48 protein-coding genes and 1 pseudogene (2 of these 49 only partly in view) are annotated in these 57,671 nt (G+C 34.8%); 36 read left to right on the top strand and 13 right to left on the bottom strand.

From position 1 onward, the window contains the following. Nucleotides 1–245 carry the beginning of a rolling circle replication-associated protein gene (locus AC4BC7_RS11625; RefSeq protein ID WP_490502935.1) on the bottom strand. 601 nt of this gene lie to the left of the window's left edge, so only the first 245 of its 846 coding nucleotides appear in the window; the start codon lies at nt 243–245; the stop codon falls past the left edge of the window. 203 nt (nt 246–448) lie between these two features. Beyond that, a complete protein-coding gene (locus tag AC4BC7_RS11620) occupies nt 449–799 on the bottom strand; it encodes a hypothetical protein (RefSeq protein ID WP_490502934.1) in 351 nt (116 codons plus the stop codon). A gap of 180 nt (nt 800–979) precedes the next feature. Here AC4BC7_RS11620 and AC4BC7_RS11615 point away from each other — a divergent pair, with 180 nt between their 5' ends. The 12 genes from AC4BC7_RS11615 to AC4BC7_RS11560 all read left to right on the top strand — a co-directional run bounded on the left by AC4BC7_RS11615 (nt 980) and on the right by AC4BC7_RS11560 (nt 16,411). Then, complete coding sequence (locus AC4BC7_RS11615) at nt 980–1,852, top strand: helix-turn-helix domain-containing protein (protein ID WP_490502933.1); 873 nt, start codon at nt 980–982, stop codon at nt 1,850–1,852. A gap of 123 nt (nt 1,853–1,975) precedes the next feature. Next, complete coding sequence (locus AC4BC7_RS11610; RefSeq protein WP_490502932.1) at nt 1,976–4,711, top strand: class I SAM-dependent DNA methyltransferase; 2,736 nt, start codon at nt 1,976–1,978, stop codon at nt 4,709–4,711. Continuing rightward, nucleotides 4,712–6,634, top strand: coding sequence for a DEAD/DEAH box helicase (locus tag AC4BC7_RS11605; protein ID WP_490502931.1), 1,923 nt, complete (start codon nt 4,712–4,714; stop codon nt 6,632–6,634). Continuing rightward, complete coding sequence (locus AC4BC7_RS11600; protein ID WP_490502930.1) at nt 6,627–7,781, top strand: GIY-YIG nuclease family protein; 1,155 nt, start codon at nt 6,627–6,629, stop codon at nt 7,779–7,781. The genes AC4BC7_RS11605 and AC4BC7_RS11600 overlap by 8 nt, the downstream gene beginning before the upstream one ends. 52 nt (nt 7,782–7,833) lie before the next feature. Then, nucleotides 7,834–9,000, top strand: a complete 1,167-nt coding sequence (locus AC4BC7_RS11595; protein ID WP_490504431.1) for an SIR2 family protein — start codon at nt 7,834–7,836, stop codon at nt 8,998–9,000. Then, nucleotides 8,993–10,723 carry an ATP-binding protein gene (locus AC4BC7_RS11590; RefSeq protein WP_490502929.1) on the top strand — a complete coding sequence of 577 codons (1,731 nt, stop codon included), beginning with the start codon at nt 8,993–8,995 and terminating at the stop codon, nt 10,721–10,723. Before AC4BC7_RS11595 ends, AC4BC7_RS11590 begins: the two co-directional genes overlap by 8 nt. Nucleotides 10,724–11,153: 430 nt before the next feature. After that, complete coding sequence (locus AC4BC7_RS11585) at nt 11,154–11,531, top strand: hypothetical protein (RefSeq protein ID WP_490502928.1); 378 nt, start codon at nt 11,154–11,156, stop codon at nt 11,529–11,531. 51 nt (nt 11,532–11,582) lie between these two features. Next, on the top strand, nt 11,583–12,386 hold the full coding sequence (locus tag AC4BC7_RS11580; RefSeq protein ID WP_490502927.1) for a hypothetical protein: 804 nt from the start codon (nt 11,583–11,585) through the stop codon (nt 12,384–12,386). Between the two features lie 432 nt (nt 12,387–12,818). After that, nucleotides 12,819–13,037, top strand: a complete 219-nt coding sequence (locus tag AC4BC7_RS11575; protein ID WP_207941539.1) for a hypothetical protein — start codon at nt 12,819–12,821, stop codon at nt 13,035–13,037. Then, the gene (locus tag AC4BC7_RS11570) at nt 13,037–13,675 is read left to right on the top strand and encodes an ABC transporter ATP-binding protein (RefSeq protein ID WP_490502926.1); all 639 of its coding nucleotides are present in this window, start codon (nt 13,037–13,039) and stop codon (nt 13,673–13,675) included. Before AC4BC7_RS11575 ends, AC4BC7_RS11570 begins: the two co-directional genes overlap by 1 nt. A gap of 181 nt (nt 13,676–13,856) precedes the next feature. Then, a complete protein-coding gene (locus AC4BC7_RS11565; RefSeq protein ID WP_490502925.1) occupies nt 13,857–15,014 on the top strand; it encodes an NAD(P)-dependent malic enzyme in 1,158 nt (385 codons plus the stop codon). A gap of 158 nt (nt 15,015–15,172) precedes the next feature. Further along, nucleotides 15,173–16,411 (top strand): CapA family protein, encoded by a 1,239-nt coding sequence (locus AC4BC7_RS11560; protein WP_490502924.1) that lies wholly within the window; start codon nt 15,173–15,175, stop codon nt 16,409–16,411. Nucleotides 16,412–16,690: 279 nt separating this feature from the next. Here AC4BC7_RS11560 and AC4BC7_RS11555 read toward each other — a convergent pair whose 3' ends face one another. The 6 genes from AC4BC7_RS11555 to AC4BC7_RS11530 all read right to left on the bottom strand — a co-directional run bounded on the left by AC4BC7_RS11555 (nt 16,691) and on the right by AC4BC7_RS11530 (nt 25,069). Further along, a complete protein-coding gene (locus AC4BC7_RS11555) occupies nt 16,691–18,115 on the bottom strand; it encodes a 6-phospho-beta-glucosidase (protein ID WP_490502923.1) in 1,425 nt (474 codons plus the stop codon). A 25-nt stretch (nt 18,116–18,140) separates the two neighbouring features. Continuing rightward, nucleotides 18,141–20,075: a beta-glucoside-specific PTS transporter subunit IIABC gene (locus AC4BC7_RS11550; RefSeq protein ID WP_490502922.1), complete on the bottom strand. Its 1,935-nt coding sequence runs from the start codon at nt 20,073–20,075 to the stop codon at nt 18,141–18,143. A gap of 137 nt (nt 20,076–20,212) precedes the next feature. Then, nucleotides 20,213–21,091 (bottom strand): MurR/RpiR family transcriptional regulator, encoded by an 879-nt coding sequence (locus AC4BC7_RS11545; RefSeq protein ID WP_207941533.1) that lies wholly within the window; start codon nt 21,089–21,091, stop codon nt 20,213–20,215. 200 nt (nt 21,092–21,291) lie between these two features. After that, nucleotides 21,292–22,062, bottom strand: coding sequence for a MurR/RpiR family transcriptional regulator (locus AC4BC7_RS11540; protein ID WP_138471301.1), 771 nt, complete (start codon nt 22,060–22,062; stop codon nt 21,292–21,294). A 79-nt stretch (nt 22,063–22,141) separates the two neighbouring features. Next, on the bottom strand, nt 22,142–23,479 hold the full coding sequence (locus AC4BC7_RS11535) for a 6-phospho-alpha-glucosidase (protein WP_490502921.1): 1,338 nt from the start codon (nt 23,477–23,479) through the stop codon (nt 22,142–22,144). Between the two features lie 24 nt (nt 23,480–23,503). Beyond that, nucleotides 23,504–25,069 (bottom strand): PTS transporter subunit EIIC, encoded by a 1,566-nt coding sequence (locus AC4BC7_RS11530; RefSeq protein ID WP_490502920.1) that lies wholly within the window; start codon nt 25,067–25,069, stop codon nt 23,504–23,506. A gap of 538 nt (nt 25,070–25,607) precedes the next feature. Here AC4BC7_RS11530 and AC4BC7_RS11525 point away from each other — a divergent pair. Further along, on the top strand, nt 25,608–27,161 hold the full coding sequence (locus tag AC4BC7_RS11525; protein WP_490502919.1) for a PTS sugar transporter: 1,554 nt from the start codon (nt 25,608–25,610) through the stop codon (nt 27,159–27,161). A 64-nt stretch (nt 27,162–27,225) separates the two neighbouring features. Here AC4BC7_RS11525 and AC4BC7_RS11520 read toward each other — a convergent pair whose 3' ends face one another. Beyond that, nucleotides 27,226–28,275 (bottom strand): serine hydrolase domain-containing protein, encoded by a 1,050-nt coding sequence (locus AC4BC7_RS11520; RefSeq protein WP_490502918.1) that lies wholly within the window; start codon nt 28,273–28,275, stop codon nt 27,226–27,228. A 338-nt stretch (nt 28,276–28,613) separates the two neighbouring features. Between AC4BC7_RS11520 and licT the strand changes: the two genes are divergently transcribed. The 4 genes from licT to AC4BC7_RS11500 all read left to right on the top strand — a co-directional run bounded on the left by licT (nt 28,614) and on the right by AC4BC7_RS11500 (nt 32,658). Continuing rightward, nucleotides 28,614–29,462, top strand: a complete 849-nt coding sequence (licT, locus tag AC4BC7_RS11515; protein ID WP_207941530.1) for a BglG family transcription antiterminator LicT — start codon at nt 28,614–28,616, stop codon at nt 29,460–29,462. A gap of 130 nt (nt 29,463–29,592) precedes the next feature. Beyond that, nucleotides 29,593–31,491, top strand: coding sequence for a beta-glucoside-specific PTS transporter subunit IIABC (locus tag AC4BC7_RS11510; protein WP_490502917.1), 1,899 nt, complete (start codon nt 29,593–29,595; stop codon nt 31,489–31,491). 142 nt (nt 31,492–31,633) lie between these two features. Then, nucleotides 31,634–31,960 carry an ArsR/SmtB family transcription factor gene (locus AC4BC7_RS11505; protein WP_207941528.1) on the top strand — a complete coding sequence of 109 codons (327 nt, stop codon included), beginning with the start codon at nt 31,634–31,636 and terminating at the stop codon, nt 31,958–31,960. A gap of 5 nt (nt 31,961–31,965) precedes the next feature. Further along, nucleotides 31,966–32,658 (top strand): type 1 glutamine amidotransferase domain-containing protein, encoded by a 693-nt coding sequence (locus AC4BC7_RS11500; RefSeq protein WP_490502916.1) that lies wholly within the window; start codon nt 31,966–31,968, stop codon nt 32,656–32,658. 7 nt (nt 32,659–32,665) lie between these two features. Here AC4BC7_RS11500 and AC4BC7_RS11495 read toward each other — a convergent pair whose 3' ends face one another. Further along, nucleotides 32,666–33,679 (bottom strand): NADP-dependent oxidoreductase, encoded by a 1,014-nt coding sequence (locus AC4BC7_RS11495; RefSeq protein ID WP_490504430.1) that lies wholly within the window; start codon nt 33,677–33,679, stop codon nt 32,666–32,668. A gap of 234 nt (nt 33,680–33,913) precedes the next feature. Between AC4BC7_RS11495 and AC4BC7_RS11490 the strand changes: the two genes are divergently transcribed. The 3 genes from AC4BC7_RS11490 (at nt 33,914) to AC4BC7_RS11480 (ending at nt 36,643) form a co-directional block, all read left to right on the top strand. Next, on the top strand, nt 33,914–34,873 hold the full coding sequence (locus AC4BC7_RS11490; protein WP_490502915.1) for a tRNA dihydrouridine synthase: 960 nt from the start codon (nt 33,914–33,916) through the stop codon (nt 34,871–34,873). A 147-nt stretch (nt 34,874–35,020) separates the two neighbouring features. Next, the gene (gene rarD / locus AC4BC7_RS11485) at nt 35,021–35,911 is read left to right on the top strand and encodes an EamA family transporter RarD (RefSeq protein WP_207941575.1); all 891 of its coding nucleotides are present in this window, start codon (nt 35,021–35,023) and stop codon (nt 35,909–35,911) included. A 183-nt stretch (nt 35,912–36,094) separates the two neighbouring features. After that, the gene (locus AC4BC7_RS11480; protein WP_490502914.1) at nt 36,095–36,643 is read left to right on the top strand and encodes a hypothetical protein; all 549 of its coding nucleotides are present in this window, start codon (nt 36,095–36,097) and stop codon (nt 36,641–36,643) included. A gap of 45 nt (nt 36,644–36,688) precedes the next feature. On the opposite strand, the gene AC4BC7_RS11475 is transcribed toward AC4BC7_RS11480, so the two are convergent. Further along, a complete protein-coding gene (locus AC4BC7_RS11475) occupies nt 36,689–37,621 on the bottom strand; it encodes a LysR substrate-binding domain-containing protein (RefSeq protein WP_490502913.1) in 933 nt (310 codons plus the stop codon). A gap of 135 nt (nt 37,622–37,756) precedes the next feature. On the opposite strand from AC4BC7_RS11475, the gene AC4BC7_RS11470 reads away from it, so the two are divergent. The 5 genes from AC4BC7_RS11470 to AC4BC7_RS11450 are packed head-to-tail and all read left to right on the top strand — an operon-like array spanning nt 37,757 to nt 43,252. Continuing rightward, entirely contained in the window at nt 37,757–38,710 is a 954-nt protein-coding gene (locus AC4BC7_RS11470; protein WP_490502912.1) for an ABC transporter ATP-binding protein, read from the top strand. Nucleotides 38,711–38,714: 4 nt separating this feature from the next. Then, on the top strand, nt 38,715–39,758 hold the full coding sequence (locus AC4BC7_RS11465; protein ID WP_490502911.1) for an ABC transporter substrate-binding protein: 1,044 nt from the start codon (nt 38,715–38,717) through the stop codon (nt 39,756–39,758). A 14-nt stretch (nt 39,759–39,772) separates the two neighbouring features. After that, nucleotides 39,773–41,407, top strand: a complete 1,635-nt coding sequence (locus AC4BC7_RS11460) for an ABC transporter permease (protein ID WP_490502910.1) — start codon at nt 39,773–39,775, stop codon at nt 41,405–41,407. A 12-nt stretch (nt 41,408–41,419) separates the two neighbouring features. Then, a complete protein-coding gene (locus AC4BC7_RS11455; RefSeq protein ID WP_339076390.1) occupies nt 41,420–42,433 on the top strand; it encodes an MBL fold metallo-hydrolase in 1,014 nt (337 codons plus the stop codon). Between the two features lie 21 nt (nt 42,434–42,454). Continuing rightward, complete coding sequence (locus AC4BC7_RS11450) at nt 42,455–43,252, top strand: CYTH domain-containing protein (protein WP_490502909.1); 798 nt, start codon at nt 42,455–42,457, stop codon at nt 43,250–43,252. A gap of 49 nt (nt 43,253–43,301) precedes the next feature. On the opposite strand, the gene AC4BC7_RS11445 is transcribed toward AC4BC7_RS11450, so the two are convergent. Then, entirely contained in the window at nt 43,302–44,447 is a 1,146-nt protein-coding gene (locus AC4BC7_RS11445; protein ID WP_490502908.1) for a cobalamin-independent methionine synthase II family protein, read from the bottom strand. 600 nt (nt 44,448–45,047) lie between these two features. Between AC4BC7_RS11445 and AC4BC7_RS11440 the strand changes: the two genes are divergently transcribed. The 5 genes from AC4BC7_RS11440 to nspC are packed head-to-tail and all read left to right on the top strand — an operon-like array spanning nt 45,048 to nt 50,553. Continuing rightward, nucleotides 45,048–46,505 carry an aminotransferase class I/II-fold pyridoxal phosphate-dependent enzyme gene (locus AC4BC7_RS11440; protein WP_207941518.1) on the top strand — a complete coding sequence of 486 codons (1,458 nt, stop codon included), beginning with the start codon at nt 45,048–45,050 and terminating at the stop codon, nt 46,503–46,505. Then, nucleotides 46,506–47,345 (top strand): polyamine aminopropyltransferase, encoded by an 840-nt coding sequence (speE, locus tag AC4BC7_RS11435; RefSeq protein ID WP_490502907.1) that lies wholly within the window; start codon nt 46,506–46,508, stop codon nt 47,343–47,345. Continuing rightward, nucleotides 47,345–48,190 (top strand): agmatinase, encoded by an 846-nt coding sequence (speB, locus tag AC4BC7_RS11430; protein ID WP_207941516.1) that lies wholly within the window; start codon nt 47,345–47,347, stop codon nt 48,188–48,190. Before speE ends, speB begins: the two co-directional genes overlap by 1 nt. Before the next feature lie 12 nt (nt 48,191–48,202). Further along, a complete protein-coding gene (locus tag AC4BC7_RS11425) occupies nt 48,203–49,405 on the top strand; it encodes a saccharopine dehydrogenase family protein (RefSeq protein ID WP_490502906.1) in 1,203 nt (400 codons plus the stop codon). Then, on the top strand, nt 49,405–50,553 hold the full coding sequence (gene nspC / locus AC4BC7_RS11420) for a carboxynorspermidine decarboxylase (RefSeq protein ID WP_490502905.1): 1,149 nt from the start codon (nt 49,405–49,407) through the stop codon (nt 50,551–50,553). Before AC4BC7_RS11425 ends, nspC begins: the two co-directional genes overlap by 1 nt. Nucleotides 50,554–50,600: 47 nt before the next feature. Here nspC and AC4BC7_RS11415 read toward each other — a convergent pair whose 3' ends face one another. Next, nucleotides 50,601–51,269 (bottom strand): MIP/aquaporin family protein, encoded by a 669-nt coding sequence (locus AC4BC7_RS11415; RefSeq protein WP_490504429.1) that lies wholly within the window; start codon nt 51,267–51,269, stop codon nt 50,601–50,603. A gap of 348 nt (nt 51,270–51,617) precedes the next feature. On the opposite strand from AC4BC7_RS11415, the gene AC4BC7_RS11410 reads away from it, so the two are divergent. The 6 genes and pseudogenes from AC4BC7_RS11410 to AC4BC7_RS11385 all read left to right on the top strand — a co-directional run. Beyond that, nucleotides 51,618–52,016 (top strand): (deoxy)nucleoside triphosphate pyrophosphohydrolase, encoded by a 399-nt coding sequence (locus AC4BC7_RS11410; protein WP_490502904.1) that lies wholly within the window; start codon nt 51,618–51,620, stop codon nt 52,014–52,016. Nucleotides 52,017–52,029: 13 nt separating this feature from the next. Continuing rightward, nucleotides 52,030–54,892, top strand: a pseudogene (locus AC4BC7_RS11405) (DEAD/DEAH box helicase). Between the two features lie 12 nt (nt 54,893–54,904). Further along, on the top strand, nt 54,905–55,210 hold the full coding sequence (locus AC4BC7_RS11400; RefSeq protein ID WP_207941509.1) for a nucleotide pyrophosphohydrolase: 306 nt from the start codon (nt 54,905–54,907) through the stop codon (nt 55,208–55,210). Between the two features lie 12 nt (nt 55,211–55,222). After that, a complete protein-coding gene (locus tag AC4BC7_RS11395; RefSeq protein ID WP_490502903.1) occupies nt 55,223–55,927 on the top strand; it encodes an HAD family hydrolase in 705 nt (234 codons plus the stop codon). A gap of 168 nt (nt 55,928–56,095) precedes the next feature. Next, nucleotides 56,096–57,016 (top strand): peptidase U32 family protein, encoded by a 921-nt coding sequence (locus tag AC4BC7_RS11390; protein ID WP_490502902.1) that lies wholly within the window; start codon nt 56,096–56,098, stop codon nt 57,014–57,016. Between the two features lie 11 nt (nt 57,017–57,027). Further along, nucleotides 57,028–57,671, top strand: the 5' portion of a protein-coding gene (locus tag AC4BC7_RS11385) for a peptidase U32 family protein (RefSeq protein WP_490502901.1). 598 nt of this gene lie beyond the right edge of the window; 644 of the gene's 1,242 nt are visible here — the first part of the coding sequence; the start codon lies at nt 57,028–57,030; the stop codon falls past the right edge of the window.

Genomic DNA, 57,671 nt, shown 5'->3' with positions numbered 1-57,671 from the left:
ATATTTTGATAGTATTTTTGTTTTCGTTTTAAGCTGTCGTATTGCCCTTGAGCAGATAGGTCATCATAGTTTTTTCTTTTATCAGTAGTCGTATTTTCTTCTTCATAAAGCCAGGCTAATTTTTTTTTTCGTTTTAGGTTGGTTTCATTTTTGTCTGCTTTTTGTTTAGGAGTAATGATCGCTTCATAATCATAAATTTCAAGGTACGTGGGAGTTTCAATGATTTTCTGATTATAAGCTTTCAAAACCATCACTCCTTGATGTGTATTCAGTTGTCAAAGAACCATCATTTTTCGCCTGATGTTGTTCTATAAATCAAGTTAAGGGGAAGTCCTGCAAAGCAGTCCTTCCAGCCTATGTGTTTATTGGGCGGTCTTAACGGACAGAAGCGGCTCTATGGCGCTGCCCCGCCGTTTCGTCCTAACCACCCAACAAACCCATAGGAAAATTAGTTTTGTGCAGTAGGGCCTTGTTTTTTCGGAATCAATGTTGCCGCATCTGCCGTGGCCGATAAACCATAATTGACGAATTGACCGTTAGAGCGCCCCCAAGGCGAAATCACTAAATTGATAAATGTAACCATGGCTAAGCCTTGTTGGATAAGTTCTTCCGGAGTGATTATAGGATTTTCAGATTTGACTTTGACACTGATTTTCTCGTAGCGTAGTTTTGGTAGGATACATTCATAGCTCCAACCTAGAATTTCCCCATCTTTCTGCCAGCGAGTAACATTGACGACTTGGTATTCTTTTTCTAGTTTTTCTTTTGGTAAAGTAAGATCATTAATTTTAATTGGCATAATAGGCCTCCTTTTTGATATACGATAATTTATACGGTCGGTTTAAAAAAATATAGACGGCCATCTATGATTTGTATTTTATACGTTTGTTTATACGAAGTCAAGAGAATTAGCAAAAAATATATACGAAATTTTATACGAGTGATATAATAGGGAAAAATGACAAGGAGGAAGTAATCTATGTTTGGTTTATTACAACCGGATAAAGTAAAGGTAGGACAACGAATCAAAGAAATCAAAGAAAGTATGCATCTGTCCTTTACGGAGTTGGGCAATCGCTTGGGGATAAAGAAGCCAACAATCAGTTCCTATGTTCAAGGCTATGCATTGGCCCCTGAAAATGTGATTAATCAATTATCTAGTATTAGCGGGAAACCGGTAGGCTGGTTTTATTTTGGTGATATTGAAGAATATATTGCGAACTACTTGCAGTTAAAAGGGCAGATTACAATAGTGCAAGAACATCCAGAAGTTGTGAAAGCTATCAAGGAAGAGTTTTATACTGGTGAGTTTAAAAATCCTGCCTGGGAAAATGAAGTTGGTTATCCATGTGAGGAGTTCATGGATGATTATTTTTATGAACTGCAGCAAGACGTCATTCAAGAAGAACTTCAAAAAATGGTACGTGATCAGATAAAAAATTTACCGATTGCCGATGAATTATCTAAACAGAAGAAAGATGAGGCAGTCACCGTTATTACGAGTGGTATTGTCGAATATATGGATGTAGCCGGCGAATTTAATTATGAAGATAAAGATGATATGATTAAGATAGTTACACGAGAAGTCGAAAAATACGATTTTTTTGCAGATAGTAATTTTGAAAATCAATATTTAGTGGGGAAACTAATTAATACCTTGGCAGATCAACAAAAAACTGGAGAATTAATCAATATGTTGTCCAAAGAACTAACGAATAAATCTTTTTCTGGAGAATTTGGTGGAGAAGAATTGATAGAAGCATTTGAAACATTACGTCCGGAACTAATCCGAATTTATAGTAAAGTCAGTACGGATGAATTGGAGGATTGGTTTAGAGAGGATATTAGGTAACATATAGATGAAGTTTCTAATTATTGAGAGACAAAATATCTAAGAATACTAGGAAATCATCTAACCAACATTTTGAATTAAGTTATGGAAATTTATTGATGGAGATATGTGGGAGGACTAAACATGGCATTAATTGAAATAGAAGATGAAATTATTGAAATTATTAATAAAGAAAATAAGGAAGACTTTATTTATGACTTTTTAAAAATTTACGATATACCAAATTCAACAATTACACGTCTAAAAAATGGAACTAATAATCTTTCGAAGATTCCGGGGGAAGTACATTTAAAGAATAAATTATATTTTAAAGAAACAGTAAACGATGTTTTTGAAGCTTTCATTGAAATTGAAAGCAAAGCGAACGATGCGGTTGCTATCCCTAGGTATTTATTTGTTACCAATTTCAAAGTGATTTTAGCTAAAGATACGAAAACTGGGGAGTCATTAGATATTAAGTTTAAAGAATTGCCAATACATTTTAACTTTTTTCTAGCATGGAATGGAATTGAAAAAGTAGATTTTGAAAAAGAGAATCCACTAGATATTAAAGCAGCAGAGCGTTTTGCACGATTGTTCGACGTTTTAAATAAAGAAATAGAATCAGATAATGAGGAACAGCGCCATGCATTAAACTTATTTTTAATGCGACTTCTATTCTGTTTGTTTGCTGAGGATACAAATATTTTCCATAAGGGTCAATTTACGAATGGTATAAAACAATATACAAGTGATGATGGGAATAATTTAAATGATTATATCGAGGGTTTGTTTAAAGTTTTAGATACACAGTCGAGAGAAGAAACGCCAATTATTTATAAAGACTTCCCTTATGTAAATGGCCAATTATTTATGGAACCACATCAACCGATTAAGTTTAATAAAAAAGCTCGGAAACTAATACTGGAATGTGGAGAGCTTCTTGAATGGTCAAAAATAAATCCAGATATATTCGGGTCCATGATCCAAGCTGTTGCGACTGAAGATAGTAGAAGTCATTTAGGCATGCATTACACAAGCGTTACTAATATTATGAAAGTAATCAATCCTTTGTTTTTAGATGAAGTCAAACAACAGTTTAAAGAAATTAAAGATTCGTGGAACGATTCATTTCAAGAGATACACTTAGGAAAGAAAAAAATCTCTGATACAAGAAAAAAACATTTAGATAAGATTTCAACGCTTACAAATAGAATAAAAAACATGAAATTTTTCGATCCAGCTTGTGGTTCGGGTAATTTTTTGATTATTACGTATAAAGAATTACGCCAATTAGAAATTGATATCTACGTGCTGATGAATGAAATAAATAATGCGCAAATGCTAATATACGAACCGATTGTTACTTTATCTCAGTTCTATGGAATTGAAATTGATGAATTTGCATGTGATATTGCTAAATTATCATTATGGATTGCGGAGCATCAAATGAATACAGCCTTAAAAGCAGCCGTTGCGGAAGCGGTGAGGCCTACTTTACCACTAAGATCAGCAGGAGATATTCGATGCGCCAATGCATTGGAAGTCAGTTGGGTTGAAGTTTGTTCAAATCAAAATGAAGAAGAAGTATTTTTATTTGGAAATCCACCATATAGAGGGCACTCTAAGCAGACCAAAGAACAAAAAGCCAGTGTAAGAAAAATTTTTGAAGGCGTTACAGGAAATGGTTATCTTGATTATATTGCTTGTTGGTTTCTCTTAGGAAGTAAATATATAAAAAATAATAATTCAAAGCTGGCTTTTGTGTCTACGAATTCAATTTGTCAGGGAGAACAAGTGGCGATATTATGGGAAGAAATTTTCTTGAATCACATAGAAATATTTTTTGCTTACAAAAGTTTCAAATGGTCTAATAATGCAAAAAATGAGGCCGGAGTTACTGTTATTATTATAGGGCTAAGCTCGAATAATAATGATTCTAAGCATATTTATGAAGGTAGTAATAGAATTTTAGCTAAAAATATCAATGCTTATCTCATAGATGGAGACAACATATTAGTAAAAGATACAAGAAGACAGCTGTCTAATTGCCAAACTATGCTATTTGGTAATAAACCGACAGATAGTGGAGGCCTAATTTTTACTATAGACGAATATAAAGATATGATTAATAAATATCATGGTATAGAAAAATATTTTAAAAAGTATATAGGTAGTGAAGAATTTTTAAATGGAAGTTATAGGTACTGTTTATGGATAACAGAAAATGAATACAATGAAGTTTTGAAGTATCCTGAAATTCATATAAGAATAAACAAGGTCCGAGAATTCAGGAAAAAAAGCAAAGCTAAATCAACTAATCAGTATGCTGACAGACCATACATGTTTAAACAAATAACGCCGTTTGATAAAAATAATAAAAGTAGTGATTCTAATACACTGGTGGTACCAGCAGTATCATCTGAAGCTAGAATGTATATCCCTATGGGATTTATCAACAATAAAGATACTATTTTATCGAATCGAGTATACGGAATCTACGATGCACCAATATATTTATTAGGTATTTTAATGTCTAAAGTCCATATGATTTGGATTGATGCTGTTAGTGGGCGGCTTGAAACGAGATATAGTTACTCATCTGGCTTATGCTACAATACGTTTCCAATTCCTAAGATTAGCGATGACAAAATCAAGCAAATCGAGGATTTAGTTTTTGATATTTTAGATTTGAGAGAAATGGATGGAAGAAGCTTGGCAGAGTTATATATGCCAGAAACGATTCCTAGCGATTTAAAATTAGTTCACAGTAAATTAGATGAACTGATTGATAGAATTTATGGCTTTTCAAATTATGATGATAGTAAAAAATTAAAAATTCTATTAGAAAGATATGCAGATATGAGAGGGGATGCCTAATTGACTTCAAACATTTTTGATATAAATTATCATCAAACTGGAAAAAGTAAATCAACGAACAGTTTGGGCATGCGTGAGATGCAGGCAAGAGTTTTTGAAAAACGCAAGTCGAAGCACTTATTAGTAAAAGCTCCTCCGGCATCTGGAAAAAGTCGAGCTTTAATGTTTATTGGTTTAGACAAATTAATAAATCAAGGACTAAAGAAGGTAATTGTCGCTGTGCCAGAACGTTCCATTGGAGCTTCATTCAAAAATACTGATTTAACCAGTCATGGCTTCTTTTCGAATTGGGAAGTTGAACCAAGGAATAATCTTACTTCAGCAGGAGGAGATAAGAGTAAAGTCCAAGGCTTTATTCGATTTATGGAATCAGATGAGGAAATTCTGGTATGTACTCATGCAACGTTGCGATTTGCATTTGAACAACTAGATGATTCCATTTTTGATGACTGCATATTGGCAATTGATGAGTTCCATCATGTTTCAGCAGATGTTAATTCAAAATTGGGTGAACTGCTACGAAGTGTTCTTAGAAATTCTAGTTGCCATGTTGTAGCAATGACTGGTTCTTATTTTAGAGGTGATTCAGTACCTATTCTAGAGCCACAAGATGAAGAACTATTTGATAAAGTAACATACACATACTACGAACAGCTTGATGGGTATGAATACTTAAAGTCATTTGGTATTGGCTATCACTTTTATCAAGGAAAATATCTATCAGCCATTAATGAAGTTCTAGATACAGGCAAAAAAACGATTATTCATATTCCAAATGTAAATTCTATTGAGTCTACCAAAGATAAAGAAATGGAAGTAGATCAGATTCTTGATTTAATTGGGGAAGTTGTGGAGGAAAATCCTGAAACAGGAATTCTTAGTGTTAGACGTCATTCGGATGGGGAAATTTTGAAAATTGCTGATTTGGTAAGAGTAGAAGGACGAGATAGAATTGTAGAGTATTTAAGAAATACTGATGATGAAGATGATATGGATATTATTATTGCTTTAGGAATGGCAAAAGAAGGGTTTGATTGGCCGTATTGCGAGCATGCATTAACAATTGGGTATCGTGGTTCACTTACAGAAATTGTTCAAATTATTGGCCGTTGTACACGAGATAGTTCAAATAAGACTCATGCACAATTTACTAATTTGATTGCTCAACCTGATGCTAAAAATGATGATGTGACATATTCTGTTAATACTATGCTAAAAGCTATTTCAGCTTCTTTACTTATGGAACAAGTTTTAACACCAGATTTCAAGTTCAAAGCACGAAGAAGTAACTCAGATAGAAACGCATCTGGGGAATTGCATATTAAAGGATTTAAAGAACCGTCAACTATTAATACTAAAAAGATCATTGAAAATGATTTGAACGACTTAAAAGCTGCAATTTTCCAAGATTCACAAATTCAAAAAGCAATGGTTAGTAGAGAAATTGAACCAAAGTTGTTGAATAAAGTATTAATTCCTAAAGTGATTCAAGAAAAATATCCGAATCTAACTGATAGTGAAGTAGAAGAAGTTAGACAGACCGTTGTGGCTGATAATGCAATGAAAAGCAGTATTAGAGAAGTAAGGGGTAGTAAGGAATTTATTCGTATGACAGATAAGTTTGTAAATATTGAAGACTTAAACATTGATTTAATTGATTCGGTTAATCCATTCCAAAAAGCCTATGAAGTATTATCTAAAGAATTAAATGCGCCTGTATTGAAATTGATTCAAGAAAGCATCGATGCTAAACGCATAAAATTCGACGAAGAAGAGCTTAAATTTATTTGGCCAAAAGTAGAAGCCTTTTTTACTGAGGCTGGAAGAGCACCTGATGAGAAGTCAACGGATCCGATTGAAAAAAGAATGGGGGAAGCCGTCATTTATATGCGTGACCTGAAGAGAGGTCGCGCGAATGGATAAACGTTATAGTTCACTTGATGATATTATGAACAGTAATTTGTTTGATCAAATCACTGCTCCTTCAAGAAAACAAGAGCAGATTTTCTATGATCTTGAAGTAGAAAACTTTATGGAAATTGTGAAATTTTATCAGGAAAACGGAAGGGAACCTGAAAAAACAAATGATTCAACTCGTTTATCTGAACGTACATTAGCAAATCGTTTAATTGGAATTAGAAAAAATCCAGATCGAATTGCTAAACTAAAAGAATATGATGAAGTTGGCCTGTTATCACCATCAAAACAGTTTGATAAAGAAATAAAATCACTTGATGATATATTGAATTTTGGTTCTTCTGAATTATTGGGTGATTTAGCACAATCTAATTCTGAAAAATCAATATTTAATACTTCACGCTTTAGAAAAGTAGAAAACCAACCTGACTTTGTAGCAAAGAGAAAGCACATGAGGGACTTTTCAAAATATGAACCACTTTTTCGAAATGTTCAAAAGGAAATTGCGGCGGGGACAAGAAAGATATTGCCGTTTAAAAATTATGAAATAAAACAAGGTAGCTTTTTGATACAAAAGGGAACAGTTTTATATGTAGAATCGATTGGTGAAAAATTCAAAACAAATAATGGCGAAGAAAATGCACGTCTACATGTAATATATGAGAATGGGACAGAAAGTAATGTTCTGCTACGTTCATTAGCTGCGAACTTATATCGCACCGGTAGTGGTGGAAAAATGATAACAGATAATATCGATAATCTTATTGATGGTATTCAGGAAGAAGATATTTCATCTGGATATATATACGTTTTGCGATCGTTATCAGATAATCCGCAAATTCAAGAAATTGATAACTTATATAAAATTGGTGTAACAACAGGATCTGTAGAAAAACGAATTGCTAATGCAATAAATGAATCAACTTATCTTTATGCGCCCGTTGAAATTGTAACTAAATACCATGTTTTTAATCTAGATGCTGCAAAGTTTGAAAATTCCATTCATAAAGTGTTAAAAGATAATAAATTAGACGTTGAGATAGTTGGAGTAAATGGTCGAATGATAGTCCCAAGAGAATGGTTTGTAATTCCGTTGGATCAGTTAGATTTTGTTATAAATGAAATTATAACGAAAGTGATTATTTTAGAATAAGAAAATATGAATCCCATCTTAAAATGAAAAAAATGGAGGTGTATTGTTGAACGTGAAAATATATATTGAACACAATAATGATATTGAGTTTACTGAAGAATATGCTAAAGTAAACGGCAAAAAAATTTCTATTGAAGAAAAAAAGGACAGTGAAACTTGGGAACAAGTCGCTATCAGGTTGAGAGATGCGGCCTTACAGAAACACTTAAAACGTCAATATGAAAATACAATCATTTTGACGGGTGCAGGAAGTTCTTTTGGGGTTGGAATTGGTGATAAAAAAGGAAAATTAATGTCGGGATTATGGGAAGAAGCGGTGAATAGATTCGGTTATTTACATTTAAAAGATTTTTGCGAAAAAATAAATTTCAAGGAATTTCAAGCTGAAAGCGAAACTACTAACTTAGAGCTCCTTCTTACACATGCTCAATTATATCAATATGTTACTGGAGATTCAGATATAGAAGAATTTATAACGCAACTTAGAAATATGGTAAAAGAAAATTGCACACTTAAGTTACCAAAAGATAGCGCACATCGCAAATTTTTAAGAAAACTATCAGCAAAGAAAACTAAGTACGCAAGACCAAAAGTGTTTACGTTGAACTACGATACGTTATTTGAACAAGCAGCTGAAAAAAATGGATTTATGATTATTGATGGTTTTTCTTTTAATTTTCCCCGGAAATTCAAAGGAACAAATTTTGACTTAGATGTTGTAACTAGAATAACTAATAAAAATATTTTGGAGGATAACTTTGTTCCGAATGTAGTTCATGTTTATAAACCCCATGGATCAATAAATTGGATAGTTAAAAACAACGAAGTAATCATTAGCGATGAATCCGAAGACCCACTTATGATTTATCCAAGTTCTAACAAGTATGAAAGCTCCTATCAACAGCCTTTTTTCGAAATGATGAGTAGATTTCAGCAAGAAACTAGAGCCAAGAATACACTACTTATAATTGTTGGATATAGCTTTGGAGATGCACATATTAATGCCATGATTTATGAAGCATTAAGTGTTAACTCGAGTATAACAATAATATTTGTAGCTCCGAATATAGATGCGGAAGATCAATATGAAGATTTAAAAAAAGAGGTATCTCAAACAGGAAATGTAATATTGACTAAGCAAACATTTGAGGAATTTGTTGAGAGTTATCCGTATTCTGAAATTTACTCATCGGCTAAATGGGGGAGTTCTGATGAATGAAAAAAATCCATTTGATAATAACTATTTTATTGGATATATTAGCCATGTAAGTCCTCAATTTGTCAAGGTCCATTTTCCCTCTTCTACGTTGCTTAATAAAACGATTTTTTCTGGAGAAGAATTTAATGGTGGATTAGTAGGGAATTTTGTCACTATTGAAGCAGAGAATGCTGGCTTTATGGGTAAAATTTCAGAAATTGACTTACCTGAAAAAGAGAGACTGACGTTATCGGAAAAGTCATTTCAAAATTCGGATTTTCATCCAACTGCTAAAGTAGAAATTTTACTTTCTTTTGATTATTTTAGTGGAAATGCGCAACATACATTGAATGCTTTTCCTAATATAGGAGCTAAAGTTTTTGTTTGTCCGAGCAGTTTTATTCAGAAATATGTAATGAGATTTGGACAAAAAAATGATTTGGATGTTCCATATATTAGATTAGGCTATTTAACATCGAATTCAGAAACTGAGGTTCATGTTAGTCAACAGGCGTTATTTAATCGTCATTGTGCAGTAGTAGGAACAACTGGAGGAGGAAAAAGTTGGACTATAGCAAAATTAATTGAAAGTATGACTAGTAATAAGTCTAAAGTCATTTTGCTAGACCCTACTGGGGAGTATTCGTCTGTAAAAAAAGGTGTAAAATCTGTTGTCATAGGAGAAAGTGCTTTTTTTCCGTACAGAAATCTAACAAAAGAGGATTTGTTTTTTTTAATTAAACCATCTGAAGGTGTACAAAAACCAAAGCTCCTTGAAGCAATACGTTCATTGAAAATAGTAAAAATATATCAAGATGAAATTGATAAGCCAAATACTAGAAGCCTAATAGAAAATTTTATTGATAACGAATCTGGCCTTTTGAAGAAATCTAAAGGGATGATAAAAAATTTTGAAAGATATCAATTACAAAATTTTGAAAAAATCGAGTCAGAAGATATCAATATCAATATAAAAAAACTAAGTAAACAAGTTATCTGTGAGTGTATCTACCCGACAGATAACAATAACGGTAAGCTTTTTGGTCCGGTTAGTGAACGTGATGCTAATTTTTGCTACGGCTTGTCTTCTAGAATAACCAATATGGTGACTACGAAGATATATGATCGATCATTTGATTTTAATGATACTCAGAGAAAAGAAACTAACTTAATTGAGATTATCGAAGGATTTGTTTCTGATAAACAACAGAAAAATTTTGTACTTAGAATAGGGTTCGAAAGTTTAGGGTATGAATTTCAAGCACGAGAAATCTTAGCAAATGCAATTGGAAAATATCTTTTAAAATTAGCAAGAAATCAAAAATTTAAAGAGAATCCTATTGTACTTGTTTTAGATGAAGCTCATCAATTTTTGAATAAAGCAATCGTTGATGATTATTTTCAATCAACAAGCTTGACGGCTTTTGATCAAATTGCAAAGGAAAGTAGGAAATATGGATTATTTCTCTGCATATCTACACAAATGCCAAGGGATATTCCAGTAGGCACCTTATCTCAGATGGGTACTTTTTTAGTTCATCGCTTAATTAATTACTATGATAAGGAAGCTATAAGACAATCTTGCTCCGCTGCTAATTCAGATATTCTAGCGTATCTACCTGTTTTAGGAGAAGGTGAGGCTATTCTAACTGGAGTAGATTTCTCTATGCCATTAAGTATAAAAGTTATACCACCCACAGCCCCACCTGATTCTAGTACTCCACTATTTAAAAAGGGAAATTAAAATATAACCTTTTCTACCTACTTTAAGATTAACATTAAGAAAAAAATTCTACTCAATTGCAGTTTCAGCTCGCAGTATTTTATTAAAAATTGACACCATTGCCTTCAAATAAATTGAAAGTCAATAAAAATTTTCGTGTTTCTATCTCTCCAAATCGTTGCTACTAAAGCATTATGAAGCTGTTTGAAAAAATGGTTGGGCTAACCAGGTCTTAAGAAAGCACGTAAAGCTTCACAATTCTCAAAACGTTAATCGTTGTTATATCAATGATTTCAGACACTTTCCAATTGCGGAAAGTGTCTTTTTTGTGTTTATTAAAAAATATACGTTCAAGACAAGATATTCAACGTTTAGGGTACTTTTGGTTACTACTTTATTAATTTTGTTACAATAAATATCGTGAACAGGTTTGTTGGTGGGGAGAATATATATGAAGAAAAAGTTTGTTTTATCGGGTTTATTAGTATTCTGTTTTATGGTAATGACACCTATCGTTTTGGCTAGAAGTATTGGTTCTTTTAGTATTTCAATGTCTGGTTTCTATTATAATTCGGGATTGTTGTTAAAAGAAAAAAATGGGTCACATGTATTGAACTTAGATTCAAGAAAAAATAATATTAAGGTTAAAAATGTTTTGAGAAATTCTGGTAATGAAGATCGTAGCCAAGTGTATATGTTGTCTACAGGTTCTCGAAAAGAGTATGCTAATTGGGCTAGTAAAGGATATTCATATAAAATTAGTATGGCTAGAGAAAATTGGTTTGATGTGCAAACAATAGTTACAGGAAGTTGGTCACCGGATAAATAGCAGTTAAAAAATAACACCTGTTCACATAATTAATGATTTAGGAGTATTAAAATGAAAATGACTTCATATCTTAAGATAGTACCTTACAAAAAAACGATCATCTTGTTTCTGCTTGTCTTTCTTTCGTTTATTTATTGGAACACGATAAAAATTTATTTTACTTTTGATACAACAGCATCAGATTTAGCAGAATTTGGAGGAGAATATGTGAAATCACAGCTACTATCTACTTCTATTTCGTATGATAATGCGTTATTTGAATATAATTTTTATCAATCATTTGGTTTCCCTATATTAATTTCTTTTACAGGGTATAGTTACTCTTTATTAAAAAGCAATTATTTGAAATTTTATATTGGTAAAAACAATTTATATGCAAAAAATTTACTGAAATTAAAAATATATAGTAGTCTTACAGTTGTTCTTTTTTTTAGTATGATTTATATAATTATTATCTTTATTGCTGTTTTCGGTGGTGTTTTTCATTCAAAAATATTAGAAAATGACTTTGCAAGAGATAGCTTTTTAACAATATTTTCATCAAGTATAGGGAGTTATGCTATCTTCTACTGGTTAGTAAAGATGATAGCTTTAGTCTTAAATAGTATGCTTGTGTATTATTGTATTGATTATTTTAAACGTTTTTCGAGTGGGATACTGACTTATCTTGGTTTTTTATGGATTCTGTCACCTTTAATGTATATGTTTGTCAATAATCAGTACATTGTACCTATGACATCACTCATGGTAACAAGCTACACGGAATTGACAGTCCCACAGATTATCTTGACCTATCTGCCTTATTTGTTGTTTTTTGTTATTTTATGGAGAACGACAGACGGTGAGGTTTGTTAAATGAGGCCAGTTAAAGTAGTTTTTTTTATTGTTCTTCGGTGGATTATCTGTCTTCTTTTTCTAAACTATCTTTATGAAATGACTACATTAGGGGGATCTCAAAGATTAAGTAGTTTGGAATTTTTAGAAGAAGGTGTTTTGACGATAACTGCAATTAGCAGTTTTGGTGAGAAACAATTTGATTTCGTCAAACTCATATTTATTCTGGGTCTGTTTCTCCTAATATTCTATCAAAGCATTCTGTTAATGATTGAGGTGAGTGATGGATTTCGCAGTACTGTTCAATTTCATTCGAAAAGTCGTCATCAATACTTAATTCGATTAATTATACTTATTACTAAGCAGGTTACTAAAGATTATTTGGTATTTTGTGGTTGTATCCTTGTCATAGCTGTTTTAAAGGTATCTTTTATATCCTGGGAGACACTTTTGTTGCCAGTTATATTTTTTTATTCCATTGTAATTATCTATTTTGTTTTACTTATTTTAAGTGTAAGTAATATGTTATTTGGTTTAGTTGGGTGTATATTTACCATTCCCATGATGTTAGAAACCTATCAGCATCCAAAATGGTTATTTTTAGTATGTTTAGTGGTAGTTATTCAATTTTATACACCACTAGGTACTTTTTCAAGAGGAGAGGATAGCTAGTGTTAACGATTAAGAATGGTTATAAAAAATATGATGGGCGAGAGATTTTTAGAAATGTAAATTTAAACTTTGAAAAAAATCACACTTATGGAATTATCGGCGTAAATGGTTCCGGAAAAACAGTTTTATTAAAAGCATTAGCTGGATATATCAAGCTAACTAGTGGCCAGATTCAACAAGGTGAGAGGACTATTAGAGAAAAAAATAATTATTTGGAAAAAGCAGGAATCTTCATTGGTCATCCGCAATTTTTAGCACACTTGAGTCTGTGGGACAATTTAGAGCTAATTAGAAAAATGTGTGAAAATCACAAAGAAATTGACTTGGAAGAATGGCTTGCATATTTTGATTTAACACATTATAAACAACATAAATTTAAAAATTTATCAATGGGAACAAAGCAAAAAATGGGAATTATTCAAGCTTTTATGCCTAGTTCAGAAATTTTAATATTAGATGAACCGTTTAATTCCTTAGATCAAGAAAGTGTTAATTTAACTTATCAGCTAATTCAAAAATATCAAAAAAATCGGATTATTATATTAACTTCTCACGTCCAAAATGATATTGAATTATTGTGTGATCAGATATTTAGAATCGAAAATGAGCAAATTATAGATGATTGTAGTCCACACTGAATTTTTACGTTTCCTTATCAAATGATTATGAGTGGGGTTTCATCTACCACCCAAGACCACATCTCAGACACTTTCCCTCTCCGGAAAGTGTCTTTTTCATATATAATGACGTTTATTTTATGGTAAGATAATAAATAAAACAATTTGTATCCGTTTTCTATTTAGATATGGAGGAAAAATCATGACTAAAGATGTAAAAGAATTGGCATTGGAGCAGGTGAAACAAAATGGCGGCTTGCTGTCGATCACTCCAAAAGCGGCTATTAATCTGCCTGAGGATTTGAGTGTTGTTTATACACCGGGAGTGGCGGCTGTTTCTTCAGCTATTGTGGAGAATAAGGGGCTTGCCCGTGAATTAACGATGAAGAAAAATACTATCGCGATGGTTAGTGATGGTTCAGCAGTATTAGGGTTAGGAAATATTGGTCCTGAAGCGGCTTTGCCAGTAATGGAAGGGAAAGCGGCATTGTTTAAACGTTTTGGAAATATTGATACGATTCCTATTGTGCTAGATACACAGGATATTGATGAAATTATTCAAGTTGTCAAAGCAATTTCACCAACTTTTGGAGGAATCAATTTAGAAGATATTGCGGCACCTAGATGTTTTGAAATTGAACGACGCTTAATGGATGAATGTGCGATTCCTATTTTTCATGATGATCAAAATGGAACAGCGATTGTGGCTTTGGCGGCAACTTTCAATAGTTTAAAATTAATTGGAAAATCACGAGATGAGATTAAAGTAGTAGTTAATGGTGGTGGGGCAGCGGGTATTGCGATTACTAGAAAATTCTTAGCAGCAGGGATTCACAATATTTTGGTAGTGGATAAAGCAGGTATTTTAAACGAGCAAGAGGGTACGTCGTTATTGCCTCATCATTTAGACATTGCCAAAGTAACGAATCGCACGTTTGTTTCTGGGACGTTACAAGATGCCTTGGTTGAAGCGGATATTTTTATTGGTGTGTCACAGGGAAATGTTTTAAAAGCGGAATGGATTCATCACATGACTGAAAAACCGGTTATTTTTGCATTGGCAAATCCCATACCAGAGATTTTACCAGAAGAAGCATTGGCAGCTGGTGCGTATATTGTCGGCACAGGTCGTAGTGATTATCCAAACCAGATGAACAATGTCTTAGCTTTCCCTGGGATTTTTAGAGGAGTTTTAGATGCAAAAGCGACCAAAATTACTGATGAAATGCAAATAGCTGCTGCAGTAGCTATTGCGAATTTGATTTCTGAGGAAGAATTGACACCAACAAATATCATGCCAAATGTCTTTCAAGATAATGTTGCTCAGGTTGTTGCACAGGCAGTGGTGAAGGCTATTTAATTTCATGAAAAAAGAGATCCTGTTAAACAGATGAAATTTTCAGTATAATAATATATAAAAAGAACCTATTACGTAATTAGTTTTGAGTGTGTTTTCACACAATGTTCGTAGCTACGATGAAGTTGTTTTCAAGTAAGACAATGGAAAGGTGATAAAAAATGAATGATAAACGTTGGCTTTCTAGGAGAGAAAAAAAGATTATCTTTGGTTTGTTGGTGGTACTGCTGCTTATCTCAATTATTAGTACAGGATATTTTATTGTTTATAAAGGGCTAAGTTCACCGAAAAATGCAGATGAGGTGCGTGATACAAAAACCAGTCAAACGAAAAATCAAGGACCGCAAACAATTACCGTCACTGCAAGTGGAGATATGCTCTATCATCGACCACTCTATTTAAGTTCGTTTGATGGTGAAGGGTACGATTTTGCTAATGACTATGACCAAGTCAAACCGCTGATTTCGTCGGCAGATATCGCATTAGGCGATTTTGAAGGAACAATTAATCCGAATAAAGAGATTGGTGGTTTTCCTTTATTCAATGCACCACCAAGTGTGGTTGATAGTATTAAAGATGCGGGTTTTGATGTTATCGATTTGGCACATAATCATATTCTAGATACAGGAATTGAAGGAGTAACCACTACGGCGACTGCTTTTCGTGAGGCGGGATTAGATACAATAGGTGTCAATGTTGATGACGATGACATTCTAGTGAAAGAAGTGAATGGTATTAAAGTAGCGATGCTGGCTTATTCCTATGGGTTTAACGGAATTGAGGAAAGCATTAGCCAAGAAGACTATGACAAATATTTAAAAGATTTATCGATAGAAAAAGTTGAAGCTGAAATCAAAGAAGCGGAGAAAATAGCAGATATTACGATTGTTATGCCGCAATCAGGTGTTGAATATGCATTAGAACCAACAGAAGAACAGCAAACAGTTTATCGTCAAATGATTGATTTTGGGGCAGATATTATCTTTGGTGGACATCCACATGTTGCAGAACCTACGGAGATAGTAGAAAAAGATGGCGAAAAGAAATTCATCATCTACTCAATGGGGAATTTATTGTCAAATCAACGATATGAAACGGTTAACTATAATTATTGGACGGAAAGAGGTGTCATTCCGGAAGTGGAGATTACCAAAGAAGGCGATCGAACTTATCTAAGTAATGTAACCTTGCATCCTACGTGGGTATCCAGAGAACCAATTCCCAATCATACTTATTATGATTTTGAGTATGGTGATATGCAGGCTTACGATTTTCAAGTGGTACTGGCAGAAGATTATTTGCCGGATGGACAATACGCTAATCAAGTGCCAGAAGAAACTCGACAACGAATCGAAACAGCTTATCATGAAATGATTGAATTGTTGGATTTGAAGTGGTAGGGGTAGGTTAGAATGAAATAGATTTTTAGTTGAAAAAAGAGAGGACTTTACTCTTGCATAGTAATTAGAAACTGTTTCTTCACTTATAGGTGAGATTTAAAGGCACTTTCCAAGTTGGGAAGTGCTCTTTTGTATAGATGAGTTAAAAATTTTCATAAATAGTTAAAAAATAAAGTCGAACAGTACTTATTGCTATAGTAGACAAAGAGAGTACTGTTCGAACTGTTGTTGAAACTAAATAATTTTATACTGAGCAAACTTATTTAGTACGTGTAATTGTTAGAGAATCTCTCCATTTGATTGAATTACTTTTTTATACCAATAAAAACTTTCTTTTTTCAGACGGTTAAATGTGCCAATACCATTATCATCTGCCTCAACATAAATAAATCCATAACGCTTTTTCATTTCTCCAGAAGAAGCACTTATGATATCACATGCTGCCCAAGCAGTATATCCAAATAAATCTACACCATCTTCTTCGATTGCTAGTTTTATAGCTTTTATATGATCGGATAGATACTGTATACGATAAGTATCTTTTATTTTGCCATTATCATTAATTGTATCTACTGCTCCTAAGCCGTTTTCTACAATAATCATTGGTTTTTGATAACGATCATAAACCTCATTTAAAGTAATTCGCAAACCTAAAGGATCAATTGGCCAGCCCCATTCACTTGTCTTAAGATACGGGTTTTTGGCAGTGGCAAATAAATTGCCATCCGTCAATTCTGCGTCACTATTTTTATTTGCAATACATCGACTATTGTAATAAGAAAACGAGATAAAATCGACAGGATATTTAGAAAGGATTTGTTCATCGTTTTCCTCCATTACTATAGTTATTCCTTTATGTTGGAATGTTTTTAAGGCATAATTAGGATATTTTCCTCGCGACTGAATATCAACAAAGAAATAATTTTCTTGATTTACTTTCAAAGCTTCCCAAACATCTTTTGGATCACAACTGTATGGATAGGCACTTCCTGCGGCAAACATACAGCCAATTTTATTGTTAGGATTAATTTCTTTTGCCATTTTTGTGGCAAGAGAACTAGCGATAAGTTCATGATGTGCAGCCTGATATTTAATTTGTTCTTCATTGTCTTCAGCATTAAAAGTAATTCCGGCAGCCATAAAAGGAGCATGAAGTATCATATTAATTTCGTTAAAAGTCAACCAATATTCCACGTACTCTTTGTAATACTCAAACAAAATCTTGCAAAGTTTTAAGTAATAATCAATCATTTTTCGACTTTTCCAAGCCCCAATTTTTTCAACTAGGTATAAAGGAACATCAAAATGAGAGATTGTTACAATGGGTTGAATATTAAATTTTTTACATTCTTTAAATATATTTTCGTAAAATTTCAAACCGGCTTCATTGGGTTTAAGTTCATCTCCATTAGGAAAAATTCGTGTCCAAGAAATACTTAATCGGTAGGCCTTAAAACCCATTTCAGAAAATAAAGCTATATCTTCTTGATAACGATGATAAAAATCAACGGCTTTATGTGTGGGGTAGTATAAATGATTATCAATTGAGAAACTATTTAAGTACCCTTGAATGATGTCAGAACGAGTGTTACCTGAAGGAACGATATCCATAGAAGATAACCCTTTACCATCTAGATTATAGCCACCTTCATATTGATTCGCTGAAGTAGCTCCACCCCATAAAAAATCATTCCTTATTGTCATTTAAAACACTCCCTACATAAATTAATTATGAAACAGTTATTGTTAATAATAAGTCGCCTCCTTCTATAGATTGAACACTTTCTTTTACTACGCTAAGATAAGAGGCTGTATTTGTGACTACGACAGGTGTTGTAATTGAATAACCAGCTTTTTGTATTTTTTCAATATCGAATTCTAATAATTTTTGTCCCTGAATAACGTTGTCGCCTTGTTTAACGAAGGCGTTAAAGCCCTCTCCGTCTAATTGCACCGTATCTAAGCCAACATGAATTAATAATTCGACGCCATCATTACTAGTAATTCCAATCGCATGTAATGTCGGAAATAGCGTAGTGATAATCCCATCTACTGGAGCTACAACTAATCCTTCACTTGGAATAATGCCAACCCCTTTACCCAAAATCTCCATTGCAAAGGCTTCATCTGCAACTTCTGATAATGGGATGATTTCTCCTTTAATTGGACTAAATACAGAAAGTTTATGTGTTTTTTGCTTTATTTTTGTCAGATTGGAATTCGTAGTTACATCACTAATACGATTATTTATTGGTTGAACAGTTGGCTCGTTATAGAAAATCATCGTTAATACAAATCCAACAACCATAGAAATAATAATTCCTACTAGAGCTACAATAATATTACCCGTTGATCCATCTGGATTCATCATATTAGGTAATTCAAAAATACCCATTCCACCCATAATAAATTTTCTGAAGTTAAAGTAACCATAAAAAGCGCCCCCAATTCCACCTGCAATACAACTAATGATGAATGGTTTTTTTAATGGAAGTAACATACCGTAAATAGCGGGTTCGGTAACACCGAAAATGCCTGATATGAAGTTAGGGATAGCCATTTGTTTTAATTTTTTATCTTTCGTTTTAAAGAAAATTCCTAAAACAACTGCTGATGTTGCGAATGTGCATGCAAAGAAAGGCATCATTACGTTATCATAGCCTAAAGTCATCACATTATTAATATAAACTGGAATGAATCCCCAATGCATACCAAAAATAACAAGAATTTGCCATGTTGCACCAACAATTGCTCCAGCAAGTAAAGGGCTAAAGCTTCTTATTGCCAGAGTGAATTCTGAAATCAAAGTGGAGCCAAATGTTGCAATAGGACCAAGGAACAGAATTGCGACAGGTAATGCAACCAATAATGTTAACATTGGAACGAAGAAAAATTTCACTAAATCGGGTACAAATTTATTAAATAATTTTTCACATTTTGCAGCGAACCAAACGGCTAAAATCACAGGAATAACAGTACCTGTATAATCAATTGAAATAATAGGAAGTCCAAAGAAATCAACATACACTGGTGAAGCAAACATAGTATTATTTAAAACCGTATATAATGGTTCAGCCCCCGCAGAAAGTGCACTTGCTTGAATTCTTGGATAACACATTGCAGCGCCCATTGCTAAGCCTAACATTGGCTTTAATCCGAATTTTTTTGCAGCAGTGTATCCTAAGAATAATGGTAAAAATGTAAATAATGCATCTCCAGCAGCATTTATAATTAAATAACCACCACTTGTATCACTGTATAAACCTAATGTCACAAACAATGTATTAAAACCTTTAAGCATTCCACAAGCTGCCATAATACTTAATATTGGTTGAAAAATACCTGACACAACAGCAATCACTCTATCTAGCCATTTTCCATTTTCAGGTGTAGTCTCTGGTTGCTGCGTATCTTTAAGATTTAGTAATTTGATTACTTCTTCGTAGACTTCAGGGACATGATTCCCAATAACCACTTGGTATTGTCCACCACTTTTCATTACGGTAACCACACCGTCCATCGCTTTCAAAATATCATCATTTGCTTTGTGTTCATCTTTGAGTGTAAATCGCAGTCTGGTGATACAATGGATTAAACCAGTAACATTTTCTTTACCACCAACATTTTCTACAATCATATTCGCCAACTCATAATACTTACCCATGTTGAAACCTCCTATATATATGTGTAAGCGTAGTCTAGCATATCCATTTTTGGTCGACAACGCTTACAAAAAAGGAAGTTCCATCGTTTCAAAAATAACAAAAAATTTGACTATGTTTCTGAAACAAAAGTCCAAATTTATTCTTTTTCATTCAAAACGCTGTCATAATTTTTATTTAACAGTAAGGATTCGTATTGTAACATTTCAATTGAAGATTTAACATGCGCATCATAATTATTAGCAAGAATGATGGAAAAGAAAATATCTAATATATAATTTGTTGCAGTAAATGAAGTAATAATATCTAGGCTCAATAATGAATCTCTGTTAGGAATCTCAATTAATTCGTCACACCATTGTTGAATATCTTCATGATGTGGTCCTACTATGCCTACAATATAATTATTTGTCGATTGCTTTAAGTATTCAGCAATTCGAGTTACTGTTCTATTTGCACCAGTAAAACTAATCAAAAAAGAAATTGTTTTCTTTTCTTTCTTAGCAGATAAAGCATGCGCATTAATACTTTCATAAGCCGAACAGTCGATTCCTAAAGTAGAAAATTTAAAGGCTGCAGATTGAGCTAACATGTAGCTAATACCTGTACCATAAATGTTGATGCAATCTAAATTTTTCAAAGAGTTATTAATCCGATTCATACAATTTTTATCAAGAGACAATCTCGTGTTAGTTATTGCTTTATCATAGAGAAGAGGCAATGTTTGCATGATGTCCATATAACTACTAGCATTAGTAATAGGTTCATTAGCCAGCAAACGATTAATGCGATTATTTTGATTGATTTCAGCTACTAATTTTAGTCGGAATTCTTGGTACCCATGTAAACCTAATTTTTGACATAAACGAACTACTGTTGCTTTGCTTGTATAAGCAGATTTAGCTAATTGCTCAGATGTCATATTACTAACTTCATCAATATTGTCTAAGATAAAATGTGCAACATCCTTTTCATGATTGGTAAAATGTTCTTCATTTCTAAGCTGTTCAATTAACATTTTTTACCCTCCTCAGTAATAACTATGGCTAACATGACTACCTAGAATGAGTAGTCAATCCAATTTCTTAATACTATATTTTATATTTGAAATAAGTCAAATTTAGAACAACTACGCAATCAAAATTTAGGTGAAGCCGTTATTTCAACCCGAATAAAAAAACGACGAATACATCGTCGTTTCATAAGATAAATAATTGTTTAAGAGGATTCTTTGCGTTTATAATCCATATATCCAAAAGCAAAAGCTTCAATTAAAACAAAAAACGAAGAGGCTGTCTGTAGCCACCAATCTTTAGGTAAGGGACTGCGACTAGTTGTAGCATACAAGTTAAAATCTGATTTTCCAGATAACCAATTATTCTGTAAACTGGTAATTGAGACAATTTTGCTTTTAACAAGTTCTAATTGATGAATGATAGATTCTAACCGATTATTTTCTCCAGATAATGATAAAACAAAAACGATATCTTTTTCAGTTAGTCTCTCAAGGATTCTTCTGAACTCGTTGGAGCTACCATTTCCAGGAATGATTTGCAGAGGTTTACCAATCAAAAGAAATAATCGTTGTAATTCTGCTGCCTGATTTTTTTGTGTAATCCCTGTTGTAATGACGTAGATATTATCTACAGAATCAATAATTTGATAAATTGGGAGCCAGTTGCGGTCTTTCAAGATGTTTAATAAACGTTCTATGTCTTTAATTACTTGATTAGTAAAAGTTATTTGCTCATCAAAACGTTCTTCATGATCTTGCCATTTAATGAAATTTCTAAGTTCGGTGAATCCAGTAAACCCTAATTTCTGTGAAAAGCGTATAACTGAAGACTTTGAGGATAAACTATTTCTAGCAAATTCAAGTGTACTCATAGTGGGAATTATATCGATATTTTCCATGATATAATTACACATTAATAACTCTGTTTCGTTTAAATCAGCATAATGTTCGTTTACTAAATCTGTAAAACGCATAATAGTACTCATCCTATCTCAAATAAAATTCTTATAGTATCTTATCCATTTTTATAACATACTTTCAGATAGAAGACTATTAACTTAATGTTGGCCACCACTCTTGATTTGCTTCAATTAGCTCATCTAAAATTTGTTTTGCGACTTTAGCTGAAGGAACTGTTTTTGATAGAGTCAATGCTTGCCATAATTTTTGATAAGATTTTTGTTCATAAGCATCTACTACTAATTTTTCAACTGCTACTTGTTGTTCAATCATTCCTTTTTGGAAATGAGGAATTTTACCCATACATAGTGGTTCATAACCACGTTTACTTACAATACAAGGCACTTCAACCATCGCATCATCATCTAAATTAGCAATTGCTCCGTCATTTTTTACAATTAATAGCATACGTTCGTAGGTATTGTAAGCTAATGCTGCTGCTAAATGTACAATAAACTCTGCATGTTCGCCAGCTTCAATAGTAGTATCTTTTGCTGATTGATTGTCTGCGACCCTCTTGCATTCAGCAAATACATTTTTTTCACGATTATCCATTACTTCATTTGCCCGAGTATAATCAGGATTGGCATGAGAAACTACATAATCGGAGTATAAGTAGTATTTTAAGTACGTATTAGGTACAGTTTTAGGATCAATTGCATAAACATCTTTTGCTTTTTGGAAAGTGTCCATCCAGCTGGCTTCTTCAAGTAAAGGATTACCTTCCTCAGCAGCAGAAGCATACCCATATTTTTGTACATGCTCTTTTAATCTTGGCATTAAATCATTGCCCTCTTTGTCATACATTTCAGTCCACCAGCCGAAATGATTTAATCCATAATATCGGTCAACAATTTCAAGTTCACTATCGAGCCCAAGAATATCAGCGATTGATTTCTTAATAGCTACAGGCATATCACAAATATTAATGATTTTCGCATTTGGTCGCATACGACGTGTTGCTTCAGCAACGATTGCAGCTGGATTTGAATAGTTTAACATCCAAGCATTTGGGGAATATTTTTCCATATAGTCAATCAGCTCAATGACTCCCGGAATAGAACGCATTCCATAGGCCATTCCACCAGGTCCACAAGTTTCTTGTCCTACAACACCATATTTTAAAGGAATTTTTTCATCTTTTTCTCGCATACTTAATCCACCTACTCGGATATGAGCCATGACAAAATCAATATCTGTAAATGCTTCTTCGGGATCGGTTGTTGCAATAAATTCAATTTCTGGGGCTCTTTCTTTTACAATCACTTCGCAAGCTTTGGCAACAATCTCCTGACGTTTCTGATCATTATCGTAAAATTTCAATGTGCGTAAAGGGAATTTATCTTGATTTTCAATTAACATCATAACAATTCCCGCAGTATAAGTACTTCCGCCTCCTGCGATAACGACTGATTGTTTTTTTCTTTCCATATTTAATCCACTCCTTGATTCATATTATTCTGTAATTCCTAAGACATCGCATACTTCTTCTTTGAAAGTTTGTACACCCATACCAATAACAACTTGAATATTTTTTCCATTTTCAACGATCCCTTTTTGTTGAGAAACTTTTTCTAATATCCCTTTTTCAACTTTGTTTTCGTCTTTTACAGTAACTCTTAATCTTGTAAAACAATTTGTTACATGTTCAATGTTATTTGGACCACCTAATCCATCAATGACTAAAGCAACGTCATTAGAATTTAACAATTCTGATTGACTATTTTCTTCTACTTCTGAGGTAGTTATAACATTATCCTCAGCGGCTAATTCTAAATTCTCTCTGCCAGGAGTTTTAATATCTAATTTTCTAATCAAGAAAACAAAGATTACGAACCAAATGACACTCATAATAATTCCTATGATAATCACAATATAAAACTTGGTTACACTTGGACTAAATGCTGAATTTGATACAATGGTGTCTATCAATCCATAGAGCATATATGTCCTTGCGCCTAATGCCCATAAAAGTGTTTCTGAGATAGCAGTTAATACGCTATGAACGAACCATAGTAGAGGCGAAACAAATAAGAAGGAGAAATCTAAAGGTTCGGTGATACCTGCTACAGATGCAACAAACATTGAAGGTAAAACCATCCCTTTTACTTCATCTTTTCTTTCTTTTTTCGCACAGTAGATGATTGCTAAAGCAACTGCAATCGAACCAAATATTTTTACAAAACCGAATGTTGCAAATCTTAAAGAGGGGTCTAAGGTAGTAATTGTGCTAGCATTAGCCATTTGCGCATAAAAAATGTTTGCTGCACCGCTATACACTTGCCCATTGATTTCTGCTGTACCGCCAAGTGCGGTAAAACAAAACGGCATCCATAATAGGTGATGAAGACCAGTAGGGATTAAGAAGCGATTTCCGAATGAGTACACGAATACGCCAATTAACCCTGTTGTTAAAATAAAGCCAGATAGTGATGAAATCAATCCATTGACAATTGGCCAAATATAACACATTGTTACTGCTAAAATTAAAATGACAGGAATAAGTAACATGAACGTAAAGCGAGATTCACCATAAATACTTAAGAAATCAACAAATTTTTTATCTGAAAATTTATTGTGGAAGTAACCAACTATACAACCAATAATCATTCCTAAAAATACATTCATATCAACAACTTGAAAACCTAAAACCATTCCTTGCCCTGTCCCAAACAATCCCATTTCTCCTGGATTAGCGATTTGATTCGTTAGAATTAACCATGCATTATTCGCTGCTAGAAAAAAAAGAAATGAAATCAAAGCGATGAGGGAGGCTTCAACCTTTTTCTTGTTAGCTAAAGAAGAAGCGATACCTATACAAAAAATTAATGATAAATTATTCAACATGCTATCCATCATGGTTTTTATCAATGTGCCAAATGTTTGTAGAAAACTAGGCATAAATTGAAGCTGTAAAATAACTGAAAAAGCTAAGAATAAACCCATAACAGCCATGAATTTTACAGGAACGATAACAGATCGAGAAAATTTTTGCATTGCTTGACTAACATTTTCTTTCATCAAAACAACCTCCTTATTTACATTTTTTAGATACGTATCTAAAAAGTAATTTATCATTTTAGTAAATCGCTTACAACGTATCGGATAGAGTATGGACTTAAGTCCATACTCTGAAACCAAATTGATGTAACGAACTTGAATTACTAGCAAGAGTTTGGTTTCAAATGGTGGACTTAAGATTGTCTTTGTGAGCTGTCGTATGGCGAAATAGATCCATTTAAGATAGGATATCTGGTGGGGAAATTCAATTTGTAAAACCATTTTTTTATTTATAATAACTAAAATTACTTTTTTCATCGATACTGTCATGGTTTAGGTATCGCTTGAAAGATGATCATTTTATTCATGAAAAATAGAATAGAAAATCCTGTAAACGCTTCTTCTTGCGGGAGTTTTCTATTCTATCGTGTACTTAATAAGTTTTTCTTTCATTCTGTCAGGGTAAATTCTATAATGAATATTAGTTATAATTATCAGAATATTTTTTCTTTTCTCGTTTTTTGGTTGAAAACGAGAAGTAAAAAGACAGGTGGGCTATATGAAAAAAATTGCAGTAATTGGGAGTAGTGGTGGAAATTTACGTTCACAAGGTGGGGCTGATCCACAAAAAATGATGGCCGAAATTTTTGCTCAAGCAAAGGCGGCAGGTATTGAAGTTTCTGCTATTCAGTTTATTTTAACAGAAGGTAGTATGGACAAAATTTCTATGGATATGGCTGCCGCTTTGTTTAGCCTTGATGAAGTGGGACAATTAATCAGTGGCAAGCAGCAAAAACTATCAGAAATTAATGAGCAAGCTAAAATGACGGATCAACAGTTAGCGCAACGAATCTTAAATGGAGAAATTGATGGGTTGATGCTTTTGAGTTGTGATCCTAAAGGTGTCAATAATCAAGCATTATCTGCTGCGGCAACAATGAAAATTCCTGTAGCGGGTACGGGAGGAACCTCCATGGCCGAAACGGCTAGCTTAGGCGTACGAATTATTGCACAATCAGGAACAACGGGTACTACGAATCGTACACGAGCTATTTCAGCCATTTCCGCTTTTGCAAAAGAATGGCAGTTAAAATATACGCCGGTCATTGGGAGTGCAGGCAATCAACAACTTGAAACGAATGTGTTTAAACGGATTAGCTTGCGGGGAATTATGATGGCGGCAATGCCGGGTTTTATTGGAATGGCGTTGAGTCTAGCTTTAAGTAAACTACCGGGGCTTTCCGGATTGGAAGATATTTTCACGACATTAGTTGGCTTTTTACCGGTCATTGTCGCAACCATTGCAGCCAAACAAATTTCAGGAATGGATGAAGTCGGAATTGTTGCGGGTGTCTTAGCTGGCGCGTTAGCAGTCGATGGCGGAATCATTGGTGGGATGGCTGTCGGGATTCTTGCGGGGATTTTAGTGTATTATATCAGTAATTTTTGTTTTAAACATGGTGTACCCGGGACGACCACTAATATTGCTGCCGGTGGACTTGCGGGATTATTGGCTGGTTTAGTTGGGAAATATCTATTATCGCCAATAGCATTAACGCTTGGAAATGGGATTAAACAGGCGATTGATGCTGTCTTAGCGTTTAATCCAATTTTAGCTGGCACTGTTGCTGGGGCACTTATTTGGTTTGCGATTATTGGTGGGGTTTATCATGCAGCAATTTTACCAATTGTTCTATTAGAAATGGAAGCAACCGGTTTTAGCTTTTTAGGAGCAATTGATATGGTTTGTTTAGTGATTGTTTGTGCTGGCATTCAGTTAGCTTACATTATCAAACCAAGAAATGCAGGCGATCGTCCAACGGCAATCGCTAATATTTTTATTAATCTCTTGTTTGGTACATTTGTGGAAGCCGCCTATCCATTTATGTTTTCGAATAAAAAAGTTTTCGGAGGCACTATTTTAGCAGCAACCTTAGCAGGCACTCTTGTCGGGCTTTTGAACGTTCGCACAACAGCCTATGTTCCGGCATTCATGGCTCCGTTAATGTCGAATGATAACTTAGTGGCAACAGTCATTGTGATGGTCTGTGCGTTTCTTATGGCTTGTGTGTTTACTTTGTTGGCGAATGTTGGTGAGAAGAAAAGTAGATAGGGTCACTAGTAGTGATGCTAGATAAAATATGGGGCTAAATAAAAATTATTTAGCCCTCGTATTTTTAATTATTTTGGAATAACTGAATTAACGCCTCTCGCCAAACAGACCGCTCATCCATCGAAAGCTGGTCTAATTCACTTTCTGCTTCCAAATTGTAGAGCATGATTTTGCCAATATTGGTTGTTGGATGAATAAATATTTCGGCGTAAAAACCGAGGTATTCGCCACCGTGATAATACCAGTCATCGAGTGTCATCCAGCCAAATCCATAGTGATTGTGGCAAAGGGTAAAGGCGCGTTCCCATTCAGCAGTAGACAATATTTGTTGCTTTAAGATGGCTTGTAGCCACTTCATCATATCTTCTAAAGTAGACACCATCCCACCGTCTGCTGAATCTAGTAAGCCGGTTTCGAACCGTTGGCGTTTTCCATCAACCCAGCGATAACTAATTGCTTGCGAATCAAGCGAGGTGGTAGAAGTAGCAGTCATATTTAATGGCTTGAAAATTTTTTCTTCAAAATAGTGACTAAATGGTTTGCCAGTTACTTTGGTAATGATTTCTCCTAACAAGCCATAATTCGTATTGCTATAAGCAAATTTGCTTCCTGGTTGAAAATCCAAGGGGAAGACATTGAGTTTTTCTAAAATTTTTGCCAATGGGGTGCTGTCCTCATCGAGTGTTTTAGTGGCGATGAAATGTGCCATTTGCTCAGAAATATCTTGTTCAGCCGATTTCTTTAAGCTTTCTTCGTAAATGACATCTGTATAATTAGGAATTCCTGACGTCATATGAATCATTTGAATGAGAGTAATGTCTTTTGCATACACATAGTTAGGATAAAATTCTGCAAGAGTCATGTTTAAATTAAGTTTATGTTCGGCTTCTAGTAGCAATAGCGCAGTCGCTGTAAATTGTTTGGTTAAAGAACCGATGCATGTTTTTGTTGTACATTCAAAAGGGGAGCTAGTGTCAAAATTGCTGAAACCTCTTGTATTTGTATGCAAAATCTCATTGGCAGTAACAATCCCATAAGCACCGTTATAGTTTGTTTTTTGATAAATATCATCTAATTTCATAAAAAGTTGTTGTAATTTTTTATTTTGGGACATCGTTTTCTCCATTCGTTGAACGAAAGTAACGGAGCAACAAAATTAATTTGTCATTGGATTTCACCAACCTTTGTTATTTATAAAAATAGTATCACATATTTTTTATTTTTGGTAAACGCTTTCCATTTTGTTAAGAACCTTTTTTTTTAGAATAAGTAAATTTACGAAAATAATTATGAACACTTATAAAACAATGTTGACAACGCTTTCTAAAAGTAGTATCTTTGTTCTAGGATAGTTATTATTGAGTTAAGCTAGACCTAAATGACCACTTTCTTGTGTTGTCGTTTAGGTCTTTTTTTATTCAATAATATTGAATCCAGAAAAGGGTGAGATGGTTGGAAATTCTACGGATTTTGAATAACAATGTAGTGGTGGCACTAAATGATGACCAAAAAGAAGTTGTTTTAATGGGAAATGGCTTAGGTTTTCAGAAAAAGCCAGGATTTCAAGTCGATAAAAGTCGTATTGAAAAAGTCTTTGAAATAAAAAATCAAGTCGAATCGATTCGTATTGAACAAATGCTTTCTGAAATTCCTGAAGATGTAATCGCCATTGCGTTTGATATTTTAAATTATGCGAAAAAAAAATTGAATAAAGAATTTAATGAAACAAGCTTTATTTCTTTTGCTGACCATTTACACACGGCTATTCAACGAGCAAAAAAAGGAATTCAAATGAAAAATTTTCTACTTTGGGATATTAAACGTTTTTTCCCAGAAGAATTAGCCATTGCTCGTAAAGGGATTCAATTTGTTAATGAAAAAATGGGTATTGAATTATCCGATGATGAGTCTGGTTTTTTAACGTTACACATTGTCAATGCCGAAATAGATTCAACTAATGAAGCCGCTATTAATCTAACTCAAATGATTGAAGAAATTTTAACGGTAATTAAATATACCTTGAAAATTAATTTTGCCGAAAATGATATTTATTTCCAACGATTTATTACACATTTACGCTTTTTCTCAGAACGGGTATTAAATGCCCGATTGGATGAAATCGAAGAAGATGCGGTAGAAAATGAATTGTTTGTGTTAATTAATAAAAAATATCCAGAAGCATTTGAAGCGACTAAGAAAGTTGTTGAATTGCTGGATACGCGTTGGCACTATCAAGCTTCTAAAGACGAACAAGTGTACATTACTATTCATATTGCACGTATTATTGAAAAAACGAAATAAGAGAACACTCTTAAAATACCAACCAATGAAAGGAGTAGAGACACCCGATGGACGGGTTAGGATCGTTACATTCAGTTGGCGAAACCTCTAGATTAAAAAACAAAAAAATTAATTTTGGAGGCAAAATATTATGGGAAAATATGAACAACTAGCAAAAAATATTGTAAGAGAAGTAGGTGGCAAAGAGAATGTCAATTCTCTTACAAACTGTATTACACGTTTGCGCTTTAAACTAAAAGATGAAAGCAAAGCTAACACAGAAGTATTAAAAAATATGGATGGTGTTGTGACAGTTATGCAATCTGGAGGACAATACCAAGTCGTTATTGGGAATCATGTGCCAGATGTACGTAAAGATGTTGATGCTGTCTTGGGTGTACTAGAACCAGAGACGAATACAGGACCAAAAGGTAATTTATTTGACCAATTTGTAGATATTATTTCAAGTATTTTCCAACCGATTTTAGCACCTTTATCGGCAGCCGGTATGTTAAAAGGGGTAGCTGCTATTCTTTCATTCGCATTAGGTGCTGAATTTGCAGCAACATCAACGTATGCAGTGTTAAATGCAATGGGCGATGGTCTATTCTTATTCTTACCAGTTTTCATTGGATATACAGCAATGACCAAATTTGGTGGTTCGCCTTTTGTGGGGATGATGATTGCATCTAGTCTCGTTTATACAGGATTTATTGATGGTTCTATTACAGGTCAATTTGCTGAAGCAGGGGGATTAAACTTTTTTGGTATTCCATTTTCAATTCCAGCAGCAGGTTATGGTTCTACGGTAATGCCAATTATCGCAGCAACGGCTTTTGCCGCTTTTCTTGAAAAACAATTGAGAAAAATTATTCCAGATGTAGTGAAATTATTCTTGGTTCCTTTCTTTACGGCACTAATCACTATTCCATTAACATTTATGGTAATTGGACCAGTTATGAATATTGCTTCTGATGCATTGGGTAATGCTTTAATTGCTGTTCAAACATTCAACCCAATTATTTACGGTGCCATTCTAGGTTTCTCTTGGCAAATCTTGGTGATGTTTGGTATGCACTGGGCATTGATTCCATTTGCCATCATTGCATTGTCTCAAGGTCAACCGACAGCGTTATTAACACCTAGTGGTAGTGTTTCATTTGCTCAAACAGGAGCTGTTTTAGCAGTAATGTTAAAAACAAAAAATCTAAAATTAAAGGAACTAAGTATTCCAGCATTTATTTCAGGAATTTTTGGTGTGACTGAACCAGCAATTTATGGTATCACTTTACCTAAAAAGAAACCGTTTTGGGCTTCTTGTGTGGTAGGTGGGTTTACGGGAGCAGCAGCCATGGCATTAGGTGTTCAAGCGTATCAATTGGGCGGTTTAGGTATTTTCCGTTATACAGGTTCAATTTCTCCTGATGGTGATATTAAATTAGCTATTTATAGCATGATTTTAGATGCGATTGCTTTGGTAGCAGGTTTTGCTGTAGCTTGGTTAATTGGTTTTAAAGATGATGAACCAACTATTGCAATGAGTAAAGAAGAAGCAAAAAGTTCATTTAATACTCCTAAAAAGAAATTAGCGAAAGAAGATATTTTTGCACCAATCGAAGGAACGGTTTTACCATTGAACGAAGCAAAAGATGCGGCATTTGCAGAAGGAATTATGGGAAAAGGTATCGTAATTGAACCAACCGTAGGGGAGGTCGTGGCGCCGTTTAACGGAACGGTTATGACATTATTCCCAACAAATCATGCTATTGGTCTTATCTCAGATGCTGGGATGGAGCTATTGATTCATATTGGTATTGATACGGTTCAATTAGAAGGAAAATATTTTACAGCATTTGTGAAACAAGGAGATACTGTGAAAAAAGGCGATAAATTAGTTAGCTTTGATATTCCCGAAATTGAAAAAGCAGGTTACAGTACACAAGTACCAATTATCGTAACAAATACACCCGATTATGCAGATATCATTGCAACAGACGAGACGAAAGTGAAGCAAGGAGATTTGTTGACGACAGCGATATTAGCAAATTAAATCAAATACACTCAGTTATCCCACATTTACTAGCAATGTAAATGTGGGGTTTTTGATGAAAAAAGGCATGATTAGACGTGATTATTGACAATTTTACGTATTAGTGATTTAATGGTTTAAAAATATGAACCGAGGTTGGAATATGGCAGATTTTACTGAATTAAAAAAAGAATTTTCAGAAGTCAGTGATTTTTTGATTGCATTAGGTGATGAAAAAAGACAAGCAATCATTATTCGTTTATTAGAAGAAGGTGCGTGCAAAGGTGTACGTGTTTCGGAATTAACCGAAGATACTAAATTATCTCGCCCAGCTGTTTCCCATCACTTGAAAATTCTAAAAGAGGCAAACATTGTTGATTATCATAGTGAAGGCACTAAAAATTATTATTATTTAACTCACGAAACACAAAAAATTGAAAGACTGAAAAAATTATTAGATAGTGTCACACAAATTATGGTGAAAGAGTGATTCTTATGAAAAAAGTATTGATTGTGGAAACGAATGTTGCTCGTTATCAAGGAACAAAGGAACCAACTGGACTATGGTTAGGAGAAGCGACAGAATTTGTAGAAGAAATGCAAAAAGTCGGCATACAAGTCGATTATGTCAGTCCTAAAGGCGGTTTTGTACCTCTTGATCCTAGAAGCATGAAATATACAGATGAGTCTATTCTATCAATTTATGAAAGTGAAGATTTTGTTCAACGTGCATTAACTAATACTTTAAAACCCAGTCAGATTAATCCTGAAGAATATCTCGCTATTTATTATACAGGTGGTCATGGTGTGATGTGGGATTTTCCGAAAGATACGCAACTTCAAAAAATTGCTTTAGCAATTTATAACAATAAGGGCTATCTGACTTCTGTGTGTCATGGAATTGCTGGTTTATTGGATATTCAAGATGAAAGAGGAAAGTACGTCATTTCTGGAAAAAACATTACAGGGTTTACGACAACTGAAGAAATAATCGCTGGGAAAAAATCAGTTGTACCATTTTTAAATCAACAAGTAGCTAAAAAACATGGAGCAAATTTTAAAAAGAAACGTTTTTATAGTGAATATGCTGTCAAAGATGGGCGGATTATCACTGGTCAAAATCCATTTTCAGTCAAAGCGGTAGCCAAACTCTTAATTAACGAATTAAAGCTAGAAAATCTTTTATAAAGATTTCCTAGCTTTTTTCAATAGCACTTATTCTTAGAATGATTTTTCCTTTAGCTTTACCAGAATGTGAGTAATTAAAAGCATCAGCAATTTCTGAGAAAGGAATGATTCTATCGATTACTGGTTTCAAGGTCCCAGCTTCAAAATAGGTTCGCAACGTTTCCAATTGCTTCCCACTTGGTTTCATAAATAGAAAATGATAGTCTACCTGAGCAGCTTTTTCAAGTTTTGTTAAATTACGTGTCACTAAGCGAAAGGCTAGTTTTTTCCAAAGAGGAAGGTGATATTCTTCTGCAAAACGTTCATTTGGTAGTCCTGAAATACTAACAACTTTGCCACCAGGCTTAATGATTTTAAAAGCATTTTCAAGAATTTTTCCACCTTGAGTATCAAAAACATAATCATAATCATGCAGCGTATCATAAAAATTTTCTGTTTGATAATCAATGACTTGATCTGCACCAAGTGATTTGACTAGTTCAAAATTTTTGGCACTAGTTGTTGTTGCAACATAGGCACCAAGCATCTTAGCAATCTGAATGGCGATTGTTCCAATACCACCAGAACCAGCTTGAATTAAAACTTTTTGGTTGGGTTTAATCTTCATAATATCATGTAAAGCTTGATAACTAGTTAATCCTACGAGTGGAATGGCAGCCGCTTCTTCAAATGTTAAATTAGCTGGTTTAATCGCAATATCGCCTTGAGCGACTGCAATATATTCTGCAAAAGTGCCAATACGATTTTTTTGAACACGGCCATAGACAGGGTCACCCACCTTAAAGTTTGTGATTGCAGCACCGACTTCGGTAATTATACCTGAAAAATCACTTCCTAAAATCAACGGCATTTCGTATTTTAGAAGCATCTTTAAGCCACCATCTTTTGTTTTTAAGTCAATTGGATTGATGCTTGCTGCAACGATTTTTATTAAAACATCATTAGCCCCAATCTTTGGCATAGGTACTTGTTCAATAGTGGGTAAATCTTGTTTATAGTGTTTAATTAATGCGGCATTCATTGTTGTTCTCAATTTGTATTCCTCCGAATTATGGTTTAATTATTTAAACCGTTTGATAAATGAATTTTAATTTATTGGTTTAAAAATGTCAACCAATGAAACTGGAATTTTAAAATAAGAACTAACCGATTCGATCCCGACCTTTGCATCTCCCATCTATTCCTAGTATAATAACCATGTTTTCAGTCGGAAGAACCCACAAATTACAAATGGGTAGATGGAAGGAAGTATATAATGACTAATAATTTTTGGGCGGAATTACCAAAACCATTTTTTGTTTTGGCGCCAATGGAAGATGTGACGGATGTGGTTTTTCGTCATGTGGTGAAAGAAGCAGGGGCACCAGATGTCTTTTTTACGGAGTTTACGAATTCGGATAGTTATTGTCATCCAGATGGCATTCAAAGTGTACGTGGGCGGTTAGTTTTTACTGAGGATGAACAACCCATGGTGGCGCATATTTGGGGGGATAACCCAGAATTTTTCCGTCAAATGAGTATTGGTATGGCAGAGATGGGTTTCAAGGGAATTGACATCAACATGGGGTGTCCTGTACCAAATGTTGCCGATCGCGGTAAGGGAAGTGGACTGATTCGACGTCCCGAAGCGGCAGCGGAATTGATTGAGGCGGCGAAAGCAGGGGGATTGCCTGTTAGTGTAAAAACGCGAATTGGTTTTACTGAAACGGCGGAATTAGAAGGTTGGATTACGCATTTGTTGCAACAAGATATTGCCAATTTATCTGTCCATTTACGTACGCGTAAGGAAATGAGTAAAGTCGATGCACATTGGGAGATGATTCCGCAAATAGTGGAACTACGCAATCGTTTGGCACCGCAAACAATGATTACGATTAATGGTGATATTCCGGACCGTCAAAAAGGACTGGCGTTAGCGGAACAATATGGCGTTGATGGCGTGATGATTGGTCGTGGAATTTTTAAAAATCCCTATGCTTTTGAAAAAGAACCAAAAGCGCATACTTCTAAAGAATTGCTGGGTTTGTTACGTCTACAACTTGATTTACAAGATCAATATGCTGAAATGGTTCCACGTTCTATCGTTGGATTACATCGCTTCTTTAAAATTTACGTGAAAGGTTTTCCTGGAGCGAGTGATTTACGAGTACGTTTAATGAATACGAAATCCACGGATGAAGTTCGCACCATTTTGGATGAATTTTTTATTCAATAAGTAAAATATGAACTGCTTTTCAGAAAAAGAAAAGCAGTTTTTTTATTTTTTCAGAAAATACTATAAAAAAATAAGTTTTCCGCTATAATAGATATAATTCAATGAGGAGGAGCTGCTTTTCGGTTAATGGAAAGGCAAGAAGATAGTATGAAAAATAAGGGAATAGTATTTGGGATTGGCGCCTATGTTTTCTGGGGGTTCATTACGCTATATTGGAAATTGCTCACAGATGTTTCGCCGCTTGCGACGATGTGTTATCGCATTATTTGGTCATTTATTTTTATGATTGCTTTTTTAGCGCTGAGTGGAAGCTGGTCACAATTTGTTAAAGAATTAAAACGTTTATGGGAAAATAAGAACTACTTATTTTTAATGATTTTAGCTGCACTATTGATTTCAATTAATTGGTTCACGTTTATTTTTACAGTTAGTGAAGGACATGTTATGGAAGCTAGTTTGGGCTATTACATTAATCCTTTGGTCAATGTCTTGCTGGCAACACTAGTGTTAAAAGAACAATTAAGCCGTAGTGGAAAAATTGCTTGTAGTTTGGTCGTAATTGGCGTGGTTTTACTTGCCATTCAAACAGGAAAAGTACCTTATTCTTCTCTCATTATGGCTTTTTCTTTTAGTATTTACGGATTAATTAAAAAACGTATCCCAATCAGTTCGATGACAGGATTAACGGTGGAAACGTTTGTTATGTTACCATTTTCTTTATTGTATATTTTATTCGTTTCACCAATTGGTTTTATGCATTATTCTGTTCAAACAAATCTTTTGTTAATGGGAGCAGGGGTAGTAACGGTAATTCCATTGCTATTGTTTGCGGAAGCAGCAAAGAGTACGTCTTACATTACGTTAGGATTTATTCAGTATATTAATCCCACGATTATGTTATTGTTTGCTGTTTTCTTATTTCATGAAACGTACTCTCTGGCGCAATTTACGGCGTTTGGATTTATCTGGTTAGGAATTATCGTCTTTACCTATGGAACCACTCGTACCGTAATGAAAACAAGGAAATTAGCGAAATAAGCAGAAGTAACACGATAAACTATCCGGATGATTAGAGTGAGTAGCAATTCCTCTAGCATTCGGATGGTTTGCTATTTAGGGCATTGTATCGCTTATCGTTATTCATACGTGTAACCGCTTCTCTCCAAATTATGATAAAACTACGGTACAATAGATATAATAAATTATAAAGGAGTGGGTGTGATGAGAAAGAAAAGTATTTATGTCAATTATAGTTGGGTAAGTTATCTACTAGGTGGAATGGGGGTAGTATTTTTCATTCCAGCAGTTATTATGCAAGTCGTCACCTTTAGCTCAGATAATTTTAATTTCACGTTAAATGGTGTACGACAACCATATACGGAGGAAAATTTGCGAATATTTCGTCGGATTTTCCTATTTGCTTTTGGAACACCAGCGTTGATTTTAATCATCATTGGTACCACAATTTTTATTATTCAATGGCGCAAAAAACAACGAGCGGAAGAGTTAAAGCAAAATGGAAAAATGTTGGTTTGTCAAAATTTAGAGATTGGTTACTCCTCTATCCAAATTAATCATCAGTATCAAATATTGCTGACTTGTTCATATACAGAAAAAAATGGGGATGTTTATCTCTTTAAAAGTCGCACGTTACGTTATGATCCCCGACCATACTTAAATGGGCAGGTCAATGTCTATCATGAACGAGAAAATATCAAAAATTACTTTGTAGATGTGGAAGGTAGTATGGATAATGTTTACGAGGTATAACCTTGAAACTCCCTCGGTATAAAATTATCGAGGGAGTTTTTTTGCTTATATATCAATAGTTTCTTCTGTTTTTATGCTAGGTGGTAGCTGTGGGGTTACCACGATGTTACCTAGTAACTCTTTGAAGTTTAAACTAATGGTATCATCAAAGAAAGATTTGTTTTTTACGAGATAAATTGTGCGAGTTAAGCCTAAATCAGCTAGTTTTCTACTAGCTAGCGTTTGAGAAGTTAGCTCTTCTTGAACTAATAACTCTGAAATGAAAGCAACGGTTTGCCCGTATTCCAATACTTTTTTCATTGAGGTGACAGAATCCAATTCAATACCATTTAATTCTTTGATGGGATAATCTAGCCATTGTTCCAGAATTGATTTACTCGAGCTTTGTTTTTCATGGAACAATAGTGTTTGATTCAAAATATCTGCTTTGGTAATGACTGTTTTTTTTGTAAACGGATGATTGATACCAAAAACCAATTTGAGTTGGTCAGTGCCAAGTTTTTCATAAACTAAATCAGGATGTTTTTTAGGAGAGCCAATCAGAATACCATAATCTAGTTGAAAGCTGGCGATTAATTTTTCGATTTCTGGTGAGGTATCAGAAACCACAGATAAGCGTATTTGTGGATATAAGGTTGAAAATTGATGGATAATTTCTGGTAAAAAAATTTGATTTGCGAGTCCACTGACACCTAATCGGAACAGGCCACGTGTTCCTTGCTGACTAGTTTTAGCAAAATACATAAGTTCTTCTTGCAAATTGATGATGCGTTGCGCGTAACGATACACGACTTCACCTTGTTTCGTTAGAATGAAATGCCCGGCTTTTCGATAAAACAATTGAATACCTAGTTCTTTTTCTAATGATTGAATATGAAAAGAAACTGTAGAAGGGGTAATGTCGAGTTCTTTGGCGACGGTTGCGCCTTTTTTGCGTTCACATAATTTGCAAAAAACATGTAATTTAAAGTAATTCATCGAAACATCCTTTCAAAAATTCGAATAATTGATTGTTTCTTTTAGTTTATCGTAGTTATTTTGATTTAATGTTAACAATTCGTTAACGTTAAATCAAAATTCACCAAGTATGATGATTACGAGGAGGAATAATAAATGACGATTCAATTAAAAGGTATTCGAAAACAATATGACAATAAAGTTGTTTTAGATGATATTACCTTAAATTTAACTCAAAAATTTACCACTATTCTTGGTGAATCGGGTTGTGGCAAGACAACTTTATTAAAAATAGTATCGGGATTAGTGCAACCGGATGTTGGAGAGATTCTTTTTGATCAAAAACGAATTTTTTCAAAAGAAGAAAAAATAAATGTTCGTCCTAACCAACGAGATTTGGCAATGGTTTTTCAAGATTTTGCTTTGTGGCCCCATATGACAGTATTTGATAATGTGGCTTACAGTTTATCTGGAAGTAAGTCAGATAAAGAACAGCAAGTAATGACTGCCTTACGCATGGTAAATTTAGAGGACTTTGCGAAAAGAAAGCCAAATGAGCTATCTGGCGGGCAACAACAACGAGTTTCGTTAGCTCGAGCATTGGCACCTAAGCCTAAAGTTATTTTATTTGATGAAGCATTGTCAGCACTTGATGCCGTTTTGCGTGAAAAAATGCAGACAGATATTGTGCAATTAATTAATCAAACAGATAGTCAGGCAATTTTTGTCACGCATGACCAAAACGAAGCGATGTCAATGTCAGATGAAATTATTGTCATGGAAAAAGGAAAAGTCAGCCAAATTGGAACACCTAAACAAATTTATGAAGCACCTGCCAATCATTATGTCGCTCATTTTATTGGGAAAACGAATCATTTTGAAGCAGACGTGGTGATTCGCCCAGAATTTATTCAAGTGGCACCTACAGCAAAAACAACGCTTCAGCGAACGGTTCGTGTTGTTCGAAGTCAGTTTACGGGACAACACTATATTGTACAAGGCGTAGTCGGGGAGTTTATTTGGCTATTTTATTCAGAAAAACCTTATTTTACAGATGATTTATGCGAGGTTTATTTTGAAGAACAGCATTTAATTAAAATTGGAGGATAACAAGATGAAAATGAAAAAATTAGGCGTTTTAATGTTAGGAATAGTTGCTTTAGCAGGATGTACTGGGAAAGCTTCAGAATCCAATACTGAAACTACCTCTAAAGCAAATGAAACAACTAATACAGAACAAGAAAGTCTGGCAGGAAAAGAGATTACGGTTTATTCTGCTGGTCCAGATGGGCTATCGGAAAAGATGAAAGTGGCTTTTGAAGAAAAAACAGGGGTGAAGGTCAACTTATTTCAAGGAACTACTGGAAAAATCTTAGCTAAACTAGAAGCAGAAAAAGGGAAACCACTTGCGGATGTATTAGTTTTAGCTTCATTAAGCTCTATGGATAGTTTAAAACAAGCAGGCGAGCTACAAGCGTATCCAGAGGCAATTGGAAAAGATAAATTGAACGTTGACTGGACAGATGCGGATGACTTCTATTTTGGTTACAGCGCTTCTGCGTTAGGAATTACGTACAATACCAAAAATGTGACAGAAGTACCAAAAGATTGGTCAGATTTAGCAAATGAAACATGGAAAGAAACGTTCAATATGCCGGATCCATCTTTATCAGGTTCAGCTTTAGATTTTTTATATGGTTATACGTCTACAGATCAAGGTTGGGACACGCTAACGTCTTGGTTTGAAAATGGGATGCAAATTATGGGAGCGAATAAAAGCGCGCTTGATGCAGTCATTACTGGTGAAAAAAATGCCACCATTTCTGGGGTTGATTATATGGCCTATAAAGCCAAAGCAGATGGTGAACCAATCGATATTGTCTATCCTGAAAGTGGCACTGTTGTAAGTCCACGAGCTGTAGGAATTACTAAAACAGCTAAAGAAGTGTTTGCTTCACAAGCGTTTGTTGATTTTTTACTTTCAGATGAAGGGCAAAACTTAGTTGCAGACGCGTATCTATTACCTGGCAATAGTGAGATTGCGGTAAAAGATCGAGCTTCATTAGAAGAGATTCAACAAATTAAAGTGGAATGGAAAGATTCTGAAGATAAACAAGTGGAAGTGCTACAAGAGTTTGGTAGTATTTCTCAACAATAAAAGTAGGTTGTTGTATGATTGCGAATAAAAAATATTTTCTAGGCGTGTCTTTTGCGCTAGGCTTCTTCACTTTGTTGCCGATTATGGCATTGTTTCATTATGCTTTTTTTCCAGAAGGCCAGTTTTCACTAACAGGCATGATACAGATTATTAGTGAAAAACAAACGTATCGTTTACTTAGTCAATCCTTAAAATTAGGTGGCTGGGTTGTTTTGGGAACGCTAGTCATTTCTTTTCCACTAGCGTTAATTACGACTAAAACGAAACTGAGAAATTATGGGTGGCTGGATATTTTATTTACCTTGCCTTTTATGACACCGCCTTATATTGGCGCAATGGGTTGGATTTTATTTATGCAAAAAAATGGTTTTTTAATGCAGTTATTTCCTAAATTATCGGGACTTTCTGCACCATTTTTTTCACTATTTGGTATGGTAATGATTATGAGCTTGCATCTTTTTCCAACGTTCTATTTGATGCTAAAAAACAGTATGTTGACGTTGGAAGGGTCTTTTCAGGAAGCGGCAAAAATTTATGGAAAAAATAGTTTGTTTAACTGGGTTAGAATTTCATTACCGTTATTAATTCCTAGTTTTTTACTTGGTGCATTATTTATTTTTGTTAAAACATTGGCGGAGTTTGGTACGCCCGTAACTTTTGGGACACGTATTGGTTACAACGTATTCACGACAGAAATTCACACCAATCTTGCTTCTTGGCCCGTTAATATTCCAAAAGCCACCTTTCTTTCACTGGTGTTGTTTGTTTTATGTTTTGTGTTATGGCTTATCCAAGTAAAAGTGATTCAACGTTTTGTTTATGGCACTGTGTCAGGCGCAACGAAAGAACTCACGGTAACTACGAATAAATGGGTCCATGCAGTAGCAATTGTTTTTGTAATTTTGCTGTTTTTATTAGCTATTGGTATTCCATATTTCTCTATTTTAATGACCTCCTTAATGACCGTTCGTGGTGATGGACTAGTGTTTAGTAATTTGAGTCTAGCGGCGTATCGTCAACTGTTTACTAATCAAAATGGTGGATTCTCTGCTTTTTTAAATAGTTTTCTATTTGCTGCTTGCACAGGGGTGATTACAGCAACGCTCGGTTTTTTTGCAGGTATTTATATCTATAAGGGAACACGTTATTCTCAAAAAGTGGTGGATTTTTTTGGATTGATTCCAAACATTGTTCCAGGAATTGTGCTCGTGGTAGGTCTAATGCTATTTTGGAATACCTCATGGTTTCCAGTTAGTTTTTATAATACAAAAGCGATGGCAGTCATCACTTACTGTACGCTATTTTTGCCATATGCTATTCAGTATGTCAAAAACAATATGTTGCAATTAAATGAATCTATTTTTGAAGCTACAGATGTATTCAGTCGTACGAAATTAGGAGCTTTCACGCACATTTATTTTCCATTACTCAAACGCGGTGTGCTAACAGGAATGATGATGACTTTTATTATTTCGATGCGTGAGTTAGTAGGATCATTATTAATCTTACCACCATCTGTCGAAACAAGTGCGACCTTTATTTATCGTCAGTTTGAACAAGGCAACGTCAACACTGGGATGGCGATGGCGGTCGTAACAATTATTATTACGTGCATTTTTGTTATTGCGATTGAAAAAAGTAAAAAATAGGAGGAATGGACCATTAATATCGAGATATTAGGGGGCTGTGGAGAATATGGGAGAAATTGTTTTTACATTGAAATTAATCAGCAAGCCATTCTCTTCGATTGCGGCATCATGAATGATGACAGTCAACGCTTACCACATTTAGAAAAACGCCACGTAGAGAAATTACAAGCAGTCTTTATTTCTCATTTGCACCAAGATCATGTGGGGGCGCTGTCTTTATTAGTTGCCTATGATTATCAAGGGCCAGTCATCTTATCCGAAATAACAGCTGATTGGTTATCTTCGGAATTACCTTTAAATTTTTGTCCGTTTGAGTTGTCGCAAGCCGCTTCATGGCAAACGGTGACAGAAGCGTTGCAATTTTTATGGGGAAATTCAGGTCACGTGATTGGTAGTGTATGGTATAGCGTAGTTTTTCATCACAAACATATTTTCTTTTCGGGAGATGTTTCATTAACTTCGCCATTATATCCGATTGATTTTCCTCCACGTCTAACCTATGATGTTGCATTTATTGACAGTGGCAATGCTGGTCAACAAATTAGTAATTTGAATAGCAAAGAAACCATGCGACAAATCATCGAACAAGGAGCGTTTGATCGATTTAAAATCGAAAGCAAATTTACATCAAAATGCTTAGAAATCTTAATTTATTTCTATCAAACAACGACAATCCCACTTTTGGTAGATCAGGTGATTTACCAGTGGTTGCAATTTCATTGGAAACATCGAGCGAATCTTTTGTTAAAAGCTAGAAATGAACTCCAAGATTTGTTAGCAAGTCCTCGACTTAAACGTATAGCAACGAATGACGAGAAAGGGGGTGTTTATTTCGTATCTAACGAACAATTTGCGTTAAGGAAAATGAATGAGCACTTAAATCATCTTCCTTTTAAAAACCATTTAGATACAAATGAGATTTATTATTTCAGTAACTACCTTGGCGCCAGACAAACGATTTATTTTCACAGCCAAGCATGTACACCGCAAACGACCTTGTCAGAAATTATCAAGTTAAATCAATAAGCAAAGAGAAAGGATGTTTTTATGAAAAAGCTAAAAGTTATGCTGAGTACCGTCTTTATCTTGAGTATGCCTTTAATTGAAACGGCTCCTATTGTGTATGGTGCTACAATCGAACCAGAAGTAGAACTTAAATATAACTTGGATTCAACGATCTTTTCAAAAACACAAATTAAAGCAACCTTCGCAGCAAAAGAAGACGAACGTTTGAAAGTCTATTTTTTTGACACACCTGAACGGACTTTTTTTGCGAAGGATTCTATTCAACGCTTGCGTGTCTATGAAAATAAAAATACGTATGATATCACGTATAAAAAGAGGTTTCAAGATTTGACGTTAGAGGAAGCCATTGCTGAGTTAACACGCCACGGATTTACAGGTTCAGAAAGTAATTATAAATTTGAAATTGATAGTAAAAATGGACAAGACCCGCTATCAGTTAGTCGCAAAGAAAAAATAAAAACAACCAAAAATATTTCTTATAATTTTGTGGATGAACAGGCGGCGTTGAAAGCTGTGCAAGAGAATGTACCCAAGAAAATAAATGATTGGGAACCTAATGAGTGGTTTAAAACAACTCTTAATACCAGCAAAATGACTGATCCAGCAAGTGTTCAAACCTATACCGGAATCTATCAAGGAATTGCGGCAGAGATTGAGTATTGGGAATACCACGGTAAAACCATGGTAGAACTTTCAACAAAAACAAGTGCTGAACAAGCCACCCAAATCAAAACTGTTTGGGAAGAAAGCTTAGAAGCGGATAATTATTTAAGCGAAGACCAACGAGGAAAAACTAATTTTGTTTTATTTGATGAATAAATAAGAAAAAAACCGCGAACGGTTGTTAAACTGTTCGCGGTTTTATGGGTTATTTCCAGTAATTAGCTGCAATTTTTTGACCTTGGTCAATTTTTGCCCATTGTTGGTCGATAGATAGTTCATTCCCACAATCACAAGACGCAAATCCGCATTGGTGAGATAAGAATAAGCGCTCTTTTGGTAAGATTTCACTGGCTTTGTTTAGCAAGGTAATCACACGATCTTCATCATCTAAAGTGGAAGTCTTGCTTGATAATAAGCCTAAAACGACTTCCACATTTGGTCGGTCTTTTAACACTTCTAATGCCGAAATGTCTCCGGCACGATCATCGTCCCATTCTAAAAAGAAACGATCATAATGTTGGTCACGTAAGAATTTTTCGGCAATTGCTTTGTAAGTTCCACTAGAAGCGTGACGACTTTGGTAATTACCTCGGCAATTATGTGTCCAAACTTTCAACCCTAATTCATGGCCAAAGTCTGCTACAGCATTGTTAAGAGCAACAAATTCATCTGCCCAAGCATTTAATTGTTCGGGTCCTTGGGTGGCGAAACTTTTTTCATTATCTTCTGCAAAAATTTCCCATAAGCAATCATCAAACTGCACGATTTCGCCACCGGCAGCTTTGTATTCGGTTAAGAACTCTTTATACGCATGAATTAAACCATCACGTAATTCTTCTGTGTTTGCATAGACTTGTCCTTCACCAACCAAATCATTAAAGACGGTTAACTCCGTGAACGCATGTGCAATACCCCAAACAGTGATTTTTACATCATGATCGTCTGCTTGTGCTTTCGTGTCTTTATAAAGCTGTAAATAATGATGATTTTTACCAGATAAAGGAGCAGTTATACGTAAACCAATATCTTTTCGTGTTTCAAAATGTCCACCATCTAAGTCTTCAAATGGGTAACCATGTTCTGCGATGTAACGTTCAATACCTTCTAAGCCCCATAAAAAATCCAGATGCCACATTGATCGCCCGTGTTCGCCGTCAGTCACGACAGTTAGTTCATGCGCTTTTTGGTCCTCAATAATTTGCTGAATAGCTGCTGCTTCGACTTCCTTGTACCCAGGAAATGCGTCATAAAATGGGTATTGAATATCATCACGGTGTTCGATTTTTGTTTTGTAATCTAATAAATCGCTTGGTCGTAAGAGTGAACCAACTAATTGAAATTTATCTGTCATATGTAATTCCTCCGATAAAATAAGTGATGTATCCATTGTAGCAAGAAGCACTTAAGATAGGTAATACGTTTTATTTTTAGATGGTTATAGATTTTATTTATAACCCTGATAATAGAGGAAGTTATTTATTTTATGATACTTTAAAGAAAGTTAGATTAAAATAAAGTATCAAAAAATGATAAAAAACATTGTACAAAATTTTTTTTCGTGTTATTATTTCCGTGCAGTTAATCTGCCAGACGAGAGAGGCGAGTTTATCTTTGCCAAACTTATTGCTGTTGGCAACAACAGATTTGATGTAGTAAAGGGGCTATCGCGCCCATTGAAGAGATAGTGAATGCTGTCGACTCAAATTTTTTATAAGGTAATGACTTGGATAGTTAATCTAACATTATGCTTGTGAAAACGATTAGTAAGAGTGGTAAAAGTAAACCTACTAAATAGACTCTAACGTTCTACCGGTAAACGCGATTTTATTTTCAGTAAATAAGTTGAAGATAAGAAGACAATGATGGAGAAATCGAATGCACTCAAGTAATAGATGACTATTGCTTGGGTGCATTTTTTTGTTCCCAAGCTTCCAAAAAAGAGGTGGGAAGAATGTATACACAAAGACAAGAAAAAATGCCAATTGTTGAGGCATTACAGGAATTAAAACGGCAACGCTTAGTCCCGTTTGACGTTCCTGGACACAAAAGAGGCAAAGGTAGTCTTGAATTAACTAATTTTTTAGGAGAAAAAGCAATTTCACTTGATGCGAATTCGATGAAATTATTAGATAATCTGAGCCATCCTGTATCAGTTATTAAAGAAGCCGAAGAAATTGCAGCAGAAGCTTTTGGTGCCAAGCATGCTTTTTTCATGGTTAATGGAACCACAGGAGCTGTCCAAAACATGATTTATGCCACGTTGAAAGAAGGAGAAAAAATCCTGCTCCCAAGAAATGTGCATAAAAGTGTGATTAATGCGTTGGTGATGTGCGGAGGAATTCCCGTATATATTGATACGCCGCTACATCTCGAATTGGAAATTTCAACGGGAATGCCTTTAGCTGAGGTGGAAAAAGCCATCCATGCACATCCCGATGCCAAAGCTATTTTAGTGAACAATCCTACTTATTATGGGGTTTGTTCTGATTTACGACGAATTACCGAACTGGCCCATGCACATGGCATAAAAGTATTGGTCGATGAAGCGCATGGTGCGCATTTGTATTTTGGTGAAGGTTTGCCGATGAATGCGATGGATGCCCAAGCTGATATGTCGGCTGTCAGCATGCACAAATCTGGGGGCTCATTAACTCAAAGTTCCTTTTTACTTTGCAATAATGATATTGATCCAGAATATGTGCGACAAATTATTAATTTAACGCAAACGACAAGTGCGAGTTATTTATTGATGTCGAGTTTAGATTTGGCTCGTCATAACTTAGTGAAAAACGGCAAGAAAATTTTTGAACAAGTCATTCAATTATCCCAATATGCCCGGGATGAAATCAATGAAATTGGTGACTATTATGCGTATTCAACTGAAGTGGTGAATCGGACGTCCATTTACGATTTTGACGTGACAAAATTGTGTGTGAAAACGACAGATTTAGGTCTAACAGGCAGTGAAGTGTATGATTTATTACGTGATGAATACAATATTCAGATTGAATTTGGCGATACTGCCAATATCTTAGCATATGTTTCAGTAGGAGACCGACCGCATGATATTGAGCGTTTAGTGGGGGCGTTGTCGGAAATCCGTCGACGTTTCAAACGTGATAAAAAAGGCTTATTGGTATTTGATATTGCGAAAACGGAAGTCTTGATTTCACCTAAAGCGGCTTTCTTTGCTCAGCATGAGAGTTTAGCAATTGCGCAAAGTGCAGGACGTATTTCAGCAGAAATGGTGATGTGTTATCCACCGGGAATTCCAATTGTGGCACCAGGTGAATTGATTACCGAAGCGGTAGTAGAACATATTTTATATGCCCAAGAAAAAGGCTGCTTCTTGATGGGAACAGAAGATGCAACCTTACAAACAATTAAAGTCGTCAAGGAGGGGAACTAAATGGATTTATGGTTTTCAGAATATCATCAAGACGGCGTAAAATTATCGATTAATGTGGATCGTGAAATTGTCAGTTGTCAAAGTGACTATCAAAATATTGCCCTATTCGATTCAAAAGAATTTGGACGCATTCTAACCTTGGATGGGCAATTAATTAATACTGAAAAAGATGAATTTTTTTATAGTGAAATGATGGTACATGTCCCGCTGGCAGTCCAACCGACCATTAAAGACGTTTTAGTCATTGGCGGTTGCGATGGTGGTGTTTTACGAGAACTGGAAAAATATGAGTCGATTGAAACAATTGATGTTGTCGAACTTGATGAACAAGCCATTCAAATTTGCCAAGAGTATTTTCCAAAAAATCAAGAGACTTTTTCGGACGAACGAATTACGTTGTATTTTCAAGATGGATTGAAGTTTGTCCGGGGCAAAGAAGATGCGTATGATTTAGTGATTGTTGATACGGCGAATCCTTTTGGGGTTAATGAAAGCTTGTTTACCCGTGAGTTTTATGGCAATTGTTATAAAGCGCTACGTGAAGAGGGAACGTTGATTAGCCAGCACGCTAATGGGTTTTATGAAGAAGATGAAGAAGCTTTTCGCCATATTCGTCAACGCTTAACGTCGGTCTTTCCAATTAATAAGCTGTATTTAAGTAGCGTGCCAAGTTATGCAGCAGGATATTTATTGTTTGGCTATTCTGCGAAGACTGCCGACCCAGAAAAAGATGTTCAAATTGACGTATGGGAAAATCAAGGGATTCGTACACGATATTACAATACGGATGTTCATCGAGGGGCATTTTGTCTTCCAAATTATATTAAGGAGTTGTTGTAATGAAAGCAAATATTGAAACATTTATTGGATGTGAGGCATCTTTTGAAGAAGCCCAAACAGTATTATTTGGTGCGCCGTTTGATTCGACGACTTCTTTTCGTCCCGGAACACGTTTTGCAAGTAGAGCCATTCGTGGGGATTCCTTTGGCTTAGAAACCTATAGTCCGTACCAAGACAAAGATTTAGAAGACATTGCTGTATTTGATTCCGGTGATTTGGAATTATCATTTGGACGTGTCGATTTAGCCTTAGCGGGAATTAAAGAGCATACGGCCACAATTTTAGCGGCAGATAAGCGCCCGTTTATGATTGGCGGCGAGCATTTAGTGACCTTAGGTGCTTTCGAGGCAGTATTAGCAAAATACCCAGATGTACACGTCATTCAATTGGATGCGCACACTGATTTGCGTCAAGAATATTTAGGAGCAGAGCTATCACATGCGACTGTTCTGCGTCGTATTTGGGATCTTGTTGGTGATAACCGAATTTTTCAATTTGGCATTCGTTCAGGAGAACGTGCCGAGTTTCAATTTGCAAGTGAACATACGCATTTACAAAAATTCAATTTTGAAGGGTTAGAAGAAGTGGTGGCACAATTAAAAGGTCAACCCATTTATTTGACCTTAGATTTAGATGTATTAGACCCATCTGCTTTTCCAGGAACAGGCACGCCTGAAGCTGGTGGAGTTAGCTTTGAAACGTTATTAGCAGGATTGTTAACTATTTCAGAATTAAACATTGTGGGATTAGATGTCAATGAACTATCCCCACAATATGACTTAAGCGGCGCATCGACAGCGTTAGCATGCAAAATTATCCGCGAGTTATTACTTGCAATTCATTAGGAGAGTGAAGAAATGGCAAAAGCATTAATTATTGGCGCAGGCGGCGTCGCAGGGGTAACCGTTCATAAATGTGTTCAAAATAGTGAAGTATTTGAAGAAATTTGTATTGCATCAAGAACCAAACAAAAATGTGATGATTTAAAAGCGAAATTAGATGGTCAAGGTTGTAAAATTTCAACAGCACAAGTCGATGCTAACAATGTGGCCGAATTGGTTGCGTTAATCAATGAGTTTCAGCCGGATATCGTGATTAACTTGGCGTTACCTTACCAAGATTTAACGATTATGGATGCTTGTTTAGAAACGAAAACTCATTATTTAGATACTGCCAACTATGAACCAGAAGATACAGCGAAGTTTGAATATAAATGGCAATGGGAATACCGTGAAAAGTTTGAAAAAGCTGGAATTACAGCTATTTTAGGTTCAGGATTTGATCCAGGTGTAACAGGTGTCTTTTCTGCGTATGCCCAAAAACATTACTTCGATGAAATCAACTATATTGATATTTTAGACTGTAATGCCGGAGATCACGGTTATCCGTTTGCTACAAATTTCAACCCCGAAATCAATATCCGCGAAGTTTCAGCTAATGGTAGCTATTGGGAAAATGGAGACTGGATCGAAACGACACCAATGGAAATCAAAAAGGTTTATGATTTTCCAGAAGTCGGTCCTAAAGACATGTATTTATTGCATCATGAAGAATTAGAATCTTTGGCATTAAACATTAAAGGCATTAAACGGATTCGTTTCTTTATGACATTTGGGGAAAGTTATCTAACTCATTTAAAATGTTTAGAAAATGTTGGGATGACATCCATTGAGCCAATTATGTATGAAGGCAAGGAAATTATTCCATTGCAATTTTTAAAAGCTGTTTTACCCGATCCTGCATCTTTAGGTCCACGCACGAAAGGAAAAACGAACATCGGATGTGTTTACCGCGGTAAAAAAGATGGAAAAGATGTCAATTATTACGTATATAATGTTTGCGATCATGAAGCATGTTATGCAGAAGTGGGCTCGCAAGCCGTTTCTTATACAACAGGTGTGCCAGCAATGATTGGTGCCATGCTTGTTGTCAATGGGGAGTGGAATAAACCTGGTGTGCATAATGTTGAAGAATTGAATCCAGATCCATTTATGGACGCTTTGAATACTTGGGGTTTACCATGGGTAGAAGATTTTAATCCAACATTGGTGAGCGAATAATGGAACCAGTCATTCATTGGAATGTCGCAACTGTTCAGACACCAGCATTTGTTGTAGAAGAACAGTTGTTGCGTAACAATTTAGAACGTCTCAAGCAGGTAAAAGAGGCAACAGGTTGTAAAATTTTACTCGCACAAAAAGCTTTTTCAATGTATTACTTCTATCCATTGTTAGCTGATTATCTTGATGGTACAACAGCAAGTGGGATTTATGAAGCTCGCTTAGGTTTTGAAGAGTTTGGTGGGGAGACGCATGTTTTCTCACCAGCGTATCGACCAAAGGAGTTTACCGAGGTATTACCCTTGTGTGATCATGTTGTCTTTAATTCGTTAAGTCAATGGCAGCATTTTAAAAAAGAGGCCTTAGCAAGTGGGAAATCATTAGGATTACGAATTAATCCAGAATGTTCTACCCAAGATGGTCATGCAATTTATGATCCGTGTGCGCCTGGTTCTCGTTTAGGGATTCTAGCAAGCGAGTTAACTGCTGACGATTTGATTGGGATTGATGGGTTGCATTTTCATACCTTGTGTGAGCAAAACTCGGACGATTTAGTCACCACACTACAAGCAGTAGAAGAAAAGTTTGGTCATTATTTACCACAAATGAAATGGCTTAATTTTGGCGGAGGACATCACATCACTCGTAAAGACTACGATATTGAGACTTTAATTGAAGTTATTCACCATATCCAAGACACCTACCAAGTAACGGTTTATCTAGAACCAGGCGAAGCAGTAGCGTTAAATGCTGGCTATTTAGTCGCTCAAGTGTTGGATATTACTCAAAATCACGGGATTACGAATGCGATTTTAGATACCTCAGCAACTTGTCATATGCCTGATGTATTAGAAATGCCGTATCGACCGTTTGTAACCGGTAGTGGCGAAGCGCAAGAAAAACAGTATACGTATCGTTTTGGCGGACCAACTTGCTTAGCTGGTGATATCATTGGTGATTATTCTTTTGATACGCCATTAACAATTGGTTCAAAAGTAATTTTTTGCGATATGGCGATTTATTCGATGGTTAAAACGAATACGTTTAATGGAATGCCTTTAGCAAGTATATTGGCAGTAGATAGTAATCAGCGTATAACTACAGTCAAAGAATTTGGTTACGAAACATTTAAAGACCGTCTTTCTTAAGACACAAAAAAAGCGAGGGAATTATTCAGTCCTTCGCTTTTTTGTGATTAATCTTCTTCGCTACCCATGAATTTTGCTGCAAAAGAAGCAATTGCTGAACCAACAAGTGGTGCTAATAAGTATACCCAGTAGTGTGCTAATGCTGAACCACCCGCAAAGATGGCAGGACCAAAGCTACGGGCAGGGTTTAGTGAACCACCAGTTAAGTTTAAAGCTACAATGATTAGGAAAGCTAACGCTAAACCAATCGCAATTGGTGCTAGACCAGCATTGCCATATTTTTTACTTGTGACCATTAAAATGACAAATACGAATAAGAATGTAATAATTGCTTCAAATAAAAACGCTTGTCCAGCCGTAATATTTGGAAAATCAGTTTGTCCAAAGCCGTCTTTTGGTAAACTCAATGCATGAATGAAAATTGATAAAACACCAGATGCTGCAATTGCACCTAAAAATTGAGCAATAATATAAAAAATACCATCTTTTACTTCTAATCGTTTATTCAACATCATGGCTAAAGAAACCGCTGGATTAAAATTCCCTCCAGACACCCCACCTACAGCACACGCCATAATCGTAACAGCTAGACCAAATGCTAAACCGATACCAAGATAGCCAATAGCTGTCTCCCCTGTGTTAGCAATTGCCACTGTACCTGTTCCTAAAAATACCAGAACAAACGTGCCAATAAATTCTGCGCAATATTTTCTTATAAAAATCGCTCCTTTGTTATTCTATTTTATTGAAGTGTAGCATATATCAAAAAAATAAGCTTGTCTCAACCTAATGAAAACACCAGATTGTTAATGAATACGTTTGTAAATTAATCATTGATAAATCAATGGTTATAAGAAGATTAAACGGATGTTTTTTTCATATAGATGTATAAAGTTTAACAAAAAGGAAAGAGCTATGTATAAATTTATTTTTATTATTTTGTTTGTTATTTAAAATAAGAGTGAAGAAAAACGAGATTACCTGTCACTTTGTTTTACTTATTTTGATTGGGTATAATGGGGTGTAGAAGAGAATATAAATATCTTTAAAGGATGCGTTATATAATGATAAAAAAACAAATTAATGTAGTTGGAGCTATTTTAGTAGCTAATGGGAAAATTTTGTGTGCTCAGCGAGGAGAATCCAAATCATTATCGTACCTATGGGAATTTCCAGGTGGAAAAATAGAATACGGAGAAACACCTCGCCAAGCATTAAAAAGAGAGATATCTGAAGAATTGCTGATTCAAGTGGAAGTAGCAAAAGAAAACTTTGAAACAACAACTTATGAATATGATTTTGGTATTGTACAACTAACGACTTTTATTTGTCAGTTACAGCAGGGAGAACCCACATTAACTGAACATATTGCGTTTAAATGGTTGCTACCTTCTGAATTGATGTCTTTAGATTGGGCACCAGCCGATATTCCAGCTGTAAAAAAAATAGAACGAATGATGTAATGGAGGAAAACAAATGGATCTATTAAAAAGGTCTCTACACAAAGGTTTTATTGATAAACATATGATAAGTTCAATCTATGATCCCCGGATGATTATTAATAAACCAGAGAAAAAAGAGTTTTTTTTAAATACGTTACAATCTGAATTAGAATCGTGTGAGGAATTCTTTTTTTCAATCGCTTTTATCACCCAAAGCGGATTAAGTGCATTAAAAACACAATTGTCAGATTTGAATCAGAGAGGGATTAAAGGGAAAATTTTAACTTCTACTTTTTTAGCGTTTAATAAACCTGAAGTATTTGAAGATTTATTGAATATTCCTAATATAGATGTCCGAATATCTGATAAAAAAGGATTTCATGCGAAAGGTTATTTATTTAAACAAAGTAACTATCAGTCTTTTATTATAGGTAGTTCCAATCTGACAATGAATGCATTAAAAATTAACTATGAATGGAATATACGGCTAACGTCTTATGATCATGGAGAAATCTTTCATCAACTGAAAGAAGATTTACAAATGACATGGAGCGGAGCAACACCACTGACTAAAGAGTGGGTTGATAGGTATCGCCAAAACTATCAATCAATTTTAAGAAGATCCTTAGAAAAAGATAAAATAGCAGAAATTCCAACAAAGTATATCGTTCCTAATAGCATGCAGACTACAGCCTTAAACAATTTAAAAGAATTAAGAGAAAAAAATGAAAAAAAAGGGTTGGTGATTTCTGCAACTGGAACAGGGAAAACATATCTTGCTGCATTTGATGTGCTACAATTTAAGCCCCAAAAGATGCTCTTTATCGTCCATCGTGAACAAATTTTAAATAAAGCTATGTCAGATTTTAAAAAAATTATTGGTGGAGTAGAGACAGATTTTGGTATATTATCGGGAAATAGAAAAGATATAGAAGCAAAATATTTATTTGCTACAATCCAGACTATATCTAAAAAAAAGTATCATCAATTTTTTTCAAAAGATAATTTTGACTATATTTTGATAGATGAAGTTCATAAAGCTGGGGCTCAATCATATTTGAATGTACTAAACTATTTTGAACCTAAATTTCTATTAGGAATGACGGCTACACCTGAAAGAACAGGAAAAGATGACCGCTTAAACATTTTTGAATTGTTTGATTACAATATTGCTTATGAGATTAGGTTGCAAGAAGCACTAGAAGAGGATTTACTGTGTCCTTTTCATTATTTTGGAGTTACAGATTACGAATGTAATGGCGAGATTATTTCAGAGACGAGTACGTTAAAAGATTTGATTACACATGAGCGGGTAGATTTTTTAATTGAAAAAATTAATTACTATGGGTGCTATGAGAATCAACCTAAAGGATTGGTATTTTGTAGTCAAAAGGAAGAAGCTAGACAAATGTCTGATTATTTTAATGAGCGAGGAATTCCTTCAACTTATTTGACAGGCGATCATAACATTGAAGAACGTGAAAAACAAATTATTCTATTAGAAGAAGGAAAATTAAATTATATATTTACAGTAGATATTTTTAATGAAGGTATTGATATACCAAAAGTAAATCAAGTTGTGATGCTTCGTAATACACAATCAAGTATTGTCTTTATTCAACAATTAGGGCGCGGCTTACGTAAAGACCGTTCAAAAGAATATGTGACTATCATTGATTTTATAGGAAACTATAAGAATAATTATATGATTCCAATGGCCCTTTCAGGAGACAACACGCGGAATAAAAACAATTTACGTCGTGATACTTTTGAAACAAATTATATTACAGGTATCTCTGTTGTTAACTTTGAAGAGATTGCAAAAGAACGTATTTTTGAATCCATTAATACAGCTTCATTGGATTCGATGAAAGAATTAAAAGAGGCGTATTATCAATTAAAAAATCGAATAAATAGAGTTCCATATTTGGTTGATTTTCAAAAATCAGGAGTTATAGATGCAGGAATTATTGCAAATAAGTATAAAAATTATTATGAATTTTTAGTTAAACTTAAAGAGAATGCAACTGTTATTACACAAGAAGAAAGTAAAGTATTATCGTTTGTTACAACAGAGATTTTGCCAGGTATGAGAAAACAAGAAATACTTTTATTAAAAAATTTATTGATAAAAGAATGTTTGACTTATACTGAAATGGAGATGTTATTTGCGGATAATAATTTACCTCATGATAAAATGACTATTTCATCCGTTTTAAATACATTGACTTTGGAATTTTATACAGGGACATTTCGAACAAAATTATGAAGGTGCAGAATTAATCGTAGTCGATCAAGATGGAATACAGCTATCAACGATTTTAAAAATAGGGAAAAACCATCTGTATTTTATGGAACTTTTAGATGATTTACTTGAAGTAGCGAATATTCACGCTCAAGAATACGATATACAAACATCGTTAACTCTTTATAAAAAATACCGTCGACGTGATGTATTACGTTTGTTAAATTGGGAAAAAATGATGATAGAACAAAATATCGGAGGGTATACGTATAAAGAAGAAAGCAAAAAATTTGTTATTTTTGTTACTTTAGAAAAGGGGGAAGATTTCAAAGGAGCATTGGTGGCATATGAAGATGAGTTAATAGATCAGCACACAATGAAATATTTTACAAAAGCTCCTAGAACGATTAATTCTCCTGAAGTAAAAATTCTGCAAAACTATCAAGAGTGGGAAATTTATATGTTTATGCAAAAATCAGATGATGAAGGAAGAGATTTTTATTATCTTGGACAAGTTGAACCGATTCTCAATACGATTAAGCAAGAAGAGAAAAGAATCGAAACTGGTAAAAAGTTAAGTGTAGTAAAATTAATGCTCCATTTTAAAACAACGATAGAAAATAAATTATTCAACTATCTAAACAAAAAATAACCGAGGTGTCCCATGTCCCTAAAACCAACTATCGACCAAATCAATCAATTCCGTGATGAGCGGAATTGGCGACCATTTCATAATGCAAAGGATTTAGCAATTTCAATTTCGATTGAAGCAGCAGAACTGTTGGAAGACTTTCAATGGGTGTCAGCAGATGAAGGTGTTGAAAAGAATTTAGCAAATATTAAAGAAGAAATTGCGGATGTATTGATTTATACATTGATGTTATCAGATAATCTTGGTCTTGATGTTGAAGAGATTATTCAAGAAAAATTAGAGAAAAATGCGATTAAATACCCAATCGATAAAATTTAAAGGAGAAATTTTATGCAAGCATTGTTTTTTGATGTGGATGATACGTTGTACGATCAATTCGTTCCTTTTAAGCGAGCGATTGAAGAACAATTGGACTTCCGAGAGGCAGAATTAGAGAAGTTGTATTTGGAATTTCGTAAGGTGAGCGATGCGTATTTCCATTTGTCTGAAAGTAGCGAAATATCGATGGAAGATATGCGTGTTTTAAGAATTAAGCGAGCTTGTCAGCAATTTAAACATGAGCTTTCTCGAGAACAGGCGTTAGCTTTTCAAACTGATTATGTCCGTTTTCAAGGGGAAATTGAGTTGCGAGAAGAGATGAAAGAGGCATTGCAATTTTGTCAGCAAGAAAATATTCTAATTGGCGTCATTACAAATGGTCCAACGGCGCATCAATGGCGTAAAGTGCATCAATTGGCACTCACAGAATGGATTTCTGAAGAGCATATTTTCATTTCAGCACAAGTAGGGATTGCTAAGCCGGATGTGCGATTATTTCGTCATGTGGAACAAAAGCTAGGCATCGAACCCAAGCAGGCTATCTATGTGGGTGATTCGTACGCCAATGATATTGTTGGTGCCAAAGATGCTGGTTGGCAAGCGATTTGGTTAAACTATCGCAACCATCTAGCTACAGAAGCTATTTCTCGACAAGATTATTTGTTAGAAGGAAATCAACCCGTGACACCGCTACTCAAAAAATTATTTTTGAACTAATGAAAAGTATTTCCAATCATTTGCTGATTGGAAATACTTTTTTTATCAAAGAAGCATAAGTTACGTAATTCACTATTTGTTCATAAATTTAGTGAATTCCAACACAATATCTGTTGGAAAATTATTCTGCTTGTGATAATATGAATTAGTTGCAAGGAGGATAACAAAATGATTGAATTAATCGCAACTGTTGAGTCAACAGAACAAGCCAAAGAATTGTTACCAATCGTTGATACGATTTTCTTTGGAGAAGAAATATTTGGGTTACGTTTACCCCATACGTTTTCAAGAGAAGAACAAAAAGAATTAGTCGAACTTGCTCATCAAGCAGGCAAGCAAGCGATGGTCGCCGTAAACGGGTTGATGCATCCTGAAAAAATGAAAATGATTCCTGAATATTTAGCTTTTTTACATGAGATTCAAGTGGATAAGATTTCTGTTGGAGATGTAGGTGTTATTTATGTCTTGAACAAACATCCCGAATGGCAATTACCCTATGTGTATGATGGTGAAACACTAGTTACGAGTGCGCGTCAAATTAATTTTTGGGCAAAACGAGGAGCAAATGGTGCTGTTTTAGCACGTGAAGTTCCGTTTGATGAAATGAAAGTATTGGTTCAAACGGTGGAGGTACCCGTTGAAGTGTTAGTATACGGCGCGACATGTATTCATCAATCAAAACGTCCATTATTGCAAAATTACTATCATTTTACGCAACAGAATGAAGATAGGAGTAAAGATCGCGGATTATTTTTATCTGAACCAAAAAAAGACTATACTCATTATTCTATTTATGAAGATAGTCATGGCACACACATTTTTGCAAGTAATGATGTTTGTTTAATGAAGGAAGTAGCGGATTTGCATGCACTAGGATATCAAACCTGGAAGCTAGATGGTATATTTTGTAGCGGCCAAAACTTTGTGGAAATTGCTCGCTTGTTTAATCAAGCACGCCAAGCAATTTTAGCAAATGAATGGACACCAACATTGGCGGATGATTTGTACAAAAAAGTACAAAGTCTACATCCTGAAAATCGTGAGTTAGATACAGGCTTTTATTATATTGAGCCAAGTAAAATTAAATAAGGAGCAAGAAAATGACTGTTAAACAAGCATTAAAACGACCAGAAGTCTTAGCTCCAGCTGGGACTTTGGAAAAACTAAAGACAGCCATTCGTTATGGTGCGGATGCCGTGTATATTGGCGGCAATGCTTATGGATTACGTAGCCGCGCAGGAAACTTCACCTATGAACAGATGGCAGAAGGTGTGGCATTTGCAAAAGAACATCAGGCAAAAGTGTATGTTGCAGCAAATATGGTTACTCATGAACAAAACCAAGCGGGTGCCGGAGAATTTTTCCGTGAATTGCGTGATGTGGGAATTTCTGCAGTAATTGTTTCTGATCCAGCCTTAATTGAAATTTGTGCGACAGAAGCACCAGGCTTACCGATTCATTTATCAACCCAAGCGTCAGCAACTAACTACGAAACACTTGAATTTTGGAAAGAAGAAGGGCTAGAACGAGTAGTCTTAGCGCGCGAAGTTTCTATGGAAGAAGTGGCGGAAATTCGTAAAAATACGGATGTTGAAATTGAAGCTTTTATTCATGGTGCCATGTGTATCTCTTATTCAGGTCGTTGTACGTTGTCTAATCATATGGCGATGCGTGATGCTAATAGGGGTGGTTGTTGCCAATCCTGTCGTTGGAAATATGATTTATATGACTTGCCATTTGGTGG

The sequence above is a fragment of the Enterococcus sp. AMC1623 genome, from assembly GCF_058216495.1.
This window is presented reverse-complemented; position numbering and strand designations above follow the sequence as displayed.

Coding starts and splice junctions, on each gene's coding strand:
- AC4BC7_RS11590 (WP_490502929.1), top strand. CDS start 8,993: ATGAATGAAAAAAATCCATTTGATAATAACTATTTTATTGGATATATT.
- AC4BC7_RS11550 (WP_490502922.1), bottom strand. CDS start 20,075: ATGGGTAAGTATTATGAGTTGGCGAATATGATTGTAGAAAATGTTGGT.
- AC4BC7_RS11395 (WP_490502903.1), top strand. CDS start 55,223: ATGCAAGCATTGTTTTTTGATGTGGATGATACGTTGTACGATCAATTC.
- speE (WP_490502907.1), top strand. CDS start 46,506: ATGGATTTATGGTTTTCAGAATATCATCAAGACGGCGTAAAATTATCG.
- AC4BC7_RS11580 (WP_490502927.1), top strand. CDS start 11,583: ATGAAAATGACTTCATATCTTAAGATAGTACCTTACAAAAAAACGATC.
- AC4BC7_RS11560 (WP_490502924.1), top strand. CDS start 15,173: ATGAATGATAAACGTTGGCTTTCTAGGAGAGAAAAAAAGATTATCTTT.
- AC4BC7_RS11620 (WP_490502934.1), bottom strand. CDS start 799: ATGCCAATTAAAATTAATGATCTTACTTTACCAAAAGAAAAACTAGAA.
- AC4BC7_RS11460 (WP_490502910.1), top strand. CDS start 39,773: ATGATTGCGAATAAAAAATATTTTCTAGGCGTGTCTTTTGCGCTAGGC.
- AC4BC7_RS11510 (WP_490502917.1), top strand. CDS start 29,593: ATGGGAAAATATGAACAACTAGCAAAAAATATTGTAAGAGAAGTAGGT.
- AC4BC7_RS11555 (WP_490502923.1), bottom strand. CDS start 18,115: ATGACAATAAGGAATGATTTTTTATGGGGTGGAGCTACTTCAGCGAAT.
- AC4BC7_RS11540 (WP_138471301.1), bottom strand. CDS start 22,062: ATGCGTTTTACAGATTTAGTAAACGAACATTATGCTGATTTAAACGAA.
- AC4BC7_RS11610 (WP_490502932.1), top strand. CDS start 1,976: ATGGCATTAATTGAAATAGAAGATGAAATTATTGAAATTATTAATAAA.
- AC4BC7_RS11450 (WP_490502909.1), top strand. CDS start 42,455: ATGAAAAAGCTAAAAGTTATGCTGAGTACCGTCTTTATCTTGAGTATG.
- AC4BC7_RS11495 (WP_490504430.1), bottom strand. CDS start 33,679: ATGAATGCCGCATTAATTAAACACTATAAACAAGATTTACCCACTATT.
- AC4BC7_RS11565 (WP_490502925.1), top strand. CDS start 13,857: ATGACTAAAGATGTAAAAGAATTGGCATTGGAGCAGGTGAAACAAAAT.
- AC4BC7_RS11585 (WP_490502928.1), top strand. CDS start 11,154: ATGAAGAAAAAGTTTGTTTTATCGGGTTTATTAGTATTCTGTTTTATG.
- AC4BC7_RS11440 (WP_207941518.1), top strand. CDS start 45,048: ATGTATACACAAAGACAAGAAAAAATGCCAATTGTTGAGGCATTACAG.
- AC4BC7_RS11470 (WP_490502912.1), top strand. CDS start 37,757: ATGACGATTCAATTAAAAGGTATTCGAAAACAATATGACAATAAAGTT.
- AC4BC7_RS11465 (WP_490502911.1), top strand. CDS start 38,715: ATGAAAATGAAAAAATTAGGCGTTTTAATGTTAGGAATAGTTGCTTTA.
- AC4BC7_RS11500 (WP_490502916.1), top strand. CDS start 31,966: ATGAAAAAAGTATTGATTGTGGAAACGAATGTTGCTCGTTATCAAGGA.
- nspC (WP_490502905.1), top strand. CDS start 49,405: ATGGAACCAGTCATTCATTGGAATGTCGCAACTGTTCAGACACCAGCA.
- AC4BC7_RS11545 (WP_207941533.1), bottom strand. CDS start 21,091: ATGTTAATTGAACAGCTTAGAAATGAAGAACATTTTACCAATCATGAA.
- AC4BC7_RS11410 (WP_490502904.1), top strand. CDS start 51,618: ATGATAAAAAAACAAATTAATGTAGTTGGAGCTATTTTAGTAGCTAAT.
- AC4BC7_RS11425 (WP_490502906.1), top strand. CDS start 48,203: ATGGCAAAAGCATTAATTATTGGCGCAGGCGGCGTCGCAGGGGTAACC.
- AC4BC7_RS11390 (WP_490502902.1), top strand. CDS start 56,096: ATGATTGAATTAATCGCAACTGTTGAGTCAACAGAACAAGCCAAAGAA.
- AC4BC7_RS11505 (WP_207941528.1), top strand. CDS start 31,634: ATGGCAGATTTTACTGAATTAAAAAAAGAATTTTCAGAAGTCAGTGAT.
- rarD (WP_207941575.1), top strand. CDS start 35,021: ATGAAAAATAAGGGAATAGTATTTGGGATTGGCGCCTATGTTTTCTGG.
- AC4BC7_RS11400 (WP_207941509.1), top strand. CDS start 54,905: ATGTCCCTAAAACCAACTATCGACCAAATCAATCAATTCCGTGATGAG.
- speB (WP_207941516.1), top strand. CDS start 47,345: ATGAAAGCAAATATTGAAACATTTATTGGATGTGAGGCATCTTTTGAA.
- AC4BC7_RS11490 (WP_490502915.1), top strand. CDS start 33,914: ATGACTAATAATTTTTGGGCGGAATTACCAAAACCATTTTTTGTTTTG.
- AC4BC7_RS11520 (WP_490502918.1), bottom strand. CDS start 28,275: ATGTCCCAAAATAAAAAATTACAACAACTTTTTATGAAATTAGATGAT.
- AC4BC7_RS11615 (WP_490502933.1), top strand. CDS start 980: ATGTTTGGTTTATTACAACCGGATAAAGTAAAGGTAGGACAACGAATC.
- AC4BC7_RS11530 (WP_490502920.1), bottom strand. CDS start 25,069: ATGAAAGAAAATGTTAGTCAAGCAATGCAAAAATTTTCTCGATCTGTT.
- AC4BC7_RS11445 (WP_490502908.1), bottom strand. CDS start 44,447: ATGACAGATAAATTTCAATTAGTTGGTTCACTCTTACGACCAAGCGAT.
- AC4BC7_RS11475 (WP_490502913.1), bottom strand. CDS start 37,621: ATGAATTACTTTAAATTACATGTTTTTTGCAAATTATGTGAACGCAAA.
- AC4BC7_RS11535 (WP_490502921.1), bottom strand. CDS start 23,479: ATGGAAAGAAAAAAACAATCAGTCGTTATCGCAGGAGGCGGAAGTACT.
- AC4BC7_RS11480 (WP_490502914.1), top strand. CDS start 36,095: ATGAGAAAGAAAAGTATTTATGTCAATTATAGTTGGGTAAGTTATCTA.
- AC4BC7_RS11525 (WP_490502919.1), top strand. CDS start 25,608: ATGAAAAAAATTGCAGTAATTGGGAGTAGTGGTGGAAATTTACGTTCA.
- AC4BC7_RS11600 (WP_490502930.1), top strand. CDS start 6,627: ATGGATAAACGTTATAGTTCACTTGATGATATTATGAACAGTAATTTG.